This is a genomic window from Streptomyces sp. NPDC097981 (genome assembly GCF_040302565.1).
GTDB lineage: Bacteria > Actinomycetota > Actinomycetes > Streptomycetales > Streptomycetaceae > Streptomyces.
The window spans coordinates 54472-110915 of sequence record NZ_JBEORW010000025.1; the positions used below are offsets into that span (position 1 = coordinate 54472).

At 73.4% G+C, this 56444-nt stretch carries 49 protein-coding genes and 2 pseudogenes (2 of these 51 only partly in view); 24 read left to right on the forward strand and 27 right to left on the reverse strand.

The genetic code is table 11. The features are described 5' to 3' along the window. Window positions 1-255, forward strand: the 3' end of a protein-coding gene (locus tag ABTY04_RS23810; protein ID WP_352215389.1) for a TIGR03086 family metal-binding protein. 372 nt of this gene lie to the left of the window's left edge; the window shows 255 of its 627 coding nt (coding positions 373-627); its start codon lies beyond the left edge, outside the window; its stop codon occupies window positions 253-255. Between the two features lie 112 nt (window positions 256-367). Here ABTY04_RS23810 and ABTY04_RS23815 read toward each other — a convergent pair whose 3' ends face one another. Further along, window positions 368-2638, reverse strand: a complete 2271-nt coding sequence (locus ABTY04_RS23815; protein ID WP_352215456.1) for an eCIS core domain-containing protein — start codon at window positions 2636-2638, stop codon at window positions 368-370. A gap of 244 nt (window positions 2639-2882) precedes the next feature. Continuing rightward, complete coding sequence (locus ABTY04_RS23820; protein ID WP_352215390.1) at window positions 2883-3782, reverse strand: DUF3626 domain-containing protein; 900 nt, start codon at window positions 3780-3782, stop codon at window positions 2883-2885. Between the two features lie 256 nt (window positions 3783-4038). Here ABTY04_RS23820 and ABTY04_RS23825 point away from each other — a divergent pair, with 256 nt between their 5' ends. The 4 genes and pseudogenes from ABTY04_RS23825 to ABTY04_RS23840 form a co-directional block, all read left to right on the forward strand. Next, window positions 4039-5811 carry an RNA ligase family protein gene (locus tag ABTY04_RS23825; RefSeq protein ID WP_352215391.1) on the forward strand — a complete coding sequence of 591 codons (1773 nt, stop codon included), beginning with the start codon at window positions 4039-4041 and terminating at the stop codon, window positions 5809-5811. Continuing rightward, complete coding sequence (locus ABTY04_RS23830) at window positions 5811-8723, forward strand: poly(A) polymerase (protein WP_352215392.1); 2913 nt, start codon at window positions 5811-5813, stop codon at window positions 8721-8723. Before ABTY04_RS23825 ends, ABTY04_RS23830 begins: the two co-directional genes overlap by 1 nt. A gap of 210 nt (window positions 8724-8933) precedes the next feature. Continuing rightward, window positions 8934-9614: pseudogene (locus tag ABTY04_RS23835) on the forward strand (SPFH domain-containing protein); the annotation flags it as partial. 147 nt (window positions 9615-9761) lie between these two features. After that, a pseudogene (locus ABTY04_RS23840) lies at window positions 9762-10514 on the forward strand (serine/threonine-protein kinase); the annotation flags it as partial. Window positions 10515-10521: 7 nt separating this feature from the next. On the opposite strand, the gene ABTY04_RS23845 reads toward ABTY04_RS23840, so the two are convergent. Together ABTY04_RS23845 and ABTY04_RS23850 are read right to left on the reverse strand one after the other, a co-directional pair. Continuing rightward, the gene (locus ABTY04_RS23845; protein WP_352215457.1) at window positions 10522-11439 is read right to left on the reverse strand and encodes an NADP-dependent oxidoreductase; all 918 of its coding nucleotides are present in this window, start codon (window positions 11437-11439) and stop codon (window positions 10522-10524) included. 189 nt (window positions 11440-11628) lie between these two features. Then, window positions 11629-12525 carry a LysR family transcriptional regulator gene (locus ABTY04_RS23850; RefSeq protein WP_352215393.1) on the reverse strand — a complete coding sequence of 299 codons (897 nt, stop codon included), beginning with the start codon at window positions 12523-12525 and terminating at the stop codon, window positions 11629-11631. Between the two features lie 158 nt (window positions 12526-12683). Between ABTY04_RS23850 and ABTY04_RS23855 the strand changes: the two genes are divergently transcribed. Next, window positions 12684-13418, forward strand: a complete 735-nt coding sequence (locus tag ABTY04_RS23855; RefSeq protein ID WP_352215394.1) for an SDR family oxidoreductase — start codon at window positions 12684-12686, stop codon at window positions 13416-13418. 101 nt (window positions 13419-13519) lie between these two features. Beyond that, the gene (locus tag ABTY04_RS23860; RefSeq protein WP_352215395.1) at window positions 13520-14893 is read left to right on the forward strand and encodes an FAD-dependent oxidoreductase; all 1374 of its coding nucleotides are present in this window, start codon (window positions 13520-13522) and stop codon (window positions 14891-14893) included. Window positions 14894-14909: 16 nt separating this feature from the next. Here the strand turns inward: ABTY04_RS23860 and ABTY04_RS23865 are convergent, their stop codons facing one another. Then, complete coding sequence (locus ABTY04_RS23865) at window positions 14910-15986, reverse strand: RNA ligase (ATP) (protein WP_352215396.1); 1077 nt, start codon at window positions 15984-15986, stop codon at window positions 14910-14912. Between the two features lie 156 nt (window positions 15987-16142). Here ABTY04_RS23865 and ABTY04_RS23870 point away from each other — a divergent pair, with 156 nt between their 5' ends. Next, on the forward strand, window positions 16143-16886 hold the full coding sequence (locus ABTY04_RS23870; RefSeq protein WP_352215397.1) for an SDR family oxidoreductase: 744 nt from the start codon (window positions 16143-16145) through the stop codon (window positions 16884-16886). A 61-nt stretch (window positions 16887-16947) separates the two neighbouring features. Here the strand turns inward: ABTY04_RS23870 and ABTY04_RS23875 are convergent, their stop codons facing one another. Together ABTY04_RS23875 and ABTY04_RS23880 are read right to left on the reverse strand one after the other, a co-directional pair. Next, window positions 16948-17709 carry a peptidoglycan-binding domain-containing protein gene (locus tag ABTY04_RS23875; RefSeq protein WP_352215398.1) on the reverse strand — a complete coding sequence of 254 codons (762 nt, stop codon included), beginning with the start codon at window positions 17707-17709 and terminating at the stop codon, window positions 16948-16950. Window positions 17710-18003: 294 nt separating this feature from the next. After that, on the reverse strand, window positions 18004-19176 hold the full coding sequence (locus tag ABTY04_RS23880; RefSeq protein WP_352215399.1) for an MFS transporter: 1173 nt from the start codon (window positions 19174-19176) through the stop codon (window positions 18004-18006). A gap of 321 nt (window positions 19177-19497) precedes the next feature. On the opposite strand from ABTY04_RS23880, the gene ABTY04_RS23885 reads away from it, so the two are divergent. Then, window positions 19498-19941, forward strand: a complete 444-nt coding sequence (locus ABTY04_RS23885) for a hypothetical protein (protein ID WP_352215400.1) — start codon at window positions 19498-19500, stop codon at window positions 19939-19941. Between the two features lie 84 nt (window positions 19942-20025). After that, window positions 20026-20862, forward strand: coding sequence for a MerR family transcriptional regulator (locus tag ABTY04_RS23890; protein ID WP_352215401.1), 837 nt, complete (start codon window positions 20026-20028; stop codon window positions 20860-20862). Here ABTY04_RS23890 and ABTY04_RS23895 read toward each other — a convergent pair. Then, complete coding sequence (locus tag ABTY04_RS23895; RefSeq protein WP_352215402.1) at window positions 20859-21197, reverse strand: hypothetical protein; 339 nt, start codon at window positions 21195-21197, stop codon at window positions 20859-20861. The genes ABTY04_RS23890 and ABTY04_RS23895 overlap by 4 nt on opposite strands. Before the next feature lie 92 nt (window positions 21198-21289). Here ABTY04_RS23895 and ABTY04_RS23900 point away from each other — a divergent pair, with 92 nt between their 5' ends. Together ABTY04_RS23900 and ABTY04_RS23905 are read left to right on the forward strand one after the other, a co-directional pair. Further along, window positions 21290-21751, forward strand: a complete 462-nt coding sequence (locus tag ABTY04_RS23900; RefSeq protein ID WP_502996707.1) for a hypothetical protein — start codon at window positions 21290-21292, stop codon at window positions 21749-21751. 37 nt (window positions 21752-21788) lie between these two features. Beyond that, entirely contained in the window at window positions 21789-22127 is a 339-nt protein-coding gene (locus tag ABTY04_RS23905; protein ID WP_352215403.1) for a DUF3224 domain-containing protein, read from the forward strand. A gap of 70 nt (window positions 22128-22197) precedes the next feature. Here the strand turns inward: ABTY04_RS23905 and ABTY04_RS23910 are convergent, their stop codons facing one another. Next, window positions 22198-24930, reverse strand: coding sequence for a DNRLRE domain-containing protein (locus ABTY04_RS23910; protein WP_352215404.1), 2733 nt, complete (start codon window positions 24928-24930; stop codon window positions 22198-22200). A 187-nt stretch (window positions 24931-25117) separates the two neighbouring features. On the opposite strand from ABTY04_RS23910, the gene ABTY04_RS23915 reads away from it, so the two are divergent. Next, window positions 25118-25804 (forward strand): HAD family hydrolase, encoded by a 687-nt coding sequence (locus tag ABTY04_RS23915; protein WP_352215405.1) that lies wholly within the window; start codon window positions 25118-25120, stop codon window positions 25802-25804. Between the two features lie 172 nt (window positions 25805-25976). Here ABTY04_RS23915 and ABTY04_RS23920 read toward each other — a convergent pair whose 3' ends face one another. Next, a complete protein-coding gene (locus ABTY04_RS23920) occupies window positions 25977-27887 on the reverse strand; it encodes a glycoside hydrolase family 5 protein (RefSeq protein WP_352215406.1) in 1911 nt (636 codons plus the stop codon). Window positions 27888-28503: 616 nt separating this feature from the next. Here ABTY04_RS23920 and ABTY04_RS23925 point away from each other — a divergent pair. From ABTY04_RS23925 to ABTY04_RS23935, 3 genes are all read left to right on the forward strand, one after another. After that, window positions 28504-28806 (forward strand): hypothetical protein, encoded by a 303-nt coding sequence (locus tag ABTY04_RS23925; protein ID WP_352215407.1) that lies wholly within the window; start codon window positions 28504-28506, stop codon window positions 28804-28806. A gap of 221 nt (window positions 28807-29027) precedes the next feature. After that, on the forward strand, window positions 29028-29489 hold the full coding sequence (locus ABTY04_RS23930; protein ID WP_352215408.1) for a cyclic nucleotide-binding domain-containing protein: 462 nt from the start codon (window positions 29028-29030) through the stop codon (window positions 29487-29489). 235 nt (window positions 29490-29724) lie between these two features. Continuing rightward, on the forward strand, window positions 29725-30168 hold the full coding sequence (locus ABTY04_RS23935) for an SSI family serine proteinase inhibitor (RefSeq protein ID WP_352215409.1): 444 nt from the start codon (window positions 29725-29727) through the stop codon (window positions 30166-30168). 81 nt (window positions 30169-30249) lie between these two features. Here the strand turns inward: ABTY04_RS23935 and ABTY04_RS23940 are convergent, their stop codons facing one another. Then, a complete protein-coding gene (locus tag ABTY04_RS23940) occupies window positions 30250-31116 on the reverse strand; it encodes a GNAT family N-acetyltransferase (protein ID WP_352215410.1) in 867 nt (288 codons plus the stop codon). A 32-nt stretch (window positions 31117-31148) separates the two neighbouring features. Then, window positions 31149-31574: a hypothetical protein gene (locus ABTY04_RS23945; RefSeq protein ID WP_352215411.1), complete on the reverse strand. Its 426-nt coding sequence runs from the start codon at window positions 31572-31574 to the stop codon at window positions 31149-31151. Window positions 31575-31704: 130 nt separating this feature from the next. Here ABTY04_RS23945 and ABTY04_RS23950 point away from each other — a divergent pair, with 130 nt between their 5' ends. Further along, on the forward strand, window positions 31705-32442 hold the full coding sequence (locus tag ABTY04_RS23950; RefSeq protein WP_352215412.1) for an SIR2 family NAD-dependent protein deacylase: 738 nt from the start codon (window positions 31705-31707) through the stop codon (window positions 32440-32442). Window positions 32443-32514: 72 nt separating this feature from the next. On the opposite strand, the gene ABTY04_RS23955 is transcribed toward ABTY04_RS23950, so the two are convergent. The 9 genes from ABTY04_RS23955 to ABTY04_RS23995 all read right to left on the reverse strand — a co-directional run bounded on the left by ABTY04_RS23955 (window position 32515) and on the right by ABTY04_RS23995 (window position 40980). After that, on the reverse strand, window positions 32515-33000 hold the full coding sequence (locus tag ABTY04_RS23955) for a VOC family protein (protein ID WP_352215413.1): 486 nt from the start codon (window positions 32998-33000) through the stop codon (window positions 32515-32517). A gap of 139 nt (window positions 33001-33139) precedes the next feature. Next, the gene (locus tag ABTY04_RS23960) at window positions 33140-36718 is read right to left on the reverse strand and encodes a bifunctional glycosyltransferase/CDP-glycerol:glycerophosphate glycerophosphotransferase (protein WP_352215414.1); all 3579 of its coding nucleotides are present in this window, start codon (window positions 36716-36718) and stop codon (window positions 33140-33142) included. Window positions 36719-36897: 179 nt separating this feature from the next. Next, entirely contained in the window at window positions 36898-37272 is a 375-nt protein-coding gene (locus ABTY04_RS23965) for a hypothetical protein (RefSeq protein WP_352215415.1), read from the reverse strand. 169 nt (window positions 37273-37441) lie between these two features. Next, the gene (locus ABTY04_RS23970; protein ID WP_352215459.1) at window positions 37442-37855 is read right to left on the reverse strand and encodes a roadblock/LC7 domain-containing protein; all 414 of its coding nucleotides are present in this window, start codon (window positions 37853-37855) and stop codon (window positions 37442-37444) included. Between the two features lie 110 nt (window positions 37856-37965). Next, entirely contained in the window at window positions 37966-38757 is a 792-nt protein-coding gene (locus ABTY04_RS23975; protein ID WP_352215416.1) for a transcriptional regulator, read from the reverse strand. Continuing rightward, a complete protein-coding gene (locus tag ABTY04_RS23980; RefSeq protein ID WP_352215417.1) occupies window positions 38754-39158 on the reverse strand; it encodes a roadblock/LC7 domain-containing protein in 405 nt (134 codons plus the stop codon). The genes ABTY04_RS23975 and ABTY04_RS23980 overlap by 4 nt, the downstream gene beginning before the upstream one ends. A gap of 209 nt (window positions 39159-39367) precedes the next feature. Continuing rightward, on the reverse strand, window positions 39368-39610 hold the full coding sequence (locus ABTY04_RS23985; RefSeq protein ID WP_352215418.1) for a helix-turn-helix domain-containing protein: 243 nt from the start codon (window positions 39608-39610) through the stop codon (window positions 39368-39370). 144 nt (window positions 39611-39754) lie between these two features. Next, a complete protein-coding gene (locus ABTY04_RS23990; protein ID WP_352215419.1) occupies window positions 39755-40372 on the reverse strand; it encodes a DUF6461 domain-containing protein in 618 nt (205 codons plus the stop codon). 44 nt (window positions 40373-40416) lie between these two features. Next, the gene (locus tag ABTY04_RS23995; protein ID WP_352215420.1) at window positions 40417-40980 is read right to left on the reverse strand and encodes a TetR/AcrR family transcriptional regulator; all 564 of its coding nucleotides are present in this window, start codon (window positions 40978-40980) and stop codon (window positions 40417-40419) included. Window positions 40981-41149: 169 nt separating this feature from the next. On the opposite strand from ABTY04_RS23995, the gene ABTY04_RS24000 reads away from it, so the two are divergent. Continuing rightward, entirely contained in the window at window positions 41150-42394 is a 1245-nt protein-coding gene (locus ABTY04_RS24000) for a helix-turn-helix domain-containing protein (protein ID WP_352215421.1), read from the forward strand. Between the two features lie 180 nt (window positions 42395-42574). Here the strand turns inward: ABTY04_RS24000 and ABTY04_RS24005 are convergent, their stop codons facing one another. From ABTY04_RS24005 to ABTY04_RS24015, 3 genes are all read right to left on the reverse strand, one after another. Further along, entirely contained in the window at window positions 42575-43972 is a 1398-nt protein-coding gene (locus ABTY04_RS24005) for a helix-turn-helix domain-containing protein (protein WP_352215422.1), read from the reverse strand. Between the two features lie 278 nt (window positions 43973-44250). Beyond that, the gene (locus tag ABTY04_RS24010) at window positions 44251-44706 is read right to left on the reverse strand and encodes a (2Fe-2S)-binding protein (RefSeq protein WP_352215423.1); all 456 of its coding nucleotides are present in this window, start codon (window positions 44704-44706) and stop codon (window positions 44251-44253) included. Between the two features lie 28 nt (window positions 44707-44734). After that, on the reverse strand, window positions 44735-46945 hold the full coding sequence (locus ABTY04_RS24015; RefSeq protein ID WP_352215424.1) for a xanthine dehydrogenase family protein molybdopterin-binding subunit: 2211 nt from the start codon (window positions 46943-46945) through the stop codon (window positions 44735-44737). Window positions 46946-47250: 305 nt separating this feature from the next. On the opposite strand from ABTY04_RS24015, the gene ABTY04_RS24020 reads away from it, so the two are divergent. Then, the gene (locus ABTY04_RS24020; RefSeq protein WP_352215425.1) at window positions 47251-47499 is read left to right on the forward strand and encodes an SCO4226 family nickel-binding protein; all 249 of its coding nucleotides are present in this window, start codon (window positions 47251-47253) and stop codon (window positions 47497-47499) included. Between the two features lie 219 nt (window positions 47500-47718). Next, window positions 47719-49143 carry a PP2C family protein-serine/threonine phosphatase gene (locus ABTY04_RS24025; protein ID WP_352215426.1) on the forward strand — a complete coding sequence of 475 codons (1425 nt, stop codon included), beginning with the start codon at window positions 47719-47721 and terminating at the stop codon, window positions 49141-49143. Window positions 49144-49289: 146 nt separating this feature from the next. Here the strand turns inward: ABTY04_RS24025 and ABTY04_RS24030 are convergent, their stop codons facing one another. Continuing rightward, window positions 49290-50771, reverse strand: a complete 1482-nt coding sequence (locus ABTY04_RS24030) for a DNA-binding protein NsdB (RefSeq protein ID WP_352215427.1) — start codon at window positions 50769-50771, stop codon at window positions 49290-49292. 229 nt (window positions 50772-51000) lie between these two features. On the opposite strand from ABTY04_RS24030, the gene ABTY04_RS24035 reads away from it, so the two are divergent. Together ABTY04_RS24035 and kstD are read left to right on the forward strand one after the other, a co-directional pair. Further along, a complete protein-coding gene (locus ABTY04_RS24035; protein WP_352215428.1) occupies window positions 51001-52125 on the forward strand; it encodes an aminoglycoside phosphotransferase family protein in 1125 nt (374 codons plus the stop codon). A gap of 201 nt (window positions 52126-52326) precedes the next feature. Then, window positions 52327-54147, forward strand: coding sequence for a 3-oxosteroid 1-dehydrogenase (gene kstD, locus ABTY04_RS24040; protein ID WP_352215429.1), 1821 nt, complete (start codon window positions 52327-52329; stop codon window positions 54145-54147). 13 nt (window positions 54148-54160) lie between these two features. On the opposite strand, the gene ABTY04_RS24045 is transcribed toward kstD, so the two are convergent. Together ABTY04_RS24045 and ABTY04_RS24050 are read right to left on the reverse strand one after the other, a co-directional pair. Further along, window positions 54161-54661, reverse strand: coding sequence for a hypothetical protein (locus tag ABTY04_RS24045; protein ID WP_352215430.1), 501 nt, complete (start codon window positions 54659-54661; stop codon window positions 54161-54163). Between the two features lie 186 nt (window positions 54662-54847). Then, window positions 54848-55180: a hypothetical protein gene (locus ABTY04_RS24050; RefSeq protein ID WP_352215431.1), complete on the reverse strand. Its 333-nt coding sequence runs from the start codon at window positions 55178-55180 to the stop codon at window positions 54848-54850. A gap of 201 nt (window positions 55181-55381) precedes the next feature. Between ABTY04_RS24050 and ABTY04_RS24055 the strand changes: the two genes are divergently transcribed. Together ABTY04_RS24055 and ABTY04_RS24060 are read left to right on the forward strand one after the other, a co-directional pair. Next, entirely contained in the window at window positions 55382-55870 is a 489-nt protein-coding gene (locus ABTY04_RS24055; RefSeq protein WP_352215432.1) for a low temperature requirement protein A, read from the forward strand. 60 nt (window positions 55871-55930) lie between these two features. Beyond that, window positions 55931-56444, forward strand: the 5' portion of a protein-coding gene (locus ABTY04_RS24060) for a hypothetical protein (RefSeq protein ID WP_352215433.1). 50 nt of this gene lie beyond the right edge of the window; 514 of the gene's 564 nt are visible here — the first part of the coding sequence; the start codon lies at window positions 55931-55933; the stop codon falls past the right edge of the window.

Consider the following 56444-nt stretch of genomic DNA (forward strand, 5'->3'; position numbering starts at 1 on the left):
GGTGTCATGCCGGGAGCGGCCGCCGCGGCCGTCTACACCCACGAACTCACCGTGCACACGTGGGACCTGGCGATCGCCACGGGGCAGCGTCCGGAGTGGGACCCGGCCCTGATCGAGCGGGTCATCGCCGTCGTACGCCGCGCGCTGCCGGCCGAAACCCGCGGCGGGCGGATCCCGTTCGCCGAGGCCGTGCCCGTGGACGCGGACGCCCCGGCGATCGACCGTCTGGTCGCCTGGGCCGGGCGCCGTCCCTGACCTCGCCGCTCGGCATCGCGCCTGCCGTGGCGGCCGACCGGTGGACACGGCGGGTGATCACCGTCCGCCGGTCCCGGTCGGCTGCCATCCGGTTCGCGCAGGACAGTCGGGTTCAGTGAATGCCCAGCAGTATCAGTTCTGCGGCGGAGAACCCTTCGCGGACCTCCTGATCCGCCGCTTCCCTCAGCTCATCGAAGGAGACCCCGATGTTCGGGTAGGTTGCAACGATCAAATGTGCCCACCTGGTGATCACCGTGCGCACGTCATTTCCCACGTCGCCGTGGTCGTAGGTCTGGATGTACTGTGCGTGCCGCACCTGCGCTGACGGCGCAACGCGGCTTCGCAGTCCAAGCCCTGCGCCTTCGGTCATCCTGTTGATGAGTCTCGTCCGCATGGCATCTATGTCCAGCAGGGCGAGCGCCGTGTCGATGGGATCCGGATCTCCGGGCCCGCTCATCCCGCCTTGGATGCGGTCGAGCCTTGCGAAGGTGGCCCCTTCGCCGTGCCCCAGCGCAGCGCCGAGGTCCGTGGCGCTCCCGCCCGTGGTCGCGAGCCGGTCTGCGTTGTGGAGGGAGACGCAGGCGCGCATGGTGTCGCTGACGTAGGCCGACCACGTGTGGTGACTGAGCGCGGGCTCCGTCCGGAGGAACGCCATCCTTTCCTCCAACTGCTCGCGGACCGAATGCCAACTGGCAAGAAATTCGGTGCCGCTGTTCACCGGGGGATGGTTCCGGGACTCGTTCAGGAATTCCCCCATGAGTGTGACGGCATCCGTCAGGCCTCGCCCGCTCAGGGCGGTGACACGCCTCGTGATGAGGCCCCACGCCACCGTGTGCGACCGCTGATTGGTCACGAATTGGGTCTTCGGGCGCTCGCTCTCGCTCACCTGGATGTTCCCGATGACAAGACGGTTCCCGTCGGGAATGACCGAAGACCGGACGAGGAAACCCGTCTCCAGGGCGCCGAGGTCCAGCGGGGCGCCCATGGAGGACACGTCTCCACTGCTGTCGTCGAATTCTCCCAGTATCAGTGCGTAATCGGCATCGTGATCCGGCCTGTAGTCACCGTCGTACTTAGCCTTGAGGTATTCGTCGATGGTCGGGAAAGCGACACTGAAGGTTTCACTGAAATGCTGAACGGCCATGGCCTGGGCGGGCAGCGCGGCGGTCGGCATGCCGGGCGCGTCCAACAGGGAATTGCGAAGCCTCGCCAGCATTTCGTCATTTTGCGGATTCTCTGCATACTCGCCCTGTTCGAGCGCCCTTTCCGCCTGCCGCAGGGCGGCCATGGCGGTTCCCTCCCCGTGCCCGCGCGGGGTTCCCCTTCTGTACGTCGCGATGGAACTCAGCTGATAGGTCCGCACGAATCCTTCGAGGAGGTTGGAGAGCTGGTGACCCCACTGGACCAGCGGGGCCCTGGCGGTCCCCGCGTTCAGCGCGGCGAAAAGGGCACCCGTCGCCACGAATTCCTCGTGCCATCTCCCGGCGGCGCCGGGGGTCGTCCAGGTGCTCATTTCAAGCCCGCCCATGCGCCCGAGGTGATATTCGATGTACCTGACGAGCGATTCCGCCGACCTGTTGGAAAAGTTCATCAGAGCTTGACGGAGCAGCGTCCACGCCGTGGTGTGGGACTCCTGGTCTGCACCGAACTGCGTATCGCCCCGGTCGGAGTCGCTGATCGTCACGTTGGATATCTGCACGTCCGCCAGAACCGCCGGGAGGCCGGCGAGCGCGGGATTCCTGTGGTCGACGTCGATATGCGCCCTGAAGTCTCCGTCGGTGGTCCCGGCCACCTCGAAGCTGTCGGCGCGCATCAACGCGGGCGGATAGGCGCGCTGGATGACGGGACTGCTGTGATCTCTCGACCCGGCCTCCGGAGCGTGCCCGGTTCGCTGCACCTGAGGCGCCTCGCCCGACATGACGCGGGTGGCGTTGGCCTCCGCTTCTTGTTCGAAGCGGTCGGACGGGTCGGAGACCTTCAGGCCCGCCCCGTTGTCGGTTCCGGCGACGGGGCCTTGGCGTTGCTGGATGACGTGGGTGAGTTCGTGGGCCAGGGTGTGCTTGTCGGCGCCGCCGTCGCCGATGACGACGTGGCTGCCGGACGTGTACGCGCGGGCGCCGACGCTCGCGGCGGAGGCCCGGGCGGCACTGTCGTCGTGGATGCGGACGTCGGTGAAATCCGCTCCGAGGCGGGATTCCATCTCTTCGCGCAGCGCGGTGTCGAGGGGGCGGCCGGCGCCGGCGAGGACGTCGTGGACGGCCGAGCGCTGTACCGGCGCCACGGCGCCCAGCGGACTCCGGGGACTCGGATGCCCCTGGTGGCCGCAGCCGGCAGCGTGCCGGTGCTCTTCCTGGGCGTACGGGTACCCGGCCAGTTGCAGCATCCGGAGCACCGCCGCGTTCCCGGCGGTCCGCTGGAGCGCGAGGAGGCCTGCCCGGTCCGTCGGGGCAGGCCTCCCGGGGGTGGGGGACTGCTTTTCGGTGGCCTGGTCAGGGCCGTGTTCGTGCAGCAACGGGATGCCTTTCCGTGGGATCGACACCACGAGACCCGGATACCGCTGCGTCCGAAAGGCCTGCGAGGGCAGGTGCCGGGCAGTACCCGCTGCCCTTGAGTCCCCTCGGAGGCCGTCACCGAAGGCCGTCGAGCACGGCTCCTTCGTCCTGCGTCCTTTCCGCATCGCCGGCGGACCGCGGGGATGCTCCGAAGCGCGCGAGGCAGTGCCAGACCTTCTTGACCGCCTGCGGGTCGTGGCGGCCGGTGCGTGCGGCATCCCCGATGATCTGCGGATCGAGCAGGCCGCCGACGGCGATCCGTGTGCCCAGGTCGACGTACTCCTGGCCCCGGTAGGCGGGATGCAGACGGAGTTCCTCGACCGTGAGACGGAATCCGCCGTGCCATTCCACCGGGCACGGAAGACGTCGGGCGAGGTCCTCGACGGCCGTGCCCCGATAGCAGGGGTCCAGGACCAGCGCCTCCACGTCGCGGTCCAACCGGACGGGCCCGTGCACCTGCGCCTCAATGTAGTCGTCGAGGGCGTCCTGACGGTCGGCCAGCGCGAGATCGACGAGCCCCATGCGCTCTGCGACACCGAAGTCCGAGGGTTCGAGGAAGCTGTCCGGGTAGCAGAACGTGGTCCGCGTCAACGCCCCGGCGGTCAGCCGGAAGTGGGCGGACCCGAACCGCGGCGCCGCACCGACCGGCTTGCGGCGCAGATTCAGTGCTCCGTAGACGGGCCGCTCGCGAGCAGCCGCGTCGTCGTACGCGCCGTTGAAGATCCGGCTCTCCCATCGCCACCGGTCACCGCCCGGGTGGGCGGTCAGACCACCGTTGCTCGTCCCGGTGACGAACTGCGAGAGGTAGACGGCGTCCTGCGCCAGCGCCTCCAGGACCGTCCTGCCGCCCGCCGGGCGGTCCGGGTGGAAGTTGAGGGTCACCCGCAGCACCGGATCCACCGGTGGACCTGACGACAAGGCGGCCACATGCCCAAGGGCCCGTTCCTGCGGTGTCTGGACGGCGTCGGAGCTCATGGGCGCAGTCTCCCCCGAACGGATCCGTGAACGCATGCGGGTTTACCCCCGCGCCTGCATCCGGCCGCAGGCGGGACGCGCCATTTGTCAGGGGGCGCGCTTGCTCCGGGTGTCGTCCACCTGACCGGCTGAGCAAAGACGTCGACGTCTGCGGCATGCCCGGCACCTTCGCGGCGTCACGCTCGCTTATTGGGTGGATGCCCTCGCTCCGGATACCTAGAGTGACGACGCACCCCGTCGTCGAGCAGGAGCCGTCATGCGCACGCACTACCCCCGTACACCGCATCTTCCCTGGTCGCCCGGGGTGGCGGCGGACGACGTGCGCGCCGCCGGGCTCGCGGGGCTGGCCGGGCGGGAGGTCGTGGTCACCGAGAAGCTCGACGGGGAGAACACCACTCTGTACGCCGACGGGCTCCACGCCCGCTCGCTGGACTCGGGCCACCACCCCTCGCGGGCCTGGGTCAAGGGCCTCCAGAGCCGGATCGGTGCCGGCATACCGGCGGGGTGGCGGGTGTGCGGGGAGAACATGTACGCCCGCCACTCGATCCCCTACGAGGACCTGGACGGCTGGTTCTACGGGTTCTCGGTGTGGGACGGCGAGCACTGCCTGGACTGGGACCGGACCGTGCGCTTCCTGCACGGCCTCGGGGTGCCCACCCCGCGCGTGCTCTGGCGGGGCGTCTTCGACGGGCGCGTGCTGCGCAGGCTGCGGCTGGACACCGCACGGCAGGAGGGCTACGTCGTACGGACGGTGGCCGGCTTCGCCCGCGCGGACTTCGGACGGTACGTCGCCAAGTGGGTGCGCGGCGGCCATGTACAGACCGACACGCACTGGATGTACGCGCAGGTGGTGCCGAACGGGCTCGGTCCGCAGGCCCCGCTGTGGGCGGTGCGCTCCGGCTCCGAGCCGGATGCGGAGGAGCTGACGGCCTCCGTCGGCCTGGACCGCGCGCCCGACGCCGCAGTCGGGCCGGTCGTCGCCGAAGTGGCGGGCCGGCTCGACGCGTCGGGCCGCACCGGAGAAGACCGGCTGGCCGGCGTACTGGCCGCCGTACTGCACCGCGAGCCGCGGGCCCGGATCGGGGCCCGGCTGGCGGCAGGGCCGCTCGGGATGGCGTTCGCCCGGCGGATCGCGGACCTGGTCGGGCTGTACCCGTGTCTGCAGCGGCCGTTCCCGGACGAGGGCCGGCGGGCCGGGCTGGTCCGGATGGCGGTCGCCGCCGACCTGGGGATGCTGCACGCACTCGCCGGAGCGGCGGCCGCGGGGGACGCCGAGGCGCGCGAGTGCGTGGAGTGGTCCGCGCTGTACGCCGAGGAGGCCGGGCTGCTCGGCCCCGATCCGCTGGGCCCACTGCGCACCGGGCTGCGGGACGCCCTCGGGGGTCTCGGCGCGGACGCGGCCGACCGCTGCTGGGCAGAGGCCCGGGAGGCCTTCGGGCGGGGCGGGATCTCCACCGCCGAGGAGGCGGTGGCCGCGACCTGGCGGTGGCGCGACGGCGGCTTCCCGCGTCTGGTGCAGCTGTGCGGGCCGTCGGGCAGCGGAAAGAGCACGTACGCCCGGAGCCTGCCGGGCGTGGCCGCGTACATCAGTCTTGACGATCTGCGCACCGCCCGGGGTTCCCGCGCCGACCAGCGGGCCAACGCGGACGTGCTGCGCGAGGGCCTGGAGCGGCTGGACGCCGCGCTGGCCGCCGGCGGCACGGTGGTGTGGGACGCCACGTCCCTCACCGAGCAGCAGCGGGGGCTGGCCGGTGCGGTCGCGCACCGCCGCGACGCGCTGGTCACCCAGGCCGTGGTGCTGGTCGAGGAGGCGGAGCTGGTCCGGCGCAACGCCGTCCGCGCCCATCCCGTACCGCCGCAGGTACTGACCGACCAGCTGCACCGGTTCAGCCCGCCGTATCCCGGGCACGGGCCGGCGCACCGCACCTGGTACATCGGGGCTGGCGGGAACGTGGAGGACGCGGCGGGAACCATCGGGGGCACCGCGCAGACGCGGGCAGTGACAGCGGCAGTGGGCGAGGACGGCTGATGCGTACCAGTGAGGAGCTCTACCACCAGGTCCGCTGGGACCCCCGGTTCGATCCGGCGCGCTTCGTGTTCGGGCTGCACCAGCGCGGGGCGCCGCCGAAGCGGATCCCGCTGCACTCCTTCGTGCCGGGCGGCGACATCCCCTGGCACCGGGTGCTGTTCGTCGAGGCCGACGGCGAGCTCGTCTGGGACCGGGCGAGCGGGGTCGACCTGATCGACTCCACGCAGGCCGGGCGGATCCGCGAACCGCGGTTGCTGCGGGCCCCGTTCTTCACCGCCCGGAGCCCGCACGCGTGGGATCCGGCGGGCGGCGGCGCCTGGCGCCCGGCCGGGGCCCCGGCCGCCGCGCCCGCGTCGCCCGTCCCCGGCCCGGGGCCGCAGCGGGTGCGGCTGCTGACCTGGAACACCCTGTGGGACCGGTACGACGCCCCGCGCATCGACACCGCCCGGCGCAGGCCCATGCTGCTGGCCGACCTGGCGGCCGCGGACGCCGATGTGATCGCCCTCCAGGAGGTCGAACCCGCGCTGCTCGGCATGCTGCTGGAAGAGCCGTGGGTGCGGGCCGGGTACGCGGTGGGCACCGACCCGCGCGGCAAGGACGTCGCCGCCAGCGGGCTGCTCGTGCTGAGCCGGCTGCCCGTCCGGGAGGCGGGGCTGCACCTGCTGGGGCCGCACAAGGCGGTCGCCGCGGTGACGGTGGACACCGCGAGCGGACCCCTGGTCGTGGCCTCCGTCCATCTGACGAGCGATCATACGGAGAACGGCTCGGGGCGACGCGGCATCGAACTGGCCAGGATCGCCGAGGGCCTGAGCGGAATCGAGGCGGACGCGGCGCTGCTCGGCGACTTCAACGACGGCCGCTCCGGACCGGAGGGACCGGCGGCCGCACTGGGCATGCGGGACGCCTGGAGCGAGGTGCACGGAGGGCAGGACGCCACGCCGACCTTCGATCCGGCGGCCAATCCACTGGCCGCGGTGGGCTCGCTGTCGGGGCGGGCCGCCCGGCTGGACCGGATCCTGCTGCGCTCGGCGGGGGCTCGGGTGCGCGAAGCTGCCCTGCGGGGCAACACCCCTGGTCCGGAAGGGCTGTTCATCTCCGACCACTTCGGGGTGGAGGCGGTGGTGGACCTCGCGGGACGGGACGACGGGCCCGCGGTGCTCGGCGTACGGGCGACCCCGCGGACGGCGGTGGCGTGGCTGCCTCCGCACGATCCGGCCGTCGAGGAACTGCGCCGCGAGCACGACCCGGCGGTCCGCCGCTGGCCGGCACACGTGAACCTGCTGTTCGGCTTCGTACCGGAGTCCTCGTTCGAGGAGGCTCTGCCCCTGCTGGCCGAAGCGGCTGCGCAGACACCGCCGTTCACGGCCCGGCCGGCCGGGGTGCACACCTTCGGGCACCGGGAGGACGCCACGGTGTGGCTGGACCCGGCGGCGGCCGGCGACGCGCCGTGGCAGCAGCTGCGGCAGGCCCTCGCCGCGCGGTTCCCGGGGTGCCGCGGCCGCGAGGGCTTCACCCCGCACCTGACGCTGGGGCGCAGCCGGGATCCGCAGCGGGCGTCGGCGGAGTTCTCCGCGCGGCTCGGCGGGACCGGGACGCCGGCCCGCGTCGGGGAGCTCGCGGTGCTGTCGCGGCGCGGGGACGGGCCGATGCGGGTACGGGCGACGGTGGAACTCGGCACCGGCACGTGGCGGTGGGTACCCGAGCAGGGCCCGGAGGCGGGCCGCGAGTCGCCGTCGGGCCCCGGGCCCGAGCCCGGGGCGCAGGACCCGGCCGGGGCCGTCACCGCCCGGATCGCGGCGGCACTGGGCGACGGCGTGGTGCACCTCGCCGGATCCCGCCGCATGGGCTGCGCCCTGCCCGGGGCGGACCTCGACCTGGTCGCGGCCCTGCCGGGCGCGCCCGGGATCGCGGAGGTCCGGGAGCGGGTCGCGGCGGCGCTGCCGGAGGCCGAGCGGATGCGGGAGGTGACCGGCGCGCGGGTGCCGGGGCTGCGGCTGCGCACGGCCGGACTGGATGTGGACCTGGTGGTCGTCGCCACGGGCGGGATGGACCCGGCGCGGGCGGTGGAGCGGCGGGCGGAGCTCGGCGAGGCGGCCGCGATCGCACTGAGCGCGGTGAGTGACGCCGATGCGGTACGGGACTTCGCGGGCGCCGAGCGGTATGCGGAGTTCGTCCGGCTGGCCCGGGACGCCAAGGCGTGGGCCCGGGCCCGGGCACTGGACTCGGCGCCGTTCGGCGGGCTGCCGGGGCTGGCCTGGGCCGCGCTGGCGGCGCGTACGGTCCGCGAGGCCGTCGACCTGTCCCCCGCGGCCCTGCTCCGGGAGTTCTTCGGGACCTGGGCCGCCTGGGACTGGCGCGAACCGATCGCCCTGACCACGCCTTCCCCGGCCCCGCACCCGGAGGCGGAGGCGGACGCCGTCACGGTCCTCACCCCCTCGGCACCGGTCCGCACCTGCACCGCCCAGGTCGGTCCGGGACTGCGCGACCTGCTGGTTCGGGAGCTGTACGGGACGTGGGAGCTCCTTGAGGCCGATGCCGAGGCCTTCCCCCGGGTCCTCGCCGCCCCGCCGCTGCACCGCCGCCACGCGGCGTGGGCGGTGGTGACCGTACGGGCGGACGCGCCCGGGGAGTTCGAGGAACGCCTGGGCCGGGCGCGCGGCCGGATGCGCGCCCTGCTCGGCGCGCTCGCGGAGGCCGGTGTCCGGGACGCGCACGCCTGGCCGCGTCCCTTCGCGCTCTCCCCCGTCTCGGCCCGGTACGCGATCGGGCTCGGCGCGACCCCGCCGGACGCGGCCGCTCTCGCTGCGCTCGCGGGCCGCTGGTCAGCCGACCTCCCGGGCGTTGAGGTCGCCTGGGCGGAGTGCGGGGCGGTTCCCCGGCTCGGGTATCCGCCCCTCCCCGGCGACAAGTGACGAACACACGACACCAGTCGGCCGCCGCCCGGAATGACCCTCCGAATACGGCCTGCTCTGCCCGCCCAACGGGCGCAGCGGGACGGAGCGGCCCGGGACCACGGCTTCCCGGGCCGGGGGTCAACCTCGCTCAATCAGTGTGCGCGGCAACGGCGTTCTGTCAGAATTCGCTTCCGGCAGGGCGTGCGCACACGAGGGGTGGAAGCAGCTGTGCAACCGATTGTCATCGTGCTGATCCTGCTCCTGTTGGTCCTGGTGGTCTCGGCGCTCAAGGCAATCCAGGTGATCCCACAGGCCAGCGTCGCCGTCGTCGAACGCAACGGCCGCTACACGCGCACCCTCAACGCGGGCCTCCACATCGTCGTCCCGTTCGTCGACACGATCCGCAACCGCATCGACCTGCGCGAGCAGGTCGTACCGTTCCCGCCGCAGCCGGTCATCGGCCAGGACAGCCTGGTCCTCAGCATCGACACGGTCATCTACTACCAGGTGACCGATGCCCGCGCCGCGACGTACGAGGTCGCCAGCTACATCCAGGCCATCGAGCAGCTCACGATCACCACCCTGCGCAACATCATCGGCGGCATGGACCTGGAACGGACCCTGACCTCCCGTGAGGAGATCAACGCGGGCCTGCGCGGAGTCCTCGACGAGGCGACCGGCAAGTGGGGCATCCGCGTCAACCGCGTCGAGCTGAGGGACATCGAGCCGCCGGCCGCCGTCCGGGCCGCGACGGAGAGGTACATGACCGCCGACCGCGACAAGCGCGCCACGATCCTCCAGGCCGAAGGTGCTCGGCAGTACGACATCCTGCGTGCCGAGGGCGAGAAGCAGTCCTCCATCCTGCGCGCCCAGGGCGAGGCGGAGGCCGCGCAGATCCACAGGTCCGGCTCGCGGGCCACGGCGCCCGGCGAAGTGTCCGTACGGCCGGTGAAGCACGATCCGCTGTTGCCGGACGACCCCCGGCAGGTGGGCCGCTACCGGCTCACCGCCCGGCTCGGCGAGGGCGGGATGGGGACGGTCTACCTGGGGCTCTCGCCCGGTCAGCGGCGCGTGGCGGTGAAGGTCGTACGGGCCGACCTGACGGCGGATCCCGGGTTCCGCAAGCGGTTCGCGCGGGAGATCGACTCCATGCGCCGGGTGGGCGGCTTCCACACGGCCCAGGTGGTGGACGCGTCTGCCGAAGGAGAGCAGCCGTGGTTGGTGACGGAGTACATTCCGGGCCCGTCCCTGCACACCGTCCTGCAGGAGTACGGACCGCTGCCCGCCCGGACGCTGCGCACCCTGGCGCTGGGGGTGGCCGAGGCGCTGGAGGGGATCCACGCCTGCGGAATCATCCACCGCGATCTGAAACCCGGCAACGTCATCGTCGCGGAGACGGGTGCGCGGGTGATCGACTTCGGAATAGCCCGGGTGGTGGACGCCACCGCCCTGACCCGGGCGGACTTCCTGGTCGGGACCCGGGGCTTCCTCGCCCCCGAACAGCTGACAGGGGCGCCTCTCTCGCCGGCCGTCGACGCGTACGCCTTCGGGATGGTGCTGGCCCACGCGTGCGGGGCCGCGCCCTTCGCCGCGGGAGCGGAACCGGAGGCGGCCCTGCGGCAGTTGCCGGCGGACCTGTCGGCGATCCTGACCGACTGCCTCTCCCTCGACCCGGCCGCCCGACCGACGCCGACGCAGATCCTGGAACGCCTCGGCGGCGGGGCCGGGAAGCCGGCCGGTGACTGGCTGCCCCCGACCGTACGGACGATGGTGGACCTGCACAACATGCCGACCGCCGAGGCGAACTGAGAGGACCTCAGACCTCCATGACGATCTTCCCCGCGGTGCGCCCGGCCTGACTGAGCTCGAAGGCCGCCGCGAGCTGAGACAGCGGGAAGGTCTTGGCGACGGTGACGGTGAGCCGGCCGCTGTCGGCGAGCCGGCCCAGTTCGGCCAGGCCCTCGGCATCGGGGCGGACCCACATCCACTGGCCGCCCGCCCCGAGCACGGTGTGGTCGGCGATGGAGGCGTGCCGGCCGCCGGCGGCCAGGACCGCCCGAGTGACGTCGAGGACGCCCCCGACGAAGTCCGCGGCGACGGTGATCCCGTCGGGGGCGAGCGCCCGCACCCGGTCGATCAGGCCTTCCCCGTACTCGACGGGCTCACAGCCCAGCGCGCGCAGCCGGTCGTGGTTGCGCGGCGAGGCGGTGCCGATGACCCGGGCGCCGAGCGCACGGGCGATCTGCACGCCGAAGGACCCGACGCCTCCCGCGGCGCCGTGGATGAGGACGGTGTCGTCCTTGCCGGTGGCGAGCCGGGTGAGCAGCTGGTACGCGGTGAGCCCGGCCAGCGGCAGCCCGGCCGCCTCCTGCCAGTTGAGCGAGGCGGGCTTGGCCGCGGCGGCCCGTACCGGCACGCTGACGAATTCGGCGAAGGTCCCGCCGTGCACGTAGTCCTTGCGGGCGTAGGCCATGACCTCGTCGCCGACCGAGAACTCGGGCACGTCGATGCCGACCCGCTCGACCGTGCCGGCGACGTCCCAGCCGGGGACGACCGGGTACACGACGTCCATGAGGCCGTCGAGCCCGCCCGCCATGATCTTCCAGTCGACGGGGTTGACCGAGGCGCACTTGACCCGGACGAGGATCTCGCCCGGGGCGAGCTTGGGCATCGGCAGCCGGGTCTCGATGAGCACCTCCGTCCCGCCGTACGTCTCGTACGCCATCGCCCGCATGGTGTCCTCGGACATCTACCCGACCTCTCCGTGAGCCGTGTGCGTGAGCTGGTGGAAGCAGCGCCCCTCCATCCCATCACGAAAGGCCGGGCCCGCCCCGAGAGGCGGGGCGGGCCCGGCGCGGCGCGGCGGCCCGGCGGGGCTGAGCGGGGCGCGGCTCCCGGGCATCCGGGCCCGCGCGCCGAGCCCCTACGTGGCGGTGTCCGCGGTCACGGTCACGGTCGCGGTCACGTGCTCGGCGAGGGCGTCCAGGAAGGCCGTGGTGAGCGGGTCGGGGTGCGGCCTCGTGTAGGCGGCCAGCATCCGGAGCACCGGCGGTTCGGGGCGCAGCACCCGACCCGCGAAACCGGGCGGCAGGACGCTCTCGGGAACCAGGGCCGGGCCGAGCCCGGCGGCCGCCAACAGCGGTGCCGCCGCGGTCTGTTCGGTCCGTACGGCGGCGCGTGGCCGGAAGCCGGCCGCCGCGCAGGCCTGGTCCACCACCTCGGCCAGGCCGTTGCCGGGGGCGTAGTGCACCCATGAGCGGTCCGCCAGATCCGCGAGGCGCACCCTCTCCGGCGCCGGATCGCCGAGGGGTACGGCCACCACGAACTCCTCCGGCCCCAACTCCCGTACGGGGCCGTCCCATGCGCGGGGTTGCGGGCCGACGGCCAGGTCGGCCCGGCCCGCGGCCATGGCGGCGAGCAGCGCGTCGGTGTGAGGGAACTCCATGAGCCGGATGCGCACCTGCGGATGCCGCTCGTGCCAGGCGCGCAGCACGGGAAGCAGGATCCCGAGGGTGATCGAGTAGACGGCGGCCACCTGGATCTCGCCGCCGTCGAGGCCGACGGCGCGCCGGGCGGCGGTACGGGCCCGTTCGGCGTCGGCGAGCGCGGCGCGTGCGTGCGGCAGCATCGCACGGCCCATCGGGGTCAGCCGGACCGCGCGCGGGAGCCGTTCCAGCAGCGGGCCGCCCGCGTCCCGCTCCAGCGCGCGGACCTGGTGGGACAGGGCGGGCTGGGAGACGTGCAGCAGCTCGGCGGCCCGGGTGAACGACCCGGAGTCGACGACGGTGACCAGGTACTCGAACTGCCGCAGGGTCGTCATGAGCAAATGTTATGGCAGCGGTAGAAACCAAGTCTTGGACGTATGGGCTCCGGCCGATGGAGAGTCGTGCACAGCGGCCCCGCCGGCCCGGTTGCGGACCGCGGCACCCAACGGCAGTCCAGGCCGCAGGACACAGGACACAGGACACAGGTAATTCCATGACCACTGCTCTCTTCCAGGACTCCCTCGACGGCAAGCGGATCGTCGTCGTCGGCGCCGGCTCGCACATCGGGCGCGCACTGGCCCGGACGGCCTCGGCGGCCGGCGCCGAGCTGATCCTCGCCGGACCCGACGCGGACAGACTGGCGGCGACCGCGAGCACCCTGCCCCGACCGGCCCGCATCCAGCCGACCGACCTCACCGACGAGGACTCCATACGCGCCCTCGCCGAAGCCGCGGGCTCCGTCGACCACCTCGTCTCGACGGCCGCCGTCCCCGCCAACGGGCCCGTACACGACCTCGTGCTCGCCGACGTCCACAAGGCGTTCGCCGCCAAGGTGTTCGGCCCGCTGCTGCTCGCCAAGCACCTGGCGGGGCGGATGAACGAGGGCGGCTCCCTCACCTTCTTCTCCGGCGTCGCGGCCTGGCGGCCCGCGCCGGAGCGGGTGGTCATGGCCACCACCAACGGCGCCCTGTCCTTCCTGGTGGAGGCGCTCGCCGTCGAGCTGGCGCCCCTGCGGGTCAACGCGGTCTCCCCCGGCATCGTCGACTCCGGGGCCTGGGACCGGCTCGGCCAGGACAAGGAGGCGTTCCTGCGCGGCGTCGCCGGCCGCAACCCCGCCCGCAGGACCGGCACTCCCGACGACGTGGTGCGCTCGGTGCTGTACGCGATGGGCAATCCGTTCGTCACCGGCACCGTGCTGCACGTGGACGGCGGGGCCCGCCTCGTCTGACACCCCGGCCCGCTCCCCGGCGAGACGGACGGGGCCGGTTCCGGGCCGTTGATCACCGATCGGTAGGCTCGTTCCGCAACACGACGCGAAGGGGAGCCTCAGTGGCGCGAGTTGCAGTGATCGGTGGAGGTGTCAGCGGGCTGGGGACGGCCCTCATGCTGGGACGGCGGGGCCACGCGGTCACGTTGTTCGAGCAGGACGCACGGCAGGCCGGAGAGGATCCGGACCGGGACTTCTTCCACTGGGACAGGCCCCGGATCCCACAGGCCGTCCAGCCCCACTCGTTCCTCGCGCCCGTGCGCACCGTGTTGCGCACCGAGACCCCCGACGTCTACGCGGACCTGCTGGCGCGCGGAGCCCGGGAGTACCACGACTTCGACTGGTTCGGTGAGCATCCGCCGTACCGGGCCGGCGATGAGGACCTGGTGACGCTGCGCACCCGCCGCATCGTGCTGGAGGCCGCCCTGACCGCGGCCGTGCGGCGGGAGCGCACCGTCGAGGTGCGGCGAGGCGGCCGGGTGCACGCCCTCGCCATCGAGGAGGGCCGCCCTCCCCGGGTCACCGGCGTGCAGGTGGGTACGCAGACGCACCGGGCGGACCTCGTCGTCGATGCGGCCGGCCGCCGCTCGCCGGTTCCCGCCTGGCTGATCGCGGCCGGCTGCCGCCCGCCCGTGGTCGACAGCCACCGCGCGCGGATCGCCTACCTGTGCCGCTGGTACCGCCTGCGTGCCGACGGCCCGCGTGACCCCGGGCGGGTGAAGACCGGCTCGGCGGCGCCCTTCGCGCTCGCCGGGGTCTTCCCTTCCGATAACGATGTCTTCGCGGTGAACCTGGTGCTCTCCACGGGTGATCCGACCCGCGCGGCGCTCGTCGACCCCGCTGTGTTCGAGGCCGCCGCCCGCCGCTTCCCCGCGACCGCCGCCTGGCTCGGCCTGGCTCCCGAACCCCAGTCTGCCGTCCTGCCGATGGCCGGCCTGGACAACCGCTGGACCGCACTCGCCGACGATGCCGGGCCTGTCGTCACCGGTCTGGTCAACGCCGGTGACAGCCTCATCCACACCAACCCCACCTCGGGTCATGGAGCGGCCCTCGGCCTGCGCGCCGCCCAGTACATCGCCGCCCATGCCGAACGGATCGCCGCGGACCCGGCCGGCTACCACACCTGGACGGCGCAGGCCTTCCGCCCGTGGTTCGACGGGCAGGTGACGGCCGACCGCGCCAACGGGGAACGGCTCGCCGAGGGCGCGCCCCCCTCGGACCGGCGGGCTGCCGCCCTGGCCGCCTGTGCCTTCGACGATCCCGTCGTCATGAGGGCACGAGCCGAGGTACGCCATCTCGTACGGCCGGCCCGCGACGCCTACGGCACCGACGAAGTGGACCGCCGCGTCACCGCCTGGCTGGCCGCCCACCCGGAGTTCTCGCCGGCGCACGACGGCCCGACCCGGGATCAGTGGGACGCACTGATCCCGGGCTGAGCGCTCGCCCGGCACCTCACTCGTACTCCGTGCCGCCCTTGCGGGTGAGGTACGCCGGGCTGACGGCCTTCGCGATGGCGCGACCGCCGACCACCGGGCTGTGGCGTTCCACCGCCGGGCGGATCACGACGCCCTCGCGCAGGTGCTCGGCCCGCCCGGACACCGTCTCCCGGCCACTGGCCAGCTCCAGTACCGCGTCCAGCTCGTACGGGCCCTCGAACAGCCGGGGTACGAGCGGCAGCTCGCCGTCCGCGAACAGCTCCTGCGGGTCCAGCCACCGCACCTGTCCGTCGATCTCCGCAGACACGTCGAAGACGGCATAGCCGGGCCCCGTGGCAGCCGTACGGGCGTCCGTTCCGTACGCGAGGTCCTGGACGCCCGCGCCGTACACCTCGCCGAAGACCCCGACCCGGGTGGCGCCCAGCCGGGCGGCCAGCTTCGCCGCCACCTCCGGTACGCCGTGGCCGCGTACGGCCCGCCAGTACAGGTTGCGGTCCTCCTCCTTGAGCGCCAGCCCCCTGGACCCGAAGCCCTTGGAGGACACCAGCACGCGCCCGCCGTCCGCGACGTACGTCAACAGGCAGGCCGTACCGTGCAGTTTCTCGGTGAGGACGACCGGCTCGCCGGGCTCGAAGATGTCCGGGTAGCGCTGGAGGTTCTCGATGTCCACCCACGGCAGCAGCTCGGGCGCGGCCTCCACTTCGCCGTTCATGGTCGTCGGGACGGGCGGGGCCCATTTGGTGATCCCGAGCAGCTCGGCGAAGTCCGTTCCGTCCTCGGCGGCCCGCGCCAGGTCCACCTCGGCGAGCGCGCGCGGCCGGCACACCAGCCCCTGCGACAGCTCACCGCGCAGCCGGACCGCCTTGACCCGGTCGGCGGCGCTGCCCGCGAGGCGGCCGGTCAGGCCGAGCTCCTCGATCAGGGCGGCGGGCAGCACGGCCTGTTCGGGTATGTAGACGGCGAACTCACCGGTGCGGTAGGCGCCCTTGGCGACGACCGCGCGGTAGAGGCCCACCTGGGCCAGCTCCAGCGCGTCGGCATTCGGATGCTCGTGGACGGTCAGCTCTTCGGCGGTGACCCGCAAGGTCGACATGTGCGCAACTCCTCGGATGTGACGGTGTCGTGTGCGACGGCGTCCACTCTGTGGCCGGGGATTTCCGCTGGTCCAGCCGAAATCGTGGTGTTAGCCTGACCCGCCGCCGGCCGACCCGGCGGCCCGCAGCCGCCTTGCCCCGCCCCAGGAGGTCCCGTGCCGCCCCGTCCCGTCACCGTCGTCACCGGAGGCAGCAGAGGCATCGGCGCCGCGACCTGTGTGCGGCTGGCCTCGGACGGCCATGACGTGGTGCTCGGCTACGTCCGCGACGACGCAGCCGCCGAGGCCGTCGCGGAGCGCGTCCGCGCGGCCGGTGCGCGCTGTGTGACCGTACGGGGCGACACCTCCGAGGAGTGCGCGGTGGAGCGGCTCTTCGACATCGCGGGGGCTGAGTTCGGCGCGGTGACCGGGCTGGTGAACAACGCCGGGGTGACCGGCCCGCTCGGCCGCCTCGCCGACGCCGCCACCGATGATCTGCGGCGCGTGGTCGAGGTCAACCTGCTCGGGTACCTGCTGTGCTGCCGCCGCGCCGCCCGGGACATGGCGCAGGCGGGCGGCGGGGCCATCGTGAACGTCTCCTCGGCGGCCGCCACGCTCGGCAGTCCCGGTGAATACGTGCACTACGCGGCGGCCAAGGCCGCCGTCGACGCCCTGACCGTGGGGCTGTCCAAGGAGCTCGGCCCGGACGGCGTCCGGGTCAACGGGGTGGCACCCGGCATCATCGAGACCGGCATGCACGCCGCGATGGGCGACCCCGGCCGGCCGGCCCGCGCGGCTGCCGGGATCCCGCTCGGGCGGGCCGGGCAGCCCGGGGAGGTCGCCGGGGCCGTCGCGTGGCTGCTGTCCCCGGACGCCTCGTACACGACGGGTGCCGTCCTGCGGGTCTCCGGCGGCCGCTGACCGGCACCCGGCCCACCGACGCGCCGCAGCCCGGCCCGGACGCCCGGCTCCGGCCGCGGCCTCAGCCGCCGAAGGCGGCCTGGGTGGCCGGGCCGTAGACGCCCGGCTGGTCGCCCTTGATGTCCCGGTCGCGCTGGAGCTGCGCGACCCCGCGCTTGGTCTGGCTGTCGTAGACGCCGGTGACCGAGACGTACGTGAACCCCTGCCCGTAGAGCCGCTCCTGGAGGGCGCTCACCTCGGGCCCGCGGTCACCCATCCGCAGCGTCCCGGAGTCCCCCGGCTGTGGACGCCCGGGCTTGGCGCCCGACGGCGTCGGCGCCGGCTTCGAGGTCTGCGCAGCGGACGGCGCGGCCGACGCCGATGCGGTCGCCGAGGGCGTGGAAGACCGCACGGACCGCCCGGGCGAGGGCTCGTCTCCGGCGCCGGGGCTGCGTGCCGGGAGCACCGGAAAGGCCAGATCCGGCGGAGCGGCCCGCTCGGGCTCCGGGTCGGGGCCGCTCAGCAGGAACACCAGCCCGCCGGCCGCGCCCAGGGCGAGCAGGGCGAGGACCGCCGGGGCGCGCCGGCTGCCGCGCTCCCGGCGGGCCGCGCGGCCGCCGCCGGCGGAGGCCGTCGCGGCACCGGGAGCGGCACCGGGAGCGGGCCCGGACGGCTCGGGGTCCCCGTGCGGGGCCTCGGGCGCGTCGAAGGAGACGGGGACGGGTCCGGTGTGCGGCCAGACGGGGGTCATCGAGTGGCTCGGCTCCCCGGAGGGGGCGACGTACGGGCGTACGAACAGGCGGTCCTCGGGGGCGCCGGCTCTTTCATCGGAGTCGTGGGACACGGTTGTCTCCCGGCAGGGGTGGGGGGCCGGCGCGGCGGTGCGGTGTCGGCCCCCCACCCGGCCGGTCAGGCTCTGCGCCGCCGCGCGACCAGGACCGTGCCCGAAGCGGCGCCCGGCACGCGGGCGCCTCCGGTCGTCGTCATGGGGTCAAGCGAGGAGCGGACCGATATGAACATGTGAGACGTCTCCGAAGTGCAGCTCATGCGGTGGTTCTCAAGTGCTTGATCGGCGCACTCTTGCCTCCGGGGATGGTCCGGGTCAAGCCAGGTGTCCGAAATGCGCTGTCCATCCGGTCTAACCGCCGGCCTCGGTAGCCCTCGGCATCCGGACCGTGACCGTGAGAGCGACCGTCACCGCGGCCAGGAGCATCAGCGCGGCCCCCGTGAGCGGGGCCGCACCGGCGCCGATCCCGTCGACCGCGAATCCGCCCGCCATCGCGCCCGCCGCGATGGCCAGGTTGAACATCGCCACCATCAGCGAGGTGGCGGCCTCGGCCGCGCCCGGCGCCGCCTTGATCATCCAGCTCTGGAGGCTCACGGAGACGCCCCCGTAGGCGAGCCCCCAGGCGAGCAGCAGCACGACCCCGGCGGCCGCGCCCGGCAGGGTGGCGATCAGCCCGAGGACCGCGGTCAGCACGATGCTGATCACGAGGACCGCACGGTAGGCATCGCGCGCCCCGGCGAGGAAGTTGCCCGCGACGCCGGCCGCCCCGTAGCCGAGGAGCAGGGTGCTGACGTACGCGGCGTCGATGCCGGACACGTCCCGCAGGACGGGCCGTACGAACGTGTAGGCGGCGAACTGGCCGGTCACCACCAGGAAGGTGACGATCACCCCGGCCCGGACCCCGCGGTTCCCGCGCAGCAGGGCGGGGAGTTCGCGGAAGGTGACGTCCCGGGCGGGAGGCAGCGGGGGCAGCAGCAGGAGCAGGGCTGCCAGCGCGAGGAGGCCGAGGACCCCGACCGCGCCGAAGGCGGCCCGCCAGCCGCCGAGTTCGCCGAGCAGGGTGCCCGCGGGTACGCCCAGCACGGAGGCGGTCGGGACGCCGCCGAAGACGAGCGCGGTGGCCCGGCCGACCTGCCGTTCCGGGACGAGCCGTACGGCGATCCCGCCCGCCAGCGCCCAGAAGCCGCCCACGCCGACCCCGACGAGCAGGCGCGCGGCCAGCAGCACGGGGAAGCCCGGGGCGACGGCGGCGGCCAGGTTCGCGGCCGCCGTCAGGGCGATCAGGACGCACAGCACGAGGCGCCGGTCGAGCCGGCCGGCGCCGACGGCGACGAGCGGGGCGCAGAGTCCGGCGACGAGCCCGGGCACGGTCACCATCAGCCCGGCGGTGCCCTCGGACACCCCGAGGGCGTCCCCGACGGGGGTGAGCAGGCCGACGGGCAGCAGTTCGGAGGTGATCAGGCAGAAGATCGCGAGCGCGACGGCGAGAACGGCCGCCCAGTCCTTCCAGGACGCGCGCTGCACGGCGGGCGGAGACGGTCGAAGAGGGCGAGGTGGGCAGGGAGGGTCCGGAATCGCCGCGGGGTCGCCGGGCGCGTCGGCTGCGGTCATGGATCGGTACTCCGTACGGTCCGTCGGGATGCGAAGGCAGGGCAGCACGGCGCACCGGGGGTCGCGCCTCCCCGGCACTCGTACCGTCGTTCCCGTCCTCCGGCAGACTACGGAAATTCCCGGTCAGGGCAATCGTTTCGGCAGCCCGGTGAGCTGCGACCGCTCCGCGGCCGCGTCACCCGGACGCGTGAGCGGGGGCACCCGGCCGACCGCGCGGTGCGGCATGGTGGTCGGATGCATTTACGCCGGGCCCTGCCCCTGTCCTTGTCTCTCGTCGCGCTGCTCGCGAGCAGCGGCTGCGTCTGCGCCGGCCCGGACGCGGCCCCGGTCCCGGCCCCGCCGCTTGGCAGCCCGGCGCCCTCGGCCGCCGCCCCGGACCTGCCGCCGGCCACCCCGCGGTCCCGGGCCCTGCCGTTGGGGGAGCTCCCGGAGCCGGCCCCGGAACCGGTCGTGGAACCGCCCCCGGAGCGGCCGCCGGCCCGGGCTGCCCGGCCGCGCGCAGCGCACAGCGCGAAACCGCCGACGGCGCCCCGCCGCGGCCGCCCGCCCGAACCCGCGCCGCCGCGCACCCCCCGCCGACCCGCCCCGGCGCTGCGGCCCGACGAGCTGTGTGCGGCGGCCGACGGCGCCACGCCCCCGTCCATCGTGGACCTGTGCATCCGGCAGTATGGCCGCTGACCAGCGGATACCGCTCGGCGGTCGGCGCCTGCCCCGGCAGGGCTTGACCCTCCCCCTGTGTCAGGGCCTGCACTGGAAGGCGTCATGTTCACCATCGGAGACTTCGCCAAGCACGGCCGGGTATCGGTCCGCATGCTGCGTCACTACGACGCCATCGGGCTGCTGCGCCCGGCGCGTGTCGACCCCGCCAGCGGCTACCGCTACTACGAGGCCGAACAGCTCGCCCGCCTCAACCGTGTCATCGCGCTCAAGGACCTCGGCTTCAGTCTGGACCAGGTGGGGTCGATCCTCGACGAGCGGCTGGGCCCGGAGGAGCTGCGCGGCATGCTGCGGCTGCGCCGGGCGGAGCTGGAGTCGGCCATGGCCGCCGCGGCGGCCCGGCTGACCCAGGTCGAGGCGAGGCTCCGGACCATCGAGAGCGAGGGATCCATGTCCACCGTCGACATCGTCGTGAAAAGCCTCCCGCCCGTCCGGCTCGTCGAACTGACCGGGGTCGCGGGGAGCTACCAGCCGCAGGACATCGGGCCGGTCATCGGCCCGCTGTACGACGAGCTCTGCCGCCGGATCGAGGCCGCCGGGGTGGTCCCGACCGGGCCGGGCATCGCGTACTACGAGGACGCCCCGGGGGCGGAATCCGGAGCCGTCCTCGTCCATGCCGGAATGCCGGTCGGGTCCTCGGTGCGCGCCGAGGATCTCGGGGGTGCGGTCCGGGTGGCCGAGCTGCCCGGGGTCGAGCGGGCCGCGACCGTGGTGCACCGGGGCTCGATGGACGGTGTCCTGCCCACGGCCCAGGCCCTCGCGCGGTGGATCGACGCGAACGGCCACCGCTCGGCCGGATACGCGCGTGAGCTGACCCTCGCCTGCCCGGACGACCGGGACCAGTGGGTCACCGAACTCCAGGAGCCGCTCGCCCCGGCCTAGGAGACGCGGCCCGGCTCCGGGCGGACGGGGGCCGCGGGGCGGCGGCGGGCGCGGACGGAGGCACAGCGCCGGGCCGTGCCCCGGCGGGCCGTGCGCAGCCGGCGCATCGTGTCGTGTCCGCGTCGCCGCCACTCGGCCCGGGGCAGGCCCGCCCGCTGGCCGCCGCCGGTGATGAGGGCGTTGACGGGGGTGTGCGGGTCGGCAGCCATGCCCTTGGCCACCAGCACGCCGACCACGAGCGGGACCAGGGCCACGGCCAGGGCGGAGCCGGCCGTGGTCACGTGCTGCATGCGGTGCGGTCGGTGTGCGGTGCGGGCGGCGGCTTCGGGAGTCATGGCCCTATTCGACCAGCGGCGGGTTCTCGGGGAATCGGGGCGGATACTCAGGCCGTTGGGTGTGAGGTACTCAGACCGAGGGAGAGTGGTGGGTGGTGACGGCTCCGGGGCAGGGCTTCGAACCCGCGACCGGCGACGGACCGCAGTCGCCCGCCGCGGCGGTGCGGGAGGCCGAGGTCCGCACCGCGTACGAGGGCCTGTTGCAGATCCGCCGACTGGTGAACGGCCGGGCGGGGACGGCGGTTCCCGCCCCGTGGGAGCTGCGGTCGATGCCGCGCGCGGTGGCCCTCGTACTGGAGGCCGCGGGCATTGCGCCGTCGGCGGTGGACTCGGAGGGCCGCCGTACGCGGACGGGGTACCGGGTGGTGCCCGGCCCGGCGGGGGACGGGCGGGTGGAGGTGACGTGGGTCGGCCCGCCGGGCGGGCGCGCGGCCGAGGCGGAACAGGAGCGGCTGACGGCCTGCGCGGCCGCGCTGGAACCCCTGGGCTGGGTCTGCCTGCTCTACCGGGGCCCGCGTCGGCGCCGGTTCCTGGAGGTGGAACCCCCACGCTGACCGGCCCGGCCCCCGCCGGGGCGGTCACACTCTCCCGATGGGCATGCCCGGCGCAGTGGCGGACCGCATCGGCCGGGGCGAGACGGCGGAGTTCCGGGCGACCGGCGACTCCGCGGCGCCGCTGATCCGCAGCAGGCAGCGGGTACGGGTCGCCCCGGTCGGCCCGGCACTCGTCCGGCCCGGCGACATCGCCCTGGCCCGGGTCGCCGGCACCGAACAGCGCGGCACCTTCGACGCCGCCGGCACCCGGTGCACGTTCGAGGTGGTTCCCGGTTCAGCGACGGGCGAGCCGGCCTGGCTGACGGGCTCGGGCTCGTTCACGTACCGCCATGGCGGTACGTCCGTCCCGTACGACTTCAGCCACACGGTGGCCTGACCGGGGGCGAACGGCAGGGGGCGCGGACCGCAACGGCCGGCGCCCCCCTGTCGAACTCGGCCCGCCGCGGCTACGGCGCGCCGAAGGTCAGCGTCAGCTGCGGTGTCCCTTCGTTCGCGGGGGCCTCGGAGGACCACAGCCACAGCGCGTCCGTGCCGGGGCTGGTCAGCGCGAGGCCGTAGCTCGTGCCGAGTGCGCCCGCGAGGGCGGCCGTGTTCAGCCCGGTGGTGTTCACCGCCGAGCCGTCCGGGACACCGGCGAAACTGCCGAGGGCCGAAGTGCCCGTGGCTGGGCGGTTGTTGTAGGTGGTCCCGGCCTCGGTCCAGGTCCCGGTGACCGGGACCACCGAGACCGTGTCCGCCGTGCCGGCTCCGGTCATCGTGCTGGTCTTGATGCTGAGGGCGGCCGACTTGAGGACGGTGCCCGCGGGTGGGGCGGGCAGGTTGAAGCGCAGGTAGCTCGTGTACAGCGAGGTGCCGCGCACGGCGAGCGAGGACGAGGTCCCGTAATTGCCGTCCGGGGCGCCCGCGTTGGCGTACGTGTCCTCGACGGCCGGGACCTGGACGACGGAGTCGGCCGGGGCGGTGGCCAGGGCGTGGTGGTTCTGCACCTGGGCCGCGCTCAGGACGCTCGGGTAGACGGCGGTCTCGTCGAGCTGCCCTGCCCAGAACTCGCTGGTCGGGCGGTCGGGCCAGCCGCCGAGGCTGTCGCCGCCGGTGTGCCAGTAGCCGGCGTAGTTCTCGTGCGTGGTGACGTTGAGGGTGCCCTTCTGGGCGCCGTCGACGTAGAGGACCATGCCGCCCGGACCCTGGGTGGCGACGGCATGGTGCCACTTGTCGTCGTTGTACGCGGCGCTCGTGGTGATCGTGCGGGTGGCCCCGGTGTAGACGCCGAAGACGAGGCGCCCGTCATTGGTCATGTAGAGGTGCTTGTCGTACTGGTTGCTGCCGCGCACCTGGTTGTTGCCGAAGCCGACGAGCTTGCCGCCCCGGGTCGTGTTCGTCCTGAACCAGGTCTCGATGCTGTAGCTGCCGCCGATCGTCTGGCGGAGGTCCCCGTAGACCCGGGTGTCCGTGCCGTTGAAGCCGATCGCCGTGCTCGCGCCCGACACCGCGCCGGGCGTCTGGCGCAGGGCCGGAGCGCCCAGGTGCACGCCGTTCTGGTTGCCTCCGTCGGAGGAGTCGGCGACGTTGGGCAGGGCCGACTCGTCGTAGCGCCAGAACAGCCGGGCGCCGTCCGCCCGGACCTGGCTCGGGTAGGCGTCGGCCGACATCGGGACCGTCACGCTCGCGGCCGCCGACAGGGCGCTGGCGTTGCCGGCCGCGTCGGTGGCCGTCACCCGGTACGTGTACGACTGGCCCGCGGTGACGGTGGTGTCGGTCCAGGAGGCCTGCGGGCGCTTGAAGAACAGCGAGTCGGCCGTGACCGTGGCGATCGGCGCGGCCGCGCCGTTGCGGTAGACCCGGTACGTCAGCGCGCTGTCGTCCAGGTCGAGACTGGTGCGCCAGCGTACCTGCACCTCGCCGGGCTTGAAGCTCGCCGCGGTCGCGACGGGCACGGTGGGCGCGCCGGTGTCGCCGGTGGACGCGAACCGGGTCAGGCTCTGCTGCGCGGAGCCGTTGACCGTGGTGAACTCGCCGCCGACCCACAGGTACTGGACGCCGCCCTTGGAGCCGACCGCCATCACCCGCGGGCCGATGCCCTCGCCGATGCCGTCGTTGGTGTCGGGGGCCCAGCCCAGCTTGCCGACGCTGGTGGTCGGCTGTGCGAGCAGGTGGTGGCGCTGCCCGTCCGGGTACTCGCCCACGCTGGAGCAGTCGTGCGCGTGCGAGGCGCTGTACAGCACGTTCTGGTACGGGAGCACGGCCTGGGTGGCGCCGAGGCAGGTGTCGCGCCAGCGCTGGCCCCAGTCACTCAGGTTGAGCGCGATCCGGCCGTCGAAGACGCCGCCGCCGGTGCCTTCGTTGGCGGTGTAGAAGCCGGTCGCGTCCGTCGCGATGTCCTTGACGACGGAGTTGGTCTCGATGAATCCGGGGTACGCCTTGGTGAGCGCGCCGCTGGTGGCGTCGACGACGGCGAGGGCGTGCGTGTCCGTGCCGTTGACGGTGAAGAAGTCGCCACCGAGGACGACATGGTCGCCGTCGGGGGTGACCTCGACGGCGCGGCCCGGCTCGTCGGCGTCGGCCCTGAAGGGCCGCAGCGCGCCGTCGGTCGCGTCGACGGCGGCGAAGCGCTCGCGCTGCTGCCCGGCGACGGTGAGGAAGTCGCCGCCCGCGTAGACGGTGTCGTTCGTGACGGCGAGGGCCCGCACGGTGGCCGCGAAGGCGGGACGGAAGGAGGCCTTGACGGTGCAGGTCGCCACGTCGACGGCGGCGAGGCTGGAGACCGGGGTGCCGTTCACGGCGCCGAAGTAGCCGCCCGCATACAGGGTCTTCTTGTCCGGGGAGAGGGTGAGGGCGCGGACGGTGGCGGTGCCGCCGCCGACCGTGAAGGACAGCCTGCAGGAAGTCGGGGCGCCGGTCGCGGCGTCCAGCGCGGCGAAGTTCACCGCGGACTGCTCGGTGCCGCCGGCACCGTCGGGAGGCCGGACGGCGGAGAAGGTGCCCCCGACGAACACCGTGCCGCCCGCCTCGGCGAGTGCCCAGACCACGCCGTTGGGCTGCCAGGTGGACAACGCGTCGGCGGTGAAGGCCACGGGCGGGGTGATGGCCGCCGCCTGCGGGACGAAGCCGAGGCCTATGCCCGCGCCGGTCCAGGCCAAGGACAGGGCGAGAGCGGCGGCCGGCCCTCTGGTTCTACGCATGAGCCCCCCAGTTCGGTGTCACTGTGCGGTGATGGCCGAAAACAGGCGTACAGCTGTTCGCGACCGTGCCTACGGGCGCACCCTAGGCCCGTTTGCGTACCCGTTCACCGCACTTGACGCATCAGATGCCAAATTTCACCGGGCCGGGGCCGCCTCGGGGGCACCCGGGGACACCTATCCTCCCTTCATGATCACTACCAGCGCATCCGCCGAACCGATCGAACTCGTCATATTCGACTGCGACGGGGTCCTCGTCGACACCGAACGCATCGCGGCCCGCGTGAACGTCGCCCTCGGCGCGGAACTCGGCTGGCCGCTCACCGAGGACGAGGCGATCAGCCTGTTCATCGGCCGCTCCAGCGCCTCGAACCGGGAGCTGGTCGCCGACCGGCTCGGCGCGCAGGCGGCCCGGGAGTGGGAGGAGCGCTTCGCCCTCATGCACGCGGAGGCGGTGGACGCCGGGCTCACCCCGGTCGACGGCCTGCCGGAGGCGCTCGACGCGATCACCCTGCCGACCTGCGTCGCCTCCAGCGGGTCCCACGAGAAGATGCGGCACACCCTCGGCCGCACCGGCCTCTACGAGCGTTTCGCGGGACGCATCCACAGCGCCACCGAGGTCTCCCGCGGCAAGCCCGCCCCGGACCTCTTCCTGTACGCCGCGCAGCGCATGGGCGTCGCCCCGTCGGCCTGCGCGGTGGTCGAGGACAGCCGCCCGGGCGTCGAGGCGGCCCGCGCGGCGGGCATGCGCTCCTTCGGCTACGCGGGCGGCCTGACCCCGGCGTCCCACCTCGCCGGCCCGGGCACGGTGCTCTTCACCGACATGCGCGACCTGCCGGGCCTGCTCGGCGGAGCCGTTGTCAATGGCGGTCGCTGACGTCGTGAAGGACTGACCGGACGACCGGTCCCCGGGTAGCTCGGTGACGGGCTGTCCGGGTCGTCCGGCGTCCGGGTGAGCGCGTCGGACCCGGGCATACGGTAGGGCCTCGCCGCGGTCCAGCCCGAGTGGGCGCCGCGGTGGGGCGCCCCGTGGGGCGCCCCACGACGGGTCAGGCGGAGGGCAGGGGCCGGCAGAGGAGGGCCGCCGGGCCCGGGCGCGAGGCCACGCGGGTGGTGAAGGCGATGCCCGCCGCATACTCGCTGGGCAGGCACTGGCCCTTGTAGTCGCCGTACGCGAACTCCCCGCCGGGGCCGCCGGACGGGCGGTTGTCGCCGCGGTCGAACCAGAGCGTGCGGCCGCCCGCGGGCAGGGCCGTCCGGGCCGGCGCGCACAGGGCAGCGGAGACCCGCTCGCCCCGGTGGCTGTAGCCGATCAGGAACTGGCCGGCCGGGCACTGGAACTTCGTGTAGCCGGTGGCCCAGTCGCCGCCCGCCGGGACGTACGTCTCGTCGCGGACCACGGTGTGCCCGCCCGTCGCGGCCCGCAGATCGGAGGTGCTGCACAGGACCCGGCCGCCGGTGTGGCCGAGTCCGGCCAGGCGGGAGCCGTCGGGGCAGACCGCCTTTCGGGCGCCGCTGTCCCAGTCGCCGCCGGCCAGCGTGCGCAGCGAGGCGTTGTGGTCGCGGTGGTCGGTGCTCAGCTGGTACCAGGCCGGGGTGGCGGGGACCGGCCCGGTACGCCCGGCGGAGGCGGCGAGGGCGGTCCACGGCTGCGTACGCCAGTCGGCCGCGTCGAGCACGCCGGACCGGCGCCCGGAGGCGTCATAGCGGAGCATCGCCCAGGTGTCGCCGCCCGGGGCGCCCTGGGCGGTGGTGCTCCAGCCGACGAGCGGCCAGTACGCGAAGTCGGCGTCGGCGTCGGCCAGATAGCCGGTGAGGTTCTGGAACCAGGCGCGCGGGGCGGCGCCGGTCTCCTCGGCACCGATGCCGAACTCGCTGACCCAGACGGGAGCGGTGAAGTGGGTGCCGGTCTCGGCCGAGACGTAGAAGGCCTGGTCGTAGAGGGTCTGTTCGAGCTGGGCCCGGCTCATGTCCTGGTAGCGCAGGTCATGGGTCTCGCCGAGGCCGGTCGCTCCGCTGTGGCGGGGCCCGGTGTACCCGTAGAAGTGGGCCGAGTACACGAGCTTGTCGGACACCACGAGCGTGTGGGACAGGGTGCGCACGGGCGTGAGGGTGGGGCGGCCGTGCGGGAAGCCGTCCACGGGGATGCCGGTCCAGTTGATGCCTTCGACCACGATGAGCAGGTTCGGGTTGGCCTCGGTGAGGATCCGGTCGCCGGCCTCCTGGGCGGCCGCCTGCCAGTCGTGGCCGTCTCCGAGGCCCCAGTTGGGGTCGTCGAAGGTGTCGCGGCGGACCTCGTTGTAGAGGTCGGCGCCGACCACGCGCGGGTTGTCCCGGTAGCGGCGGGCCAGGAACACCCAGTCGTCGGCCCACTGAGAGGTGGACTGCCCGCTGTTCCAGCGCTCGTTGCCGTCGAGTCCGCAGCACCAGCGGGTGGTGACGGTGTGGTTGTTGAGGATGACGGCGAAGCCGGCGTCGGTGAGCGCGGCGACGACGGCGTCGTAGACCTGGAGGGGGGTGCGGCCGCGCAGCGCCGGGTTCGCGGCGACGGCCGCGTCCGGGACGGACGTGGTGGTGCGGAGCATCTCGTCGGAGAAGGGCAGCCGGATGCTGTTGAGGCCGAGGGCCCGGAAGTCGGCCAGCAGGGTGGGCAGCGGCACCCGGTCCAGGCCGATCGGGATGCCGGAGGAGTTCTGGCCTGCGTGGTGGGTGGAGGGGTCATTGCGGTCGCCGCTGCCGTTCCAGGAACCCTGGGCGCCGTCCCAGTTGCCCGACCGGAGGCGGAAGCGGTTGCCCTGCGCGTCGACGATGTAGCGGCCTCGGGTGGACAGCGGCGGGGTCCACGCCTCCCCCGCGGACGCGGCCGGAGCGGCTGCGGCGGCCGTCGGCGCGGCCACCGCCGGCAGGGCGCCGACCAGCAGCAGGAGGGCGCCGAACAGCGCGCGGACGAGGCTCTTCATGTGGCTCCTGCCGGGGTCGGGCCGCCCGGGCCGACCGGCCAACGGACTGATGCCGCGCACAAGTTACCGGCCGGTCGACGACCAGGGAACCCAAAGGGGCGCCGATTTTCCGGCCGCTGCTGCTGACGGGGCCGGTGGGCCCGACGCACCCGGCGCGGGTTCGCCTGCGGGCTGCCGCGGGTTGCCGGGGCCGGGGTCCGCCCCGGGGCCGCATCCGCAGCGGCAGCGGGGTTACGGGCCGACCGGGAACACGGCCGGGCCGGCCGGCCCCGCGGCTTGCCGCCCTGGGGCGGCCCCGCGCCGGGATTCCCCGGCCGCCCGGAGCCTCGGCAGCCGGTCCGCCGCGCCCGGAAGGTCCGCGGCAGTCGCCGGTGCGCGTCCGCTCCCCCGGAGCCGCAGTACGTGGCCGTGCACGGCCGTACCGCAGGGGCCGGGATCCGGTGCCGCCGGCGGGCGCTCGTGGAGTCGGTACGAACGGGCATGCGCCGCCCGTCTCACCCGCCGGTGGCCCGGGCCCGCCCATTACGTGCGGCCACCCTCGCGAAACCGCCCCGCGCGGGGCCCTCAGCACCTACCGTTCCCTGAGCGGACGGGAACGCACGGGAGGGCGGGGCGGATGGACGACGAAGAAGACATGCGGCTGGCGAGGATGACGCCGGAGATCTCCCGCCGCACCCTCACCATGCTGCGCGGTCTCGCCGGGCTGGAGCCGCCGGAGCAGGTGCCCGAGGACGCGATGCTCGTCGCCGACGCGATCCTGGCCGAGCACGGCACCGACGGGCTGCGCGTGCTGGTGATGACCCTGGCCGCCTGGGCCACGGCGCAGATCGAGAACGTCGCCGAGCTGAGCCGGCGCAGCCACGAGGCGGTCCTCGACGCGATGGAGCTGGCCTGCCTGGAGGCCGGCGCCGAGGACTGACGCCGGGGAGGGGCGTGCGGGCGTGCCCCCAAGAGGTCCGCCCCCTCGGGAGCGCGGGGCGGCCCCGGGGAAGGGACCTCCGGGAGTCGCCGCCGGGGCCCGCGTCCGGCGCGTACCGGGCCGCCGGCCGGGTACCGGACAACCGGATGTGCGCCGCACCCCGCATTCGCACGGGTGTCGGCGACACTGGGGGTAACGGGGGGCCCTGATCGGAGGCCGTCGTGAGCACACCTTCCACTATCCGAATCGCCGCCGTCCTCTCCGCCGAACACCGCGGACGGCTGATGTCCCAGGCCCGCGAGGTCAACTTCCCCGAGGGTGAGCGGATCTTCGAGGAAGGCGCTCGCGCCGAGTCCTTCTGGATCGTGCGGTCCGGCACGGTGACGCTCCAGGTCCCGATGCCCGGCCGCCGGCCCGCGCCCGTGGAGAACCTCGGCCCCGGGGAACTGGTCGGCTGGTCCTGGCTCTTCCCGCCGTACACGTGGCAGCTGAGCGCGGAGGCGATGACTCCGGTGCGCTCGTACGAGTTCGACGCGCCCTCCGTCCGGATGCTGATGGACGCCGACCCCGCCTTCGGCTCCGCGATCGGGAACTGGGTCGGACGTGTGCTCGCGCTGCGGCTCCAGCAGACCCGTACGCGGCTGATCGACCTCTACGCCCCGCACGGCGTGGCGGCCCGCTGAGCCGGGAAAGACGACCCGGGGCGGGCGCGGACCCGCCCCGGGAAATGTTTCAGCGCGTGTGTTCGGCCGATTCGGCGGTCGGCTCCCCCACAGGTCAGCACCCCCCGCACCGCTGCGGACTGCATACATTCCCTCACGATCGGTGACGAAAAATAGGGGTGCGAACAGGCGTTCACGGCCCGTGTCGGCAAGACTCCTGTCCGTTATCCGACACGACCACTCAAGGGAGTTCGAAATGCGGTCCATCGCAAAGGGTCTCGGCCTCGGTTCCGCCGCCATGGCGCTCACCGCTCTCACGGCCCTGGCCTGGCCCGGAGCCGCCGACGCCGCACCGTCCGGGGCGGAGAGCCTGTACGCGCCGTCCGCCCTCGTCCTGAGCATCACGGCCGGGGAGGACATCAAGCACGGCACGGTACTGCGCGCGGTGACGCTCGTATGTGCGCCGACCCCGGGCGGGTCGCACCCGTCCGCGGCCGCTGCCTGCGCCGAACTGCGGGCGCACTCGGCCCAGTTGGACGCGATCACCGCACCCGGCGCGGGCGTCGACTGTACCCGGGAGTGGAACCCGATGACGGTGGCCGCCGACGGCGTGTGGCAGGGCCGCCGGATGCACTACTCGTACACGTTCGGGAACCCCTGCGGCCTGCGGCACACCAACGGCGCGCTGTTCGGCTTCTGACCCGGCACGACGCGACCGGCCGGGCGGCGTCGTGCGACCGCCGCCCGGCATCCCGCCTCGTGCCCCGCGTCCCGCGTCCCGTCAGCCCAGTTCGAGGCTCGTCACCCCGTACAGTCCCGCCAACTCGACCTCCGGGGCCGGACCGGTGTACATCCGGGCGGCCTCGAAGGAGGGGGCCAGCCCGAGGCTGGCCATCAGCGCGGTGGCCGCCGGATTGGCGTCGGGAACGTCCACGGCGACCGCCCCGTCGGGGGTGTGCTCCGCGAGCCGGTGCAGCAGGGCGACGGCGACGGCCTGGGTGGAGGCGTACAGCGGTCCGATCCGGGAAGCCCCGCTGCACGGGCGGATCACGCCGAGACCCTCGATCCGCCCGTCGCGGACGGCGGCGAGGGCGGTGCGGCCGGGCAGGCCGGTCCAAGCGGACAGGAAGGCGTCGCGCGACGCGGGGAAGAACCGGCGGTCGTAGGCGGCGAGCAGTTCGAAGGGCAGCGAGGCGGCGTCGACCACCTCGAACCCGGCCCCGCCGGCCCCTGCGCCCCCGCCCGCGCCGTTCACCCGCGGGACGCCTTCGTAGCGGATGTTGTTCCAGGCCGAACGGAACCCGGACTTGCGGTAGTTGTCCTGCTGGTCGACCACCCCGTCCAGGCCGACGAGCCGCCCTTCGAGCCGCTCCATCCCCGCGTGCCACAGCCGGATCCCGTACCCCTGTCCGCGCACGGCGGGGCGGGCGATATAGAAGCCGATGAACCCGAAGGCGGGGCCGTAGCGCACGGCCGAGATGCAGGCCACGGGCTCTGCGTCGATCCGGCCGACGAGGAAGCTGGCCGGATCGGCGACCGCGAACGCGAACCGGTCGGACTCCCCCGGGTTCCACCCCTCCTCGTCGGCCCAGGTACGGATCAGTTCCATGTCGGCGGCGCTCGCGCCGGTGATCTCGAATCCCGTCATGTCCGGTGTTGTACCAGACGGCAGACGGATGGTCAGCCCGCGCAGATCACGTCGTCGAGCTTGATCGGCCGGGAGTCGAGCCGCACGTACGCCGTGAAGGTGTCGATGCTGTCGGACCCCCACTGGGTGGTGACGGTGGCCCAGCCGACACCGGCCGCCTGGGCGACGGTGGCCGTACCGATGGCGATGTCCTGGGGTTCGTTCTGGGCGCAGAGCAGGACGTCGGATTCCGGAGCGTGTGCCTGCTTGTCCTTGAGCTGCTGCGAGACGCGCTGTTCGCGGTCGTACGCAGAGGGGCCGTGGTGGCCGTAGAAGGAGGTGAGGAAGGTGGTGATCTCGGCGGCGGTGTGCCGCTGGCGGGTGACGGCCGGGGTGGGGTCGGCGACGGCGGGCGTCGGGGCCGGCAGCGCGAGCAGAGTCAGCAGCAGGGCACCGAGGCTGTACGGCGTGATCTTCATACGGGATGTGTAACCGCCGGGCGTCTTCGCAGGCAGGGGTGGGCCGCGTATCTCACTCCTGTGGGGGGCGGGATTCACCGCAGAAGTAATGCGGTCGCGGGTCCGCACCGGCCGTACGTAGGGTCGGGGCATGGGGAAGCCGCTTGTCGCAGTGTTCAGTGGGGCCGGGATGTCCACCGACTCCGGGATTCCGGACTACCGGGGGCCGCAGGGGTTGTGGCGCCGGGATCCCGAGGCCGAAAAACTCGTGACGTACGAGTACTACATGGCGGATCCGGAGATCCGGCGCCGCGCCTGGCGGATGCGCGCCGAGGCCGGAGCCCTCGGGGCGCAGCCGAATGCCGCGCATCTGGCGGTGGCCGAGCTGGAGCGCGGCGGCACCCCGGTGCGGGTGATCACGCAGAACGTGGACGGACTGCACCAGCTCGCCGGGATGCCGGCGCGCAAGGTGTTCGAGCTGCACGGAACCGCCCGGGCGGTGGTCTGCACGGCCTGCCGTGCCCGGTCGGGGATGGACGAGGCGCTGGCCCGGGTCGCCGCCGGGGACCCGGATCCGGCCTGTCCGGCCTGCGGCGGGATCCTGAAATCGGCGACCGTGATGTTCGGTGAGCGGCTCGACCCCGAGGTGCTCCGGCAGGCCGTGGCCGTGGCCAAGGGCTGTGACGTCTTCATCGCCGTCGGGACGACGCTCCAGGTGCAGCCCGCCGCCTCGCTGGCCGGGATGGCCGCCGAGGCAGGGGCCCGCCTGATCATCGTGAACGCCGAGGAGACCCCGTACGACCCCGTCGCCGACGAGGTGATCCGCGAGCCGATCGGGACCGCCCTCCCTGCCCTGCTGGCCGGGATCGGCGCCCTCGGCGCCGCCTGAGGCCCGGGCCGGTCCTCCGGATCGGGCCGGGCCGCCTGATCCTGAGGACCGGCCCCGGCCCGGCCCCGGCTACTAGGCCGCGTCGGCGGCCCGTCGCATCTCGGCCACGTCCAGCTTCTTCATCTTCATCATGGCCGCGGTGGCGCGGGCGGCCCGGCCCGGGTCCGGGTCGGAGACCAGGTCGATGGCGCCGGGCGGGATGACCTGCCAGGACACCCCGAACTTGTCCTTGACCCAGCCGCAGGCGGACTCCTGGCCGCCGTCCTTCGTCAGCTCGTCGTAGTAGTGGTCCGACTCCGCCTCGTCGGCGCAGTGGATCTGGAACGAGATCGCCTCGGTGAAGGGGAACTGCGGGCCGCCGTTGAGGCCGATGAACTTCTGGCCGTTGATCTCGAACTCGACGACCATCACCTCGCCGGCCGGGCCGGGACCCGCCTCGGTGTAGCGGCCGATCCGCCCGATCTTCCCGTCCTTGAAGACGGACAGGTAGTAGTCGGCGGCGGCTTCGGCGTCGCCGTCGAACCACAGACACGTGGTGAATCCGTTGCTGCCGGTCATGACTGCCTCCAGGCGGGTGCGCGGTCGAGTACGTGCGGGCGGGTCACCGTCCCGCTCCCATACAGACCGGCCCCGGGCCCGAAATTCATCGGTGGGCCCGGGGCCGGTCGGCAACGCGTCCTGAATGCACTCCTACGGCTTACACCGCGGGCTTGGCCGCCATGCCGAGCATCCGGTCGACGACGCGCCCGGTGGCACCGCCGTCGTCGAGGTCACAGAACTCGGCGCGGAACGCGGCCCGCGCCTCCTTGTACTCCGCCCCGATCGCGTCCGCGCCCCGCACGGCCTCGATCAGGCTCGCCGAGTCCGCCAGCAGCGGGCCGGGCGCCTTCTCCGCCAGGTCGAAGTTGAAGCCGCGCAGCGTGGTCCGGTAGTGCTCCAGGTCGTACGTGAAGAGCAGGATCGGCCGGTCGGTGAGCGCGAAGTCGAACAGCGCCGAGGAGTAGTCCGAGATCAGCACGTCGGCGACGAGCAGCAGGTCCGTCGCGTCGGGCCAGCGGGACACGTCGACCACAAAGCCGTCGCGGACCTCGTCCCGGACCTGCTCGGTCACGTGGTGGTGGCCGCGGACCAGCAGGACGTGGTCCTCGCCGAGCTCGCGCCGCGCCGCGTCCAGGTCGATCTGGAGGTCGAGCTTGTAGCCGCCCGACCAGCCCTCGCGGTTCTCGCGCCAGGTCGGCATGTAGAGGACGACCTTCTTGCCCTCGGGCAGGCCGAGCCGGCGGCGGACCTCGGCGATCCGCTGCGGGTCGGGCTTGACGAGCGCGTCCGCGCGCGGGCTTCCGGACTCGATGACCTCGCCGTCGTAGCCGAGGGCCCGCTTGAGGAGCGGCGTCGCGTACGAGCTCGGGGAGGCGAGCAGGGACCACTGGGCACTGTCGTGCTCCAGCCCCTCCAGGATCTCGGGGCTCGTGTAGTAGTCGTGGATGAAGTCGTGGCCGATCTCCTTGATCGGCGTGCCGTGCCAGGTCTGGACGACGATCTGGCCGGCGCGGCGCTGGAAGCGCCCCGGCACGTTGTCGTTCACGACGTAGTAGCGGGCCCGGGCGAGGGCGTCCCAGGCCTCGACGCTGTCGTACTGGACGGCGCGGGCGGTCGCGGGGACCTCGGCGCGGCCGTCCTGGACGAGCCAGACGTGGTCCAGCTTCTCGCCGCGCCGCACCAGCTCCTCGTGGATGGCGCGGGGCGAGTCGCCCGCGCCGTTGCCCTGGAAGGTGTCGTAGACGGCGATGTCCTTGACCGGCAGGGCGCGCTGCGCCGGGTACGTCTCGAACCGGATTGCGCGCTGCGTGTACCGGGACCGGTCGCGCGGGCTGAGCAGCGGGTCGGCGACGAGCACCATGCGGTCGTAGAAGCGGGCCTCGACCCGCATCCGGCGGCCTTCGACGGTGAGGGCGTGGGGGCCGGCGTGCAGGGCGGTGGGCGCGAACTGCACCGGGGCGCCGCGGTCGACGCCGAGCAGGCCCGCGGTGGTGCCGCCCTGGGCGACCGGGCGCATGGTGGGCCACCAGCGGCCCTTGGGCAGCGTGGTGCGGCCGGCGTAGGCCTCGGGGAGCACGGGCTCGAAGACGGACTCGAAGCGGTCGCCGTCGCGGGTGACGGGGTAGCTGAACTCGGTGCCGTGCGCGTCGTGCAGGACCAGCTCGTACGCCTCGTCGGTGGGTGCGACGAACCGGCCCTTGAGGGTGATGGTCCCGTCCTGGGTGGCGACCGAGTCGACCAGCGGCGGCGAGGGCTGCACCGAGAGGGTCAGGTGTCCGGTGTTGCCGCGCTTGGCGAAGAGGGCGCGGCCGGTGTCCCCGCCCGTCAGCGGCACGACCAGGCCGGCGAAGCCGCCGCGCTCGTCGTGCGCGAGCCGGTGCTCGGAGCCGTCGGCGCCGACCACCGTCAGGGCCCACGGCTCGGGGGTCCACTCGCCGGGCTCGCACGCGGCGTCCGGTACGGCGGCCAGGTCGGCCAGCGGTACGCGCACGGTGAACGGGACCCGGTCGGCGCTGCCGGCGGCGGTCTCGACCGGGAAGGTGAGGACGGTGGCGGTGGAGACGTGCTCGGCGCGCAGGGTCGCGCCGGTGCCGATCCGGGCGGCGAGCTCGCCGACGATCTCGACGGCGTCGTCACCGGCCGGGCGCACGTCCAGGGCGCGGGCGCGGACGACCTCCACCTGGATGGTGAGGGCGCCCTGGGAGTTCGGGACGATGCGGACGTCCGGTGCCACCCAGTGGGCGGGCGGGTTCTGCCCGCTGTCGGACTCGCCGCCCCTGAGCCGGGCGCGGTGCAGGCCGCCGGCGCCGGTGACGGCGACGGAGGTGGTCCATATGCCGTCGTTCCACTTGCCTCCGGTCTGGAAGGCGGTGGGGTCGACGACGGCGGTGAAGCCGGCCCAGTCGGCGTGCCGCAGTGCGAGGTGCGGGGAGTTGACGGTGGCCATCGGGGAGGCGACCGTGCGGGCGCTGACGACGGTGCGGCGGCGCTTGCCGCCCTCGCGGAAGACCAGCATCTTGCGCGAGCCGAGGCGGCTCTCCGCGCCGAGGTGGCCGGGCAGGGCGTAGCCGCGCAGCAGCAGCTTGCCGTCGCTCCAGACGGCCTGTTCGAGGCGGCTGACGACGCGGCGCTCGCGCGGGCCGAGGGTGAGGATCTTGGCGGGGACGGGCGGACGGCCGTGCAGGAAGGGGTAGTCGGCCTGCGGGCGGGCCAGTCCCTTGACGGGCACGCTGTAGGAGTAGTCGCGCTGGTGGTCCGTGAGGGCGATGAAGTCCTCGACGCGGCCTTCGCGGGCCAGGTACGCCTTGAGGCGGTCGGCGACGGTCAGGTCGGACCACGGGCCGGTGCCGATCTCGCCGATGAGCCCCCCGACCTCCTTGACGAACGCGGCACGGAAGTCGGCGCCGCCCTCACCGACGTACTTGTAGATGAGCGGGAGTTCCTCGCTCAGCACGTTGTAGTCGTAGTCGCGCAGGTAGCGGGCGTACTTGGCGCCCTCCTTGGCCTTGAGGGACTCGCGGACCAGGCGGACCGAGGTCACGCGGTCGATCAGGGAGACCGGGTCGGTGGAGCGCTGGGTGATCGAGCGCTCGCCGGTCTCGCGGACGCGCCAGTGGTAGACGCAGTCGCTGATGATGTCGACGCTGGAGGCGAAGTAGTGCGCGGGGATGCTGACGGGGGCGTCCTCGTAGAGGATGCCCTCCGGGTACTGGAAGCCGTGCTCGTCCCAGAAGGTGCGCCGGTAGACCTTGTTCCACGCGGTGCGGTCGGTGACCAGCGCCGGGAACTTGGAGATGTGGGTCTTCAGCTGGGTCTTGGCGAAGGCGGCCCGGTGACCCCAGGACTGCTGCATGCCGACGGAGCGGAAGCGCTTCACGTTGCCGCCGGCGAAGTCCGAGCCGGTCTCGTCGAGGGCCGCGATCAGGCGCTCGTAGGCGTAGTCCGGCATCGTGTCGTCACTGTCGACGAAGGCCAGGTACTCGCTGTCCTTGGAGGCGTGGCGGGCGCCCACGTTGCGGGCGGCGCCGAGTCCGGCGTTCTCCTGCATGACGACCCGGAAACGCTTGTCCCGCGCGGCGAAGGCCTTGGCGATGACGGCGCTGGTGTCGGTGGACCCGTCGTCGACGAGGATGCACTCGAAGTCGGCGAACGTCTGGGCGGCAATGGACTCCAGGCACTCGTCGAGATAGAGCTCGACGTTGTAGACGGGGACGACGATGCTCAGGCGCGGGGGCATGGGTTGCAGGTTCTCCAGCGTTTCAAGCTATTTCGATGATCAGGTGATGAGAGCATCCTACTCGGTAACGGGATGATAAAGTCCCCCCATCCTGGACATATGGCCCTTGTATCCCTGGGCGGACGGCAAAGAATTCAGCCGCCCGCCACCTCGGCGTCGGGGTCGGACCGAACGTTTGCTCAGACTTCGAGCTCAGCCTCGATCTTCTTGAGCTGGTGCCGGGCCATCGCGAGGTTCGCCCGGCCGCGGTCGAGCGCGAGGTAGAGGAAGAAGCCCTTGCTCCCTCGTCCCTTCAGCAGCCGGATCAGGTGGTACTGGCTCCCGAGGGTGATCAGGATGTCCTCGATCTCCTCCTTCAGGCCGAGCATGTCCATGGTGCGGACCTTGGCCCGGACCACGTCGGTGTTGCCCGCCGCGGCCACCGAGAGGTCGAGTTCCTTGCCTCCGCCGATGGTGCCCAGGGCCATACCGCTGTCGTAGTCGACCAGGGCGGCACCGATCGCGCCGTCGATGGTGGCGGTGGCTTCCTTGAGTGCGGTTTCCACGTTGGCCATGAGTGGTTCCTCTTTCTTTTCCAGGATTCCTGATGGTCTGTACTGATCCGTGCTGATCTGTACTGATGTGCACCGGCCTGTACGGCCATGCCTGTACGGACACGGACGTGCAGGTACCGGTGGCGTACGGGTTGTGTACGGGTGGGGGTTCAACAGGCCGCCGGACGGCTCAGGACGACGGGACCTCGGGGCCGCGGCGACCGAGGACGTGGTCGATGAGCTCCGCTATCCGGAGGCTGGAGCGGCGGGCCTCCAGGTGGAGCCGGCCGACGTTGACGCGGGTCTCCGCGATCAGGGTGAGGACGGCCGCGTCCCCGGCCGCGTAGGTGGCCACGTATCCGTGTTCGCCACGTACCAGCAGCTCGCGGAATCCGCCCTGGCCGGTGCTGTCGCTGAGCCGCTGGGCCACCCCGAGGGCGGCCGCGGTCAGCGCCGCCACAGCCTCCACCTCCGTGGCGGCGCTGTCCTGCGCGAGCACCAGGCCGTCGGCGCTGCCGACGAGGGCGCCGGTGAGCTGGGGGACCCGGGCGCGCAGCCTGCAGAGCTCGGCGAGTATGTCGGCTTCGGCCTCGGCGGGCACCATCACCGTGCTCATGTCGGCCCTTCTCCTTTCGGGCAGCCTCCGCTCGGAGCGGTCGTCGCGCTCGGGGCGGTCGGCGCGCTCGGAGCGCAGTGCCGGTCGCAGCGGGAGCCTCACAGGCTTGCCTCCAGTGCGTCGCGTAACCGGCGAAGCAGCGCCACGTCCGGGGATTGGTTCTGGGTCATCCAGTCGGGCAGGGGTGTTTCGACCGGTGCCGGGACCGGAGCGTGGGGGGTCTCGACCAGTCCCGCCGCCGCGAGGCGCCGTACGTCGAGCAGTGTGTGGAACGCGGGGCGGCCCAGCAGCCACGCGAGGTCCGCAGGGGTCCGTACGCCGTCCGCCCGGGCCAGCAGCATCCGCTGGCGGGTGGTGACGGTCTGGCCGGGAGCGGCGGCCCGGGGCACCACGGGGGAGGTGTCCAGCAGCGGGTACGGCCACACCGCGTCGAGCAGCTCCCGCCGGCGCCGGGTCTCCCGCTCCACGGCGGCGGCCGGGACCGAGCGGACGGAGCCGATCCAGTGGGTTGCCCCGCGGCGGAACCGGGAGGGCCCGGTGCCCGGGGACAGGGCGAAGAAGGCGGCGTCGAATATGGCGGCGAGATGGCAGATCTCCAGTTCGCCCCCGGTGAGACCGCCGCTGTCCACGAGGAAGCGGGCGACCTGGCGGCGGGCACCGGCCTGGTCCACGGCCTCGCGCCAGCGCTCGGGCGCGAGGCCGCCACCGGTGGTGAGCAGTACGTCGAGGCCGGGGGTGGCCGGGCTCTCGGCGTGGACGACGCGGCCGTCCTCCAGGAAGAGGGTGCCGCGGTCGCGGAGCAGGGCGCCGGTGGCGCGCTCGGCGGCGAGCCGGTTGAGCAGGGGGGATATCGCGACGGCGGAGAAGCCGCCGACCTGGGTGCCGGTCATCTGAGGACCAGCTCCTCGGCGAGGGCGCGGAGTCTGTGCCGGGCGAGGGCGAGGTTTCCGTCGGCGCGGTCCAGCCACAGGTGGAGGAAGATGCTGCTGTCGAAGCTGGTCTCGACGAAGCGGAGGACGTGGTAGCCGGTGCGCGTGGTGACGATCAGATCCTCCACGGGCTGGCCTAAGACCTCACCCGGTGCGGAGTCCGGCGCCGGCTGGGCGAAGGACTCGTACTCGGCGGCCGCCCGGGCCAGCTCGGCGGTCTCGGCGGCGGTGGTCTCGTGGTCGCCGACCGGCGAGTCCCCGGCGGTGCCGAGGGCCAGTCCGCTGCTCCAGTCGACCAGCGCGGCCCCCCGCGCACCAGGCAGGGCCATGGCTTCGAGCAGGCATTCGTCGATCCCGGGCACGCGGGCTCCCCTCCCGGCCAGACGTGCGAGGTGCACGGTCTACGGCGCGACAGGAGGGAACTTACTCAGGTTCCACAGCACGGAAGGGGCTTCTGGCATTTTCCGCGGGAACATGCACAGAACCGCGCGACAGCTTGGCCGGAACACGTCGACTTCTGATCACGAATGTTGATCACGGCTGCCGATCGGGCACGAGGGCGCACGGGAGCTCACAACGCAAGCGGAAGATCGTCCGCCAGCCGGAAGGCGCCGCCCTCGCGCTCGACGTACCCCTCGTGGCTGAGGGTCCGCAGCAGGTGGTACACGGTGGGCAGCGGAATGCCGGTGACGCGCGCGAGCCGTTTCGCCGTCGCCCCGCCTTCGGCGTACATCGCCTCCACGAGGCGCAGCGCCCGCTGCACGGAACCGATCAGGGTGGGTGCGCTGTCCTTCCGGCTGCCTTCGGTGCCCATGCGTGCTCCCCCTGCTCCGGTACGAGTCATGGCACCCCCATGAAAGTCGCTCGCCGCCCGCATTCCCAGCTGACTCGCGCACGTCCGGACATAAGATCACCACGCCCTGCCCCGCGCCCGGCGGCCCGCCGTCCCTCCCGTGCCCTACTGCGTGCACGTCACGAACGCCGGGAGCGGGGTGTCCTCGATCAGGCGGCGCGGCAGGGACAGGGCGAAGCGGTGCTCCAGGACGGCGAGGGTGCGGCGGTCGCGCTCCGCGCAGGGTTCGTCCCCGGGGCCCGCGTGGGTGCCGTCCGGGGCGAGGATCCGGGCCGCGACCAGCTCCTTGAGCAGGAAGTCCGGCCGGTGGCCGCCGCGCCAGCCCTCCTCACCGAGGCCGAAGCAGCACACCAGCTCACCGTCCCTGGCGTACGCGAACTGCTTGGGCGGATGGTCCGGCTGCGGGTCGAGGTGAACGGCCTCGATGCCGGACCGGGAGACCTCGGCCAGCCGCTCCGCCCCCGCCGGCATGCCGTGCTCGACGGCGAACGACCAGCCGCCCCAGCTGCCGACGCGGGCCACGCCGTCGCCGTCCATCGTCTCGGTGACCATGCTCCAGGCGTCCGTCGCGCCCAACGGGCCGGGCCGTATGCCCGGCAGCGCGCCGAGGCGCAGCGCGAGTTCCCCGGGGGGTATGCCCCGGGCGAAGGTGAGGCCGACGTACCAGCCGTCCCAGTCCGCCAGCCACTGGATGCCGTTGCCCGAGCCCCCGGTCATCTCCATGGTCTCCTCCGCGCATCGTGCGGTACTGCCCAGCGGCACGATAGTCAGTGCGCGGGGCGCTCCGGGAGGAGGCGCTCGACCATCGTCTCGATGAGCCCCTCCACTGAATGGGGCGCGAGCAGTGCCGGCACGGTCAGGTCGTCCACGATCAGGCCGAGCATCGCCAGGTACAGGAGCACCACGCCCTGCCGGTCCCCCGGCAGCCCGGCCTCCAGGTGCCAGGCCACGTTCGTCTCCAGCTCGGCCCCCTGGAAGGCGGTCAGCTCCGCCTGGAGTTCGGGGCGCCGGATGCCCTCCAGGCGCAGCTCCAGCATGGCGATGTGCACGCTGCGCTCGCGTCGCATCCGCTCCAGGAGCTGCCCGAGCAGCACCTTGGTGTCCAGCGGGCCGGCCAGGTCGGACGGATCTGGGACCAGCCGCTCCCGGGAGCGGTGCAGGATCTGCACGAGCAACTGGGCGCGGTTGGCGAAGTAGTTCGAGGCGGTGCCGGCCGGCACGCCCGCCTCGGTGTCCACCGCCCGCAGGGTCAGCCCCCGCGAGCCCTCGCGGGCCAGGACTTCGATCGCGGCGTCGAGGAGCGCGGCGCGGCGCTCCGGGTTCTGGCGCATGGGCGGTTCCCTGAGGGTCTGCGGGCGTGCGAGTGTGCGGGTCTGCGGGTCTGCGGTCTGCGGAGCACGGCAGATCGCCACTCCACATGCAGTGATTCGGACACGCTAGCGGACACGGCATGCTCCGGGCCCTCCCCACCGCCCCCTCCCACGTGTCACTCTGCCCGTCATGGAGCGGATCATCGAGGAGATACGAGAGGACCTGTCCCGCCGGATCACCGTGGCGGCGGACCGCCTCGCCGACCGGACACTGGCCGAGGATCCCGCGTACGCCGCCCTGCTCGGCCGGGCCGAGCTGCGCGAGCGGATCCACCACAACCTCCGGCAGGCCGTCGAGGGCCTGGTGCGGAGCATCCGCGGGCTGCCCGTGGAACTCGCCGACGCCCGGGCCACCGGCACGCTCCGGGCGGAACAGGGCCTGCCGCTCGCCTCGCTGCTGCGCACCTACCGGCGCGGCGGCCGACTGGTGTGGCAGACCCTCACGGAGGCGGTGGCCGCGCACGACCCGGCGGCGCTGCCCCGGATGCTGCCCGCCGCGGCCGTGCTGTGGGACGTACTGGACCAGCTGACGGACGCGGTGGCCGATGCCTACCGCCGTACGGAGGCCGCGCGCTGCGACCGCGACCGGGAGCGCCGGGCGGCCCTCCTGGACGCGCTGCTCGACGGCGCGGGACCGTCGGACGGGCCCGCGGCCTCGGAGGCGGCGGCCCAGCTGGGGCTTCCGGAGCGCGGCCGGTTCACGGTCGTCGTGCTCGGCCCGGGAGGCGCGGGAGGCGCAGGAGGCGCGGGAGGTGCAGGAGGCCCGGGCGAGCCGGCCGCGGGCGGCCTGCGCGTGCTGTGGCGGATCCGCGCCGACGGGGAGACCGGGCTGGTGGAACTGGGGCACCATCCGCTGGAGTCCGTACGGGAGCTGCTCGGCCCGCTCAGAGCCCGGGCCGGGGTCAGCCCGGTCGTGCAGACCCCCGGGGACCTGGCCCGGGCGCGCTGGCTGGCCGCGCTGGCGCTGCGCACCGCCCCGGCGTCCGGCGGTCCGTGCACCGCCCTGCTGGACGAACGGCTGCCGACGGCGCTGGTCGCCTCCCAGGCCGAACTCGCGGGCCGGCTGCGGCAGGTGGTGCTGGGCCCGGTGCTGGCGCTGCCCGCGGAGGACCGCAGGGTGCTGCTGACGACGCTGGGCACGTGGCTGACCTGCCGAGGCTCGACGACGTACGCCGCCCAGCAGCTGTACTGCCACCGCAACACCGTTTCGAACCGGCTGCGGCGGCTGGAGCAGCTGACCGGCCGCACGCTGTCCGACCCGGCGCACGTGGTGGAGCTGGCGCTGGCCCATGCGGCGGTGCTCCAGCAGGCCGCGGCGGAGCCGGCCGCACCGGGCCCGAAACCGGCCGGCCGGGCCCCGCGCCGCAGCGGCTGACCGGCGGGGCCCGGATCACGCCGTCGTCGACTCCGCCGGTGCGGCCGGTGCGGCCGGTGCGGCCGGCCGGGCCGACTCCAGCAGGTACGGCACGTCGATCACCGCGCCCCCCCCGGCGTGAACAGCAGCCGCGCCTTCAGCCGGAGCGCGTCATGCATTTTGCCCCCTTTTGGGGCTGCGTCATGCCGTGAACCCGGCCAGTTCCTCGGCCCGGTGAGCCAGCCACAGGTCGTGCCGGGCGCTGGGCGACTGGAGCAGCGAACGCTCCAGCAGGGTCTCGATCCGGGTCAGCCGCTTGCGCGTACCCGGCACCGAGATGCCGAGCGCGGCCGCCGCCGGGACCAGGTGCGCGTCGTGCCGCAGCCAGGTCCGTACGGTCTCGCGCGCACCGGGCGGGGCGTCCCGCCCGGTCAGCGGCGCCAGATGCGCACGGGCCCAGGCCGCCAGGTCTGGGTGGCGCAGCACGCCGTCCAGATCGGCCGGACCGCAGGCCCGGGCGGCGGCGCCCGAACCGCCCGGGGTCAGCCGCAGCGCGAGCGAGAGCGCCGCCTGCTCGGGGAGCCGCGCGAGGTCCGTGCCGAGCAGCGACTCGACCAGGCGCAGCCGGGTGGCCAGGGTGTTGCGGTGGATCTTCAGCAGCCGGGTCGCGTGCGAGCTGAAGTTCAGCCACGCGTGGGCAGTGGCCCGCAGCTCCTGTGCGCCGGGGTCCTGGGGGCGCCGGGGCTCGTACGTGTGCAGGGGCGTGAGCAGGGCCTCGGCCCAGCCGGTCCCGGCCGTGTGGGCGACCAGCTCCAGCTCGGGCCCGGGACCGAAGCGGGCGTACCGCGCGGCGCGGCCGCGGGCGACGGCCAGGGCGTGGAAGGCCTGTGTGTAGGCAGCGGGGGCCTCCCGCAGCCGCAGTTGCCCGCTGACCCCCACCGCGCGGTCCCGGGCCGCCCCCACCAGCGCCTCGGCCAGCGGATCGTGCTCGCCCGAGGCCGCCGCGAGGTTGGCGGGCACCAGGACGAGGAGGTGGCGCACGTACACCGGGCAGCGCACGATCCAGGCCCGGCAGCCCGTCAGCTCCTCGCAGACCCGGGCCACCTCGCCCCGCTCCCCGGCCCGGCATTCCACGACGTACATCCGCATCGGCTCGGGCAGCGAGGGGCAGAGCGCCTCGGCGATCTGGTGGGCGGTGGAGAGCCGGCCGTTCATCAGCAGGTGCAGGACGGCCTCGCGCGCCCGCGATTCGGCGAGCTCGGCCCGCTCCTCGCGCCGCTCGGCCTCCTCCGCGCGCAGGACGAGTGCCAGAGCCGCGGCGGCGTCGGCGAGCAGCGCGGACGCTCCCGGGTGGTGAGGCAGGTCCAGTACGGCGGCCAGCGCACGGTTCTCGTCCAGGGCGAACAGCAGCGCGGCCGAGCTCTCGCCGTGCAGTACGGCCGACCGTACGCCCCGGGCCTGCAGCTCCGTGGCCCCGCGGACGGCGAGCTCCGGACCCGCCGTCCCCTCGGCGTCCACCACGCCGGTCCAGCCGCCCAGCCGGGCGGCGAGCCACTGCAACAGCGCGGCCGAGCCGCCGGAGTGGGCGAGCCGGTGCATCTTGAGGACGTCCTCGGACCGGCTGCGGGACCGGTCCGCGGGCGGGGGCGCTGCCGCGGGTGCCGGCGGCTGGGCGGGAGGATGCGAAATGGGAGGTTCCCTTCGGTCCGGGGCACGCCGTCGCATTCAACCACCGGGCGCACACTGTGCGCAGTGAAACCCGTCTCGCCCGGTCACTGGGCAGGGCGGACCCTGCGAACCGACCACCGTCCGCCTAGGTTTGACCATGAGCGGTCGGGCCCCGGGATCGACGGGGGAGTCGCCGGGGCCCCTCTCGTTCACATCCGCGCGGCCGCGCTGCGGATGGCCTCCCGGATGCGGAAGTAGGTGCCGCAGCGGCAGATGTTGGCGATGGCGTCGATGTCCTCGTCCGTGGGCGTGCGGGTGCGCTTCAGGAGGGCGACGGCGGCCATGATCTGGCCGGGCTGGCAGAAACCGCACTGGGCGACGTCCTGTTCGAGCCAGGCCTCCTGCACGGGATGCAGCTCGTCCCCGTTCGCCAGCCCCTCGATGGTGGTCACGGTCTTCCCGGCGCACGCGGAGACGGGGACCACGCACGGACGGACGTCCGACCCGTCGACATGGCTGGTGCAGGCCTTGCAGACGTCCACGCCGCAGCCGTACTTGGGGCCGCGGACGCCCAGCATGTCGCGGAGCACCCACAGCAGGGGCAGATCGTCGGGCGCGTCCACGGTGACGCTCCGGCCGTTGACGGTGAAGGTGTGCGAGGGCACGGCGGATTCTCCTGAACTCGACTGCCGGCTAGCGGGGGTACGGGGTGAAGTCGACGTCGAAGTCGAGGGGGAAGGAGCGCGGCCTGCTCCCGGTGGCCCGGGCCCAGGCATTGGCGATGGCGCCCACCGCGGCGGGTACGCCGAGTTCGCCCGCGCCGCCCGGCTCCTCGCCGGTGGCGGGCAGCACGAAGACCCGTACGTCGCGCGGGGTGTCACGCTGCCGGGCCCAGTGGAACTGGCTGTAACTGCCTTCCAGCGGCAGCCCCTTGTCCAGGTGCAGCCCGGCCTTGAGGGTGGTGGAGATCGCGTCGGTGAGGCCGCCGATCATCTGGGCCTCCAGTCCGCGCGGGTTGACGGGCAGGCCCACGTCGACCGCGATGACGGCCTTGGTGACGCGGACGTGCTCCGGGTCGCGGGTGTCGATCTCGACCAGGCAGGCGGTGCGGGACTTGTACTCCTCGTGGAAGGCGATGCCCTGCGCGCAGCCCGCCGGCATCGGCCGCCCCCACTCCCCCTCGGTGGCCGCCTTGTCGAGCACCGCGCGCTGGGCGTCGGTCTTGAGGAACGTGCGCCGGAACCGGTACGGGTCCTTGCCGGTCCGCGCGGCCAGTTCGTCGACGACGATCTCCTCGGCGCCGCGGGTGTTGGCGGAGTACACGGAGCGCCACGAGCCGGTCGGGATGCCGGTGGGCACTTCGCTGAGCCCGTGGGTGGTGAGGCCGAAGTGGTACGGGGACTTGATCGTGGTGTGGAACAGGGTCTGGGCGAGCGTCGCGTTGCCGATGCCGGACGGCAGGCCGGCGGCGGTGGCGGTGATGATCTCGCCGAGCCCGTGCCGGAAGTCGGTCTCGGCGGCGGCCACCCGGTGCTCGAAGGTGAGCACCTCGCCGAGCAGGTGGGTTGCGCGGATCTTGTGGTGGGTGGCGGGGCGCATCCGGCCGTGCCGGGTGTCGTCGACACGGGTCCACATCAGCCGGACGGGACGGCGGCAGGCCTTGGAGACGCGGGCGGCCTCCAGGGCGGCGTCGAAGAAGAGCCGCCGGCCGAAGGAGCCGCCGGCCTGGACCACGTGCACGGTCACCTTGTCCAGCGGCAGGCCGAGTTCGGCGGCGATGGTCTCGCAGGCCACGATCGGGGACTTGAGCCCGGACCAGATCTCCGCGCGGTCGTCCCGTACGTCGGCGATCGCGGAGTTGGTCTCCATGGGCGCGTGGCTGACGAAGGCGAAGTCGAACTCGGCGTCCACGTACGGGGTGAGCAGCGGAGGCACCAGCAGCGGCGGGGTGGCGGCGCGCAGCTTGGCGCGGATCTCCTCGTCCGAGAGCCGGTCGGCGGGGCCGGGACCCCAGCTGACCTGGAGGGCGGCCTTGGCGACGAGGGCCTGGCCGAAGGTCTCGGCGACGACGGCGACCCCGGTCGGGACGGTGACCACGTGCAGGACGCCGGGCATCGCCCGGACGGCGGCGAGGTTGGCGACGCCCTGGACGCTGCCGCCGAGGGTGGGCGGGCGGCGCACCACGCAGGGCTTTGCGCCGGGCACGTCGAGGTCGAGGGTGTACTGCTGGGCGCCGGTCACCATGGCGCGGGCGTCGATCCGGCCGGTGGGCCTGCCGACGAGGGCGTGCTTCGCCGTCTTCTTCGGGGTGGCGTCGAGGACCGTCAGGGCGGGGTCGGCGGCGGCCGCTGCGAGGCTGCCGTAGCCGGCGGTGCGGCCGTCGGGGGCCCGTACGGCTCCGTTCGCCGTGGTCAGCGAGGAGGCGGCGAGGTTCCACCGGAGGGCGGCGGCCGCGACCAGGCGGGCGCGGGCGGTGGCGGCGGTCTGCCGGACCGGACCGTAGAGCGAGCGGACGGAGTTGGAGCTCCCGGTGAGCTGGTTGAACAGCAGCTCGGGCCGGGCGTCGTCCAGTTCCACGCGCACGGCGGCCAGCGGCGCGTCGAGCTCCTCCGCGACGAGCATGGCCACGGCGGTGGTGAGGCCCTGGCCCACCTCCTCGCGCGGCAGCCGGAAGCGGATGCCGCCGTCCGCCTCCACGGAGAGCGCCAGCAGCGCCGAAGTGGGTGCGCCGGCCAGGATGAACAGGTCGCCGAGGTCCACCAGATCGGCCGGGGCGGGCGGGCTCGGGACCACGGCGTGGGCGGGCTGCGGGGCGAGGGCGTCGGCTCCGGCCCGGGTGACGAGGGCGAGCGTCGGCGCCGCGACGAGGTACGTGAGGAAGGAGCGGCGGCTCTGCCCGGTCATCTCGCTGTCTCCCCAAACCCTGCCCCGGCCCCCGCGCGCGGACCTCTCCGGATCATTACCGGCACGTAGAGTAGCGATCACCGGGTGGAGTGGGAAACGGGCGGTCGCCCCGGCCGCCCATGGTGTCCTTCGTTCGGGGTACGTCCACGGGGGTGTCGATCCGGCTCGCGTGCGGGTTCTGCCGCTCCGAGGCCTCGTACACCTCGACCGTACGAGCGATCCGCCGCGCCCAGAGGGCCGGTTTCCGGCCGCGGGAGGACGATGGGAGGAGAGACCCGCCGAAGCATGTGAGGAGGTGTACGGCGGTGACGATGTACATGGATGTCCACCACGGCATGAAGGGCATCACGGAAGCGGAGCTGATGGCCGCCCACAAGGCGGACCTGGCCATCGAGGCCGACGAGAAGGTGCACTTCGAGCGCGCCTGGGCCGACCCCTCGTCCGGCACGGTCTACTGCTTGTCCGAGGCGCCCTCGGCGGACGCGGTGATGCGGATCCACGAGCGCACCGGGCACCCGGCCAGCGAGATCCACCCGGTGCCGATCAGCGTGTGACACCGGGGGGCGGCCGGAAACCGCCGGCGCGGCAGGCCGGGACTGACCGGAATCGTTCGTACAGGCCAAGGGGGGGCCGGGAGGCCTTTGGCATATGCCTGAAGCAAGACCCTTACGGATGTTGCCAAACGGCTTACGGGCCGTGTCCGCCTGTGCAACAGTCGTAACCGGTCCTTCCTTCAGACTTGGCCGTACCGCGCCGCCTGTATCGGAGTTCTCATGCCGTCCCACCTCTTCGCGGACCGTCCCGCGCAGCCGCCCGAACCAGGGTCGGTGGACGCACTGATCTCGCATACCCGGCAACTTCGCGGCGAAGTGGACGCGGTGCGCCGCGACACCGTCGTCGACGACGACGACGCACAGGGCCGCTGGCAGCGCGCACTGTGCGACCTCGCCGTCCACCACCTCGACGACCTGCGCGAGCACCTCGGCCAGCTCAAGGAGGGCCTGCCGCCCGTCCCCGACCTCGACGAGCTCCCCGAGGGAGCGTCCGAGACCGGGCCCGAGGCCCAGCAGACCCGCGTCGGCAGCGCCGAATGGAACCTGCTCACGGACGAAGTCAACTGGTCCGAGGAGCTGTTCCAGATCTTCGGGCGGTCACCGGAGGCGGGCCCGCTCTCCCTCGACGAACTCGGCTCCACCCTCTTCTCCGAGGACCAGCCGCTGCTCACCTCGATGGTGACGGCCTGTCTGGTCGACGGCAAGCCGATCGACGGCGAGTTCCGCATCGTCCGGGCCGACGGCCGCGTCCGGACGCTGCACATGCGAGGCGAGCCGGTACTCGACTCCGACGGTTGCACGGCCTCCATGTGGGCCGTGCTCCGGGACGTGAGTGAACTGCGCCGAAGCCAGCGCGCCGTACGCGAGTCCCGTGACTCGCTGCAGCGCCGGCGGGAGATCGCGCAGACCGAGCACCGGCTGGCGGTCGAGCTGCAGGAAGCCGTGCTCCCCCCGTGGCACGGCTCCCTGCGGTTCCCGCACCACACGACCGGCGCGCTCGACGTCGCCGCGCACTACCTGCCCTCGGCGACCAGCGCGCTGATCGGCGGGGACTGGTACGACGCGCTCGAACTGCCCGACGGCTGCTCGCTGCTGACCGTCGGCGACCTCACCGGGCACGGGGTCACCGCCACCTCCGGGATGGCGATGATGCTGGGCGCCCTGCGCGGCATGGCCATGGCCGGGATCGAGCCGGGCCCGCTGATGGGCTGGCTCAACCAGCTCCTGGAGACCTCCGTACAGCCGGCCCTCGGCTCGGCCGTGTGCTGCCGCTACGATCCCGCGTGCCGGATGCTCTCCTGGGCGCAGGCCGGCCATCCGGCCCCGCTGGTGTTCCGCGGCGGCTCGGGCCGCACCCTGCAGCCGCCCGAGGGCGTACTGCTGGGCGCGACCTCCGGGGCGGCGTACGGGCAGGCCGAGGAACGGCTGGAACCCGGCGACGTGATCGTCCTGCACACGGACGGGCTGACGCCGAGCGGCATCGAGTTCAGCCGGGCGGACGGCACCGAGCGGCTGCTGGCCCTCGCGCCGCGTTTCACGGCCGCGCGTTCGGCGCAGGAGTGCGTGCGGATGGTGGTCGAGGAGTTCGGTGAGGGTGAACGCGAGGACGATGCCTGCGTGCTGGTGGCCAGGGTCGGGGGCTGAACGCCCGCGACAGGCCGACGGGCACTGTTGCGACGGGTACCGCTTCAGGGCCGCGCCACGAGGCGCGGCCTTTCTCGTCTCCGTACGGGTGCCGATGCGGATGCCGGTGCCTGTTGACACACCGGCGCGGAGTTCCCGCGCAAGGCCTAGATGCTGCGCTGCGTCGGGCTGTTCGGCAGGGCCAGCTTGATCTCCGCCCGCAGGTCCTCGATGCGCGCGTACCCGGCGTACTGGCCGGTCAGCCGGTACATCTCGCGCAGCCGGTCCCAGGTCCGGTGCGAGGAGGTCTCGTTCATCGAGACCAGCGCGAGCCGGGCATAGCGGTCCGCCTGCTCCGGATCGTCGGCGATGAAACAGGCCGAGGCCATGGAGATGTAGTCGAAGATCTGCGAACGCTGGTGGCCGCCGGACCGCAGCCGCAGGGCCTCCCGGGCGTGCTGCTGGGCGATCGGTGCGGCCGTGGGGTCGTGTTCGGCGAGGGTGCGGAAGGCCAGGGCCTGCATGCCGTGCATGTCCGCCTCGTCGAAGTTCTGCATCCACGACGGCGGCGGGACGTCGCCCTTGTCCGACACGAACAGGTCCTCGGCCTCGCCGAGGGTGCGCCGCATCGCCTGCCCCTTGCCCATGGCGGCCTGCGCCCAGGCCTCGATGGTGTGCAGCATGGCGCGGGTACGGGGCAGGGTCTGCTCGCCGGAGCCGGACTGGGCCAGCTTCATGAGGTCCAGGGCCTCGTTGGGCTTGCCCAGGTGGACCATCTGGCGCGCGGCCCGCGACAGCGCCTCGCCGGCCCGCGGCCGGTCGCCGCCCTCGCGGGCCGCGTGCGCGGCGATGACGAAGTACTTCTGCGCGGTGGGTTCGAGACCCACGTCGTGGGACATCCAGCCCGCCAGCACCGCCAGGTTGGCCGCCACCCCCCACAGCCGCCGCTGGAGGTGGTCGGGGTGGTGGTAGGCGAGCATGCCGCCGACCTCGTTGAGCTGGCCGACCACGGCCTTGCGCTGCAGTCCACCGCCCCTGGAGGCGTCCCAGGCGCGGAAGACCTCCACGGAGCGCTCCAGCGCCTCGATCTCCAGGGAGCCGATGGGTGCGGCCTCGTAGCGGTCGTAGCCCGCCGGGTCGGCCTGGAAGGAGTCGCCGAACGGCTGGGGGTTCTTGGAGGGGGCGGGGTCGGTGTGCAGCCAGTCTTTCATGGCATGGGTGAGGGCGGAGCCGGCGGTGAGCGCGACACCCGCGCCCATCAGACCGCGACGGTTGAGCATGAGGTCCATTCCCGTGAATTCGGTGAGGACCGCGGCTGTGCGTTCGGGCGCCCAGGGCATTCCGTCGGGGTTCTCCTTCGCCCCGTCCGGCTGCCGTTTCGTGGTGCGCCGCTGCCGTACGAACCCGAGGTCCTCGATGGTCACGACACGACCGAGCCGCTCGGTGAACAGGGCTGCCAGTACGGTGGGCACCGGCTCGCGCGGGGTCTCCCCCATGTCGATCCAGCGCCGTACCCGCGAAGTGTCGGTGGCCAGCTGGTGGTGGCCCATGGCCGCCGCCTGCCGGTTGACCATCCTCGCCAGTTCGCCCTTCGACCAGCCGGCCAGGCCGAACAAGTCGTTCAGGCGGGTGTTTGGACCTTTGCTCACGTCAAGCCCCCAGGTTCTCGGCTGATTTGACAGTAGCCCGCCGTCAGTTGCCCAGCGACTATTCGCCAGGCTTCGCCACGGCACGCAAGATGGTCCGCCACCCAAGGCCGGGTGTCAGGTAGGAATGCGCCTCCCCGCCCCGGTCACCGGCGGAACTCCCCAGGGTGAAGTACGGGATCGGCGGGGCGGCGTACGCAACTCGTCGGCGCACGAAGGGATCCGTAACGCCATGTACGCAGCAACGTCCTCCGTGTCCGCCCCGGTCCGGCCGCACCGCACGCTCCAGGCGGGCGGCGGCCCCTACCTAGACCCCGGCCGCCAGGCGGCACCGGCGCAGGGCACCGTACGGGCGCGGCGGATGCCGGGGGCGGGATCACAGCCGCTCAGCGGAAGAATCGACCTCTCGGGACCGCAGGGTGCGCAGCTGCGCACCGCGCTCTCCTCGGTGCAGCGGATCTGTCCGGAGTTCGCGCCGGTACAGGTGCTGCGGCGCAGCGGACGGTCGGTCCTCCTGGTCGGGACGACAGGGCGGATGACCGCCGTGGCCAAGGTCTTACTGGACCACTCCCCGGAATGGCGCGAGCGGTACCGGCACGAAATAGCGTCGTACCGGACGTTCGTCCGGCACCGCCCGCCGGTCCGGGTGCCGCGGCTCATCGCCGCGGACCCCGAGAACTGCACGCTGGTGGTCGAACGGATGGCGGGCCGGGTCGCGGCATTGCAGCGGCACCCCGTGGAGGCTCCGCCCCGGGCCGACGTACGGGCCGCGCTGGGGGCGGTGTGCCGGGTCAACCAGTGGCGTCCGCCGGCCGATCTGTTCGGGGACCCGCTGAACTACGCGCAGCGGGTGGCGCGGTACCACGAGCTGGGACTGCTCACCGACCGGGATCTGGGTGACCTCCAGAAGCTGCTGTGCGGGCTGAAACTGGCCGGTGTGCAGCGGCAGTTCAACCACGGGGACGCCCTCCTGTCGAACCTGCTGCTGTCCCCGGCCGGGCCGGTGCTGCTCGACTGGGAGCACGCGGGCTGGTACCTGCCCGGCTACGACCTGGCCACGCTGTGGACGGTGCTGGGCGACGCCCCGGCCGCCCGCAGCCAGATCAGCCGGCTCGCCCAGTCGGCCGGTCCGGCCTCGCGGGACGCCTTCCTGGTCAACCTGATGCTGGTGCTGACCCGGGAGATCCGGATGTGTGAGACGGCGGTCCAGCGCTCGATGCTGGCGACCGCCCCGGCCCACCCCCTGCCGGCGGGCGCCCTGTCCTGCGGTGAGGAGCAGCGGCTGCTGCTGCGGCGCCTGCACGACGACTGCGGCATGGCCCGCAGGGCGGTACGCGCGGCGGTCGGGACCCGCTGACCCGGGCGGCCCGCACCCCGTACGAAAATCCCGTGGTGTACGCACTCGATGTGCTCACCACGGGATTTCGTGCGTTCGGGACCATCTCGCCACCCTTGCACGTGCCTTGACATCACATGATCCCCCGAACACCTTTTCTGACTCGGCATCAGAATTGTTGGAGCCGCCGTCCCGCCCTCCCGACCCCGCTGGAGCCCGCCCATGTCCGCAAGCCCCGAACCCGTGAAATCCGGTCCCGTACGCCCGGATCCCGAGCCGGCCGGTCCCCCTGCCCTCCCCTCCCGCCGCGCGGTCCTCGCCGGGGCCGGGGCGGGGGTGCTCGCCGCCGCCGTGCTGCCGCCGGCCGGCGCCCGCGCCGCGGAGGGGGTTCCGCTCGGCGAGTACGACGTCGTCGTGGTCGGGTCCGGGGCGTCCGGGATGACCGCCGCGCTCACCGCCGCCCAGCGGGGTCTGAGCGTGCTGGTGGTCGAGAAGGCGCCCACCTTCGGCGGGTCGGCGGCCCGCTCGGGCGCCGGGATCTGGCTGCCGAACAACTCGGTGATCCTCGCCGCGGGCGTGCCGGACACCCCGCAGAAGGCGGCGGCGTACCTCTCGGCGGTCGTCGGGCCCGGCGTACCGGCGGACCGGCAGGCGGCCTTCCTGGCGAACGGGCCGCGGATGCTCGACTTCGTGATGGCCAACAGCCCGCTGCGCTTCCGGTACATGGACGGGTACAGCGACTACTACCCGAACCTCCCCGGCGGGCTCGCGAACGGCCGGTCCATCGAGCCCGACCAGATCGACGGCAACGTCCTCGGCGCCGAACTGGCCCGTCTGAACCCGGCGTACATGCCGGTTCCGGCCGGCATGGTCGTCTTCAGCCAGGACTACAAGTGGCTGAACCTGGCGGCCGTGAACGCCAGGGGGCTCGCGGTGTCGGCGGAGTGCGTGGCGCGCGGCACCAAGGCCGCCCTCTGCGGGCAGAAGCCGCTGACGATGGGCCAGGCACTGGCGGCCGGCCTGCGGGCGGGGCTGATGCGGGCGGGGGTGCCGGTGTGGCTGAACAGCCCGCTGGTCGACCTGGTCCAGGAGGCGGGCGCGGTCACCGGTGTGGTGGTGGAGAAGGAGGGCGTACGGGGTGTCGTACGGGCCCGCAAGGGCGTGGTCATCGGCACCGGCGGCTTCGAGCACAACGCGGAGATGCGGGCGCAGTACCAGCAGCAGCCGATCGGCACCCAGTGGTCGGTGGGCGCCAAGGAGAACACGGGCGACGGGATCCGGGCGGGGCAGCGGGCCGGTGCGGCACTGGCGCTGATGGAGGACGCCTGGTGGGGTCCGTCGATCCCGCTGCCGGGCGAGCCGTACTTCTGCCTCGCCGAACGCACCCTGCCGGGCGGGCTGATCGTCAACGGCAACGGCTCCCGCTTCGTCAACGAGGCGGCCCCGTACAGCGACGTGGTGCACGTGATGTACGAGAAGGACCGGGGGGCGGCCGGCTCGCACATCCCGGCCTGGCTGATCGTGGACCAGAACTACCGCAACAAGTACCTGTTCAAGGACATCCTGCCGACGATCGTCTTCCCGGACTCGTGGTACGAGGCGGGTGCGGCGAAGAAGGCCTGGACCTGGGACGCGCTGGCCGGACAGATCGGGGTGCCCGCGGCCGCGCTGCGGGCGACGCTGAACCGGTTCAACGCGCAGGCCTGGAACGGCAGCGACCCCGACTTCCACCGGGGCGACACGGCGTACGACCACTACTACACGGACCCGGGGGTCACTCCGAACTCGTGTCTCGCCCCGATCTGGGCGCCGCCGTTCCACGCCTTCAAGATCGTGCCGGGTGACCTGGGCACGAAGGGGGGCATCGTCACGGACGCGAGGGCGCGCGCCCTGCGACCCGACGGCTCGGTGATCCGGGGCCTGTGGGCGGCGGGCAACGCGAGCGCGGCCGTGATGGGCCACAGCTATGCGGGGGCGGGCTCGACGATCGGCCCCGCGATGACGTTCGGCTACGTGGCGGCGAACGACATCGCGGACGTGTGACCGCCGGCGGCGCCTACCCCTGCTGGAACAGCTCGGCGGGGAGCGGCTTCAGGAGGGCGTAGAGGTCGTCGGTGATGGGCCGGTCCCAGCTGGCGATGGTGACCAGCACGTTGTCGCTGCGGTCGAACTGCACGCAGCTGATCCGGCCCTCGGAGAGCTTGACCTTGCGGACGATGAGGAGGTTGTCGCCCTGCATGACGGGGCAGTCTTCGATGCCGGTGACCTCGACGTCCTCGTCGTTCTCAAGGGCGTCGAGGAGCTGGGCCACCTCGAAGGGGACCTGGCCCTCGGCGAGCTCCCGGGCCGGGGAGCCCTCGGGGAGGTTGCCGATGATCATTGCGGGGCCGCGTCCACCGAACAGGTCGTAGCGGAGAAAGACGCCCTGGCAGCTGCCGTCGGGCGCCGGCAGCAGCCCGGCCCCGAGATTGCCCGGCCAGTCCCCCGGGTCCATGGCCAGAACGTCGAATTCCGGGCCGGCGGGTGTGGCGGCGCGGTTGCGGCGGAGGAAGGACATGCCGCCATGGTACGTGCCCGCCCGGCATTTCCGGCCCCGGGCCCCGCCCCTGCGCCCCGGCGCCCCCGAGCCCCCGCCCACCCCCGACGGCGGACCCTCCGCGCCCGTCCCCGACTCCCGACGCGGGCCGGGGCCAGGGCCCGGACGTCGGACCCGGGGCCTCGGCGCCGGGGCCGGGCGGGCGGCTCAGGCCGGGCGGGCCACGGGCTTCGGAAAGCCCGCCGGACTCCGTCCGGGGGATCCCGAGCCTCGCCGGCCCGCGCGGCCGGAGTGGGCCGCGCGGGTGAGAGCGAAGCCCGTGCGTCTGCCGGGCCGCCCGCACCGGCCGGGCCGGGCCCCGGTCACGGCCCGCCGGGAGGGGGCCATCGTCTCGAAGGTCTGCGGGACCGCGTCCACGGCGATCTCCGTGTCGACCGGGACCGGCGTCCCCGTCGTGGACTCCGCCTCCCGCCGGTGCACCGCCGGCTCGATGGTCTGCATGCGCAGCCAGAAGCCGCCCGTGTGCTCCGCGGAGTCCACCGGCCACGTCTAGCCCGGCACGCCCGGCCCGAGCTCCCGGAAGAGGGTTTCCGGCTGCCGCGCGCCCTGCGCGAACCAGTCAGCCGGCGCCTGCGGCACCGGCCCCCGGCTCGGCGCGGTCTCCGGCTCGGCCAGGCCGCCCGTACCACCGGGTCCTGCAGGAAGGGTTCCGGATCCCGCGCGGGATCCGGTCTGCTGATCGTGCTGGGGGAGGCGGTCGCCCAGATGGTGGCCGCCGCGTCGCAGGTGGAGTGGGATGCGGCGCTCTACGGGGTCGGCACCGGCGCGTTCCTGCTGCTGTTCCTGCTGTGGGCGCTGTCGCTGCGGCACGGGGCGGACGGGGTGCCGCTGCTGGAGTGGGACGTGCTCCCGGCACGGCTGATCCTGGTGCTGCACTGCTTCGTGGCGGGCTCGGTGGCGGCGCTGGCGGCCGCACTTGGCAACTCGGTGGAGTACACGGACCATCCGGTGCCCGAGTCGGTGCGGTGGCTGATGTGCGGGAGCCTCGGGGTGTACCTGGCGATCGCGGGGGTGGCGGCGGCCTCCTCGGGCCGCGGGCGCGCGCGACGCTGCTGCGGGTGGGGCCTTCCCCGGCGGTCGTGCTGGTGGCGGGGGCGGTGGCCCGGGAGGCCACCGCCGTACAACTGGTGTGGCTGCTGGTGCTGGCGGCCGCGTGGCCGCGGGTGGTGATCGAACGCCGGGGAGGCGGGTAGGCTCCTCGGCTTCCGGCCGGCGGAAGGGGGAACGGCGATGACGACGAGGTGGACGAGGCTGCTGGGCGGCCCGCTCGCCGCGGTGGTGGCGGTGCCGGTGCTCGGTGCGTGCACCGCGGAGGCCGGCGGCGCTCCGCGCGCCGCCCCGTCCACCGCGCCGGGGCACGGTCGGCTGACGGGGCCGTGCACGGTGCACAGGGAGACCGACCCGGTCTCCGCCAGGTTCCCCGAGCTGGGGCCGGTCGCTTCGACCGCCTGGTGCGGCATGCAGCCGAGTTCCGGTGCACGGGTGCCCGGTCCCACGGACGTGCGCCTGTTCGGGGTGCTCACGCCGCAGGATGCGGCCGCTGTCCGCATGTACCTCGACGATCCGTCGTACGCCTTCGCGCCGGCCACCCCCGAGGACGTGCCGGCAGAGATCCGCAGCGTGCTGCCGGCCGACGCCCGGTGGCTGTCCAGCAGGAAGTTCGACACCCTGGTCGGCGGCGGCCGGGACGACGGGGACTTCTACTTCGACCGGGCGTCGGGCCAGGTCGTGTTCGACTGCATGA

Coding starts and splice junctions, on each gene's coding strand:
- ABTY04_RS23845 (WP_352215457.1), bottom strand. CDS start 11,439: ATGCGGGCGATGGCGTACGAGACGTACGGCGGGACGGAGGTGCTCATC.
- ABTY04_RS24045 (WP_352215430.1), bottom strand. CDS start 54,661: ATGTCCTTCCTCCGCCGCAACCGCGCCGCCACACCCGCCGGCCCGGAA.
- ABTY04_RS23935 (WP_352215409.1), top strand. CDS start 29,725: ATGCGGTCCATCGCAAAGGGTCTCGGCCTCGGTTCCGCCGCCATGGCG.
- ABTY04_RS24005 (WP_352215422.1), bottom strand. CDS start 43,972: ATGCACCGGCTCGCCCACTCCGGCGGCTCGGCCGCGCTGTTGCAGTGG.
- ABTY04_RS23985 (WP_352215418.1), bottom strand. CDS start 39,610: ATGGGCACCGAAGGCAGCCGGAAGGACAGCGCACCCACCCTGATCGGT.
- ABTY04_RS23990 (WP_352215419.1), bottom strand. CDS start 40,372: ATGGAGATGACCGGGGGCTCGGGCAACGGCATCCAGTGGCTGGCGGAC.
- ABTY04_RS23885 (WP_352215400.1), top strand. CDS start 19,498: ATGCATTTACGCCGGGCCCTGCCCCTGTCCTTGTCTCTCGTCGCGCTG.
- ABTY04_RS23940 (WP_352215410.1), bottom strand. CDS start 31,116: ATGACGGGATTCGAGATCACCGGCGCGAGCGCCGCCGACATGGAACTG.
- ABTY04_RS23855 (WP_352215394.1), top strand. CDS start 12,684: ATGACCACTGCTCTCTTCCAGGACTCCCTCGACGGCAAGCGGATCGTC.
- ABTY04_RS23965 (WP_352215415.1), bottom strand. CDS start 37,272: ATGGCCAACGTGGAAACCGCACTCAAGGAAGCCACCGCCACCATCGAC.
- ABTY04_RS23920 (WP_352215406.1), bottom strand. CDS start 27,887: ATGAAGAGCCTCGTCCGCGCGCTGTTCGGCGCCCTCCTGCTGCTGGTC.
- ABTY04_RS23820 (WP_352215390.1), bottom strand. CDS start 3,782: ATGAGCTCCGACGCCGTCCAGACACCGCAGGAACGGGCCCTTGGGCAT.
- ABTY04_RS24000 (WP_352215421.1), top strand. CDS start 41,150: ATGGAGCGGATCATCGAGGAGATACGAGAGGACCTGTCCCGCCGGATC.
- ABTY04_RS23905 (WP_352215403.1), top strand. CDS start 21,789: ATGGGCATGCCCGGCGCAGTGGCGGACCGCATCGGCCGGGGCGAGACG.
- ABTY04_RS23895 (WP_352215402.1), bottom strand. CDS start 21,197: ATGACTCCCGAAGCCGCCGCCCGCACCGCACACCGACCGCACCGCATG.
- ABTY04_RS23995 (WP_352215420.1), bottom strand. CDS start 40,980: ATGCGCCAGAACCCGGAGCGCCGCGCCGCGCTCCTCGACGCCGCGATC.
- ABTY04_RS23850 (WP_352215393.1), bottom strand. CDS start 12,525: ATGACGACCCTGCGGCAGTTCGAGTACCTGGTCACCGTCGTCGACTCC.
- ABTY04_RS24025 (WP_352215426.1), top strand. CDS start 47,719: ATGCCGTCCCACCTCTTCGCGGACCGTCCCGCGCAGCCGCCCGAACCA.
- ABTY04_RS23890 (WP_352215401.1), top strand. CDS start 20,026: ATGTTCACCATCGGAGACTTCGCCAAGCACGGCCGGGTATCGGTCCGC.
- ABTY04_RS23915 (WP_352215405.1), top strand. CDS start 25,118: ATGATCACTACCAGCGCATCCGCCGAACCGATCGAACTCGTCATATTC.
- ABTY04_RS23815 (WP_352215456.1), bottom strand. CDS start 2,638: ATGCTGCAACTGGCCGGGTACCCGTACGCCCAGGAAGAGCACCGGCAC.
- ABTY04_RS23830 (WP_352215392.1), top strand. CDS start 5,811: ATGCGTACCAGTGAGGAGCTCTACCACCAGGTCCGCTGGGACCCCCGG.
- ABTY04_RS23910 (WP_352215404.1), bottom strand. CDS start 24,930: ATGCGTAGAACCAGAGGGCCGGCCGCCGCTCTCGCCCTGTCCTTGGCC.
- ABTY04_RS23950 (WP_352215412.1), top strand. CDS start 31,705: ATGGGGAAGCCGCTTGTCGCAGTGTTCAGTGGGGCCGGGATGTCCACC.
- ABTY04_RS23865 (WP_352215396.1), bottom strand. CDS start 15,986: ATGTCGACCTTGCGGGTCACCGCCGAAGAGCTGACCGTCCACGAGCAT.
- ABTY04_RS23925 (WP_352215407.1), top strand. CDS start 28,504: ATGGACGACGAAGAAGACATGCGGCTGGCGAGGATGACGCCGGAGATC.
- ABTY04_RS23970 (WP_352215459.1), bottom strand. CDS start 37,855: ATGGTGCCCGCCGAGGCCGAAGCCGACATACTCGCCGAGCTCTGCAGG.
- ABTY04_RS24035 (WP_352215428.1), top strand. CDS start 51,001: ATGTACGCAGCAACGTCCTCCGTGTCCGCCCCGGTCCGGCCGCACCGC.
- ABTY04_RS23945 (WP_352215411.1), bottom strand. CDS start 31,574: ATGAAGATCACGCCGTACAGCCTCGGTGCCCTGCTGCTGACTCTGCTC.
- kstD (WP_352215429.1), top strand. CDS start 52,327: ATGTCCGCAAGCCCCGAACCCGTGAAATCCGGTCCCGTACGCCCGGAT.
- ABTY04_RS23825 (WP_352215391.1), top strand. CDS start 4,039: ATGCGCACGCACTACCCCCGTACACCGCATCTTCCCTGGTCGCCCGGG.
- ABTY04_RS23955 (WP_352215413.1), bottom strand. CDS start 33,000: ATGACCGGCAGCAACGGATTCACCACGTGTCTGTGGTTCGACGGCGAC.
- ABTY04_RS23975 (WP_352215416.1), bottom strand. CDS start 38,757: ATGACCGGCACCCAGGTCGGCGGCTTCTCCGCCGTCGCGATATCCCCC.
- ABTY04_RS24015 (WP_352215424.1), bottom strand. CDS start 46,945: ATGACCGGGCAGAGCCGCCGCTCCTTCCTCACGTACCTCGTCGCGGCG.
- ABTY04_RS23960 (WP_352215414.1), bottom strand. CDS start 36,718: ATGCCCCCGCGCCTGAGCATCGTCGTCCCCGTCTACAACGTCGAGCTC.